The following is a 52,605-nucleotide window of genomic DNA, read 5'->3' as shown; positions in this document are numbered from 1 at the left end:
GGGCAAGGTACTGCCAACCGGCGATCTTGTCGCCATGCTGGAAAAATTAATCGCGCCTGGCGACAAGGTCGTTCTGGAAGGTAACAACCAGAAGCAGGCGGATTTCCTTTCCCGCTCGCTGGCCGAAGTGAACCCGCAAATTGTCCACGACCTGCATATGATCATGCCGAGCGTCGGCCGCAGCGAGCATCTGGATATCTTCGAGAAAGGCATTGCCCGCAAGCTGGACTTCTCCTTCTCCGGGACGCAAAGCCTGCGTATTTCGCAGCTGCTGGAAGACGGTCAGCTCGAAATCGGTGCGATTCACACCTACATCGAACTTTACTCACGCCTCTACGTCGACCTTTCGCCAAACGTGGCGCTGATTGCCGGTTTTAAAGCCGACCGCAAAGGCAACCTCTACACCGGGGCGAGTACCGAAGATACCCCGGCGCTGGTGGAAGCCGCCGCGTTCCACGACGGCATCGTCATCGCGCAGGTGAACGAGCTGGTGGACGACGAGTGCGATCTGCCGCGCGTGGATATTCCGGGCTCCTGGATCGACTACGTGGTTGTTGCGGACAAACCGTTCTTTATCGAACCGCTGTTCACCCGCGACCCGCGCCTGATCAAACAGGAACATATCCTGATGGCGATGATGGCGATCAAAGGCATCTACGCGGAACACCAGGTGCAGTCCCTGAACCACGGGATCGGCTTTAACACCGCTGCGATTGAGCTGCTGCTGCCCACCTACGGCGAACAGCTTGGCCTGAAGGGCAAAATCTGTAAGCACTGGACGCTGAACCCGCATCCGACGCTGATCCCTGCCATTGAAAGCGGCTGGGTGGAAAGCGTGCACTGCTTCGGCGGCGAGCTGGGGATGGAAGAGTACATCCGCGCCCGTCCGGACGTCTTCTTTACCGGTGCCGACGGCTCGATGCGTTCCAACCGCGCCTTCTGCCAGCTGGCAGGCCAGTACGCGGTGGATATGTTCATCGGCTCTACGCTGCAGGTTGACGGTTACGCCAACTCCTCAACCGTGACCCGCGGTCGTCTTTCCGGCTTCGGCGGTGCGCCAAACATGGGCCATGACCCGCACGGTCGTCGCCACGCCACCCCGGCCTGGCTGAACATGATCACCGAGCCGGACCCAATGCAGCGCGGTAAAAAACTCGTCGTGCAGATGGTGGAAACCTTCCAGGCGGGCGTGAAGCCAACCTTCGTGGAAAAACTTGATGCCGTTGACGTGGCGAAAGCCTCCGGCATGCCGCTGGCACCGGTGATGATTTACGGCGATGACGTGACCCACGTGCTGACGGAAGAGGGGATTGCTTACCTCTATCGCGCCAAAGATCTGGAAGAGCGTCGTGCCATGGTCGCCGCCGTCGCCGGTATCACCGACATCGGTCTGGGCGTTGATGCGAAGCGCGTGGCGGAACTGCGTCAGAGCGGCAAAGTGGTCTACCCGGAAGATATGGGGATCCGCCGCACCGACGCCACCCGCTCTCTGTTGGCAGCGGGCAGCGTGTCTGACCTCGTCGAGTGGTCCGGCGGTCTGTATAACCCACCTGCGAAATTCCGGAGCTGGTAATGAAACTTCTGCCCCAGATTCAGGTTGAAGGCGGTGCCGAATGGCTGGCGCGAACCGCCACGCAGTGTCTGATTGACGAAGCACGTTTAAGCCCGAAACCCGGTCTGGTGGACAGTCGGGGGAACGGCGCGCACCACGATTTATCCCTTGCGCTGATGGAGCGCTCCGCGCACAGCCTGACCCCCACGTTTCAGGCGCTGGCGCAGCAGAGCTGGCAGCGGCCGGCAGACATTGCGCTTCGGCAAACCGTTGGCCGTCTTGGCCGCGAAGGCGAGCAGCAGATGATGGCCGCTACCGACGGGGTGAATACCCATCGTGGCGCGATCTGGGCGCTGGGATTGCTGGTCAGCGCGGTAGCGATGCTGGGCGGTGATGCCAGGGCGCAAGACGTCGCCCGCACCGCCGCGCAGCTGGCAAAACTGCCGGACGATGCGGCGCCGAAGGTATTCAGTAAAGGCCTGCGCGCCACGCACCGCTACCGCGTGCCGGGTGCCAGAGAAGAAGCCCAGCAGGCGTTTCCGCACGTTATGCAGCGCGCGCTGCCGCAGCTTCGTCTCAGCCGGCTAAACGGCAGCAGCGAAACGCAGGCCCGGCTCGACGCGCTGATGGCGATCATGACCTCGCTCACCGATACCTGCGTGCTGTCGCGCGCCGGCATGGAGGGGCTGGACGCCATGCAGAGCGGTGCCCGTGCGGTACTGAACGCCGGAGGCTGTGCAACGGCTGCGGGCCAGCAGGCGCTGGCGAACTTAGACCGTCAGATGCTGGCGCTTAACGCGTCACCGGGCGGCGCCGCCGATCTGCTTGCCGCCACGCTGTTTCTTGACCGCGTCGAATCGCCTTATTCAAAGCATTAAGAGGAAGTTATGGAAAAAATCACATTGACCGTGCCAGCCAGCCGCGCGTTAAGCGGCAGGACGCTGGCGGGCGTCGTCGGCTCCGGGGATATGGAGGTGCTCTTCACCGCGGAACCGGGCCAGACGTTAACCATTGATATCACCACCTCAGTCGACAACAGCCGTAGCCGCTGGGAGGCGCTGTTCAACCGCCTGCAGACGGTCAGCAGCCTGCCGGCAGGCAAACTGACCATTCATGATTTCGGCGCGACGCCGGGCGTGGCCCGCATTCGCATCGAACAGGTTTTTGAGGGGGTGAGCCATGCGTGATGACAGCAGCTTTATCGAACTAAAAGCGCGCCAGCGCGCGCAGGCCCTGCTGGATGACGGCAGCTACCGCGAACTGCTGGATCCGTTTGAAGGCATTATCTCTCCGTGGCTTGGGCCGCAGGGCATTGTCCCGCAGGCCGATGACGGCATGGTCGTCGCAAAAGGCACCATCAACGGTCAGCCTGCGGTCGTCGTCGCGATTGAAGGTGCGTTCCAGGGCGGCAGCATGGGTGAGGTGTCCGGAGCCAAAATGGCGGCGGCGCTGGAGCTGGCGGCGGAAGATAACCGCAACGGCATTCCGACTCAGGCGGTGCTGTGCCTCGAAACCGGCGGCGTGCGCCTGCAGGAGGCGAACCTCGGCCTGGCGGCGATTGCCGATATCCACGCTGCGATTGTAGACCTGCGTCGCTACACGCCCGTCATCGGGATTGTGGCCGGGACCGTGGGCTGCTTCGGCGGGATGTCCATCGCTGCGGCGCTCTGCAGCTACCTGATCGTGACCCGCGAAGCGCGTCTTGGCCTTAACGGCCCGCAGGTTATCGAGCAGGAAGCGGGCATCGAAGAGTACGACTCCCGCGATCGTCCATTTATCTGGAGCATGACCGGCGGCGAAGTGCGCTATCAAAGCGGGCTGGTGGATGCGCTCGTCGGCGACGGTATCAACGCGGTGAAACAGGCGATGAACGACGCGATTGCGAAAGGCGTTCCCGCGAAACATCGTACCGACAACTACGACGATTACCTGAACCGTTTAACGAATTTCGACACCCGCAAACAGGCCGATGCCGAACAGATTAACGCGCTTTTTGCCCGGGAGGTGAAATGATGAGTAATTCAAAAAGCCGTGGCGAGCTCTGGCTGGAAACCCTCGCCCCGAATGCCAAACGTATCGAAGGGCTGTGCCCGTCCGTGCAGGCGGCAGACGGCGAGCTGAACGGTGAAGCGGTGCGCTTTGTCGCCGTGGTGCCGGATGCCAACAACCACTTCCCGCGCGCGGCGAAAGGTGAGGTCGGCCTGCTGGAAGGCTGGACGCTGGCGAAAGTGGTCAGCGAAACCATCGCCGCTGACGCAGATAAGCCGGTCAAACGCCCGATTGTGGCGGTGATTGACGTCCCAAGTCAGGCCTATGGCCGTCGCGAAGAGGCGTTCGGTATCCATCAGGCGCTGGCAGGAGCCGCTGCTGCCTATGCGAACGCGCGGCTGGCCGGTCATCCGGTGATTGGCCTGATCGTCGGCAAGGCGATGTCCGGCGCGTTCCTGGCGCACGGCTACCAGGCCAACCGCCTGATCGCCTTTAACGACAAAGGCGTGCTGATCCACGCGATGGGCAAAGAGTCTGCGGCGCGCATTACGCTGCGTACCGTCGAGGCGCTGGAAAAGCTGGCGGCGACCATTCCGCCAATGGCGTATGACATCAGCAACTATGCGACGCTGGGGCTGCTCGCCAGCCTGCTGGACATCAGCAACCCGGATGCCCCATCCGATCACGATCTGGCGCAGGTGAAAACCACTCTGCAACAGGCCATCAGCGATGCTCGTCAGGACACCACGCTGAAAAACCGTCTGGGTGCTGACAACCGCCGCAGCTCGGCGCTCGTACGCGAACGTATGCGAGCCAGCTGGTAAGTAAAAAAAAGACCTGCCAGAGATGCAAACCCCCGTGGGCGCGCCCGCTGCGCCCGCGTGGAAGCCTGCATCCTGAAAAATAATAAACATCGCACCAGTGCTAAAACTTTTTTTACTACAGGTGATTTATGACTTACGTAATTGTTCATGCTCTTGCACCGATTTTCGTCATCATGCTGCTGGGATTCTGGGCCGGTAAGGCAAAGATGGTCGATAACAAAAACGTTTCCCTGCTCAATATCTTCGTGATGGATTTTGCACTCCCTGCCGCGCTGTTTAGCGCCACCGTGCAAACGCCGTGGACCGGCATCGTGGCGCAGTCACCGCTGATTCTGGTGCTGACGCTGGCAATGTGGATCACCTATGCGGTCATCTACTTCCTCGCGACTAAAGTCTTTAAGAAATCCCCGCAGGACGCGGCCGTGCTGACCCTGACGGTAGCCTTACCGAACTACGCGGCGCTGGGCCTGCCGATTCTGGGCAGCGTGCTGGGTGAGGGATCGTCCACGTCGCTTTCCGTTGCGGTCTCTATTGCCTGCGGTTCGGTGCTGATGACCCCGTTCTGCCTGCTGATTCTGGAGCGTGAGAAAGCGCGCGCTGAGGGGAATAATTCCGGCTCAACGCTCTCCATGCTGCCGGTGCTGATGTGGCGTTCCATTAAAAAACCGATCGTGATGGGCCCGCTGCTGGGCGTGATTCTTTCTGCCATCGGGATCAAAATGCCGGAGCTGGTGCTTGCGGCGATTAAACCGCTGGGGCTGTCGGCGACCGCTGCGGCGCTGTTCCTGACCGGGGTGATCCTCTCTGCCCGTAAGCTGCAGATCAACACCATGGTGATCACCTCAACCATCGCCAAGCTGCTGATTCAGCCAGCGATTGCCTGGGGTATCGTGCTGATCTTCGGTCTGCACGGCTCCGTGGCGATCACCGCTATCCTGATGATTGCGCTCTCCGCGGGCTTCTTCGGCGTGGTGTTCGGTAACCGCTTTGGCGTGCAGTCGCCGGATGCTGAAGCCGTGCTGCTCTTAAGCTCCGTACTGTGTATCCTGTCGCTGCCGCTGTTTATCTCGCTGACTTCAGGAATGTAATCATGAGCACAACATTACGCCCGCACGACCTCATCTGGCTTACCGCGCGCGACGTGCTGGAAGGCATCACCGAATCCTGGGTGGAGGCGGCATGGCATATCGGCCTGCCGGTGGTGGTGCGGCGTGATGTTGATAATGAAGGCCGTATTCCCGTTGGCGTGCGCGGATTGCGCCGCGACCAGCGGGCGGCCGGATGGGTGAAGCCGGAAAGCGTGAAGCGCGTGGTGTCGCCTGAAGAGCTGTGCGCCACCGCCGATCTGCTGCGCTCACCGTTTGTGACCCAGCCGCCGGTTCAGGTGGCGCTGCAGCTGGCGCAGCAGGCGTGGCCGTGGACGTGGGGCATTACCGGCAGCACCGGCTATGCCCTGGCGACCGGCATTCCGGTGATCCATGCCGACAGCGATCTCGATCTGCTGATCCGCGCCCCTGAGCCGATTTCCCCCGATGCTTTTACCGCATGGCAGTCGCAGCTGAGCCGCGCACTGTGCCGGGCGGATACGCAGGTGGATACCCCCGAGGGCGGCTTTGCGCTGGCGGAGTGGCTGCGCGACGGCAAAACGTTGCTGAAAACCCGCCGCGGACCGCGCCTGGTGGCGGATCCGTGGCGCAGGGAGGAGTGATGAAAATACTGTTTACCTTTCCGGGACAGGGCACGCAGCATGAAGGCATGCTGCAAAACCTGCCGGGATCGGAACTGGCTCAGGCGCGTGAGGTGCTGGGCACCGAAGTGGATACGCTGGACGGCGCCGACGCGTTAACCCATACCCGCGCGGTTCAGCTTTCGCTGCTGATTGCTGGTGTGGCCTGGGGGCGCGAGCTTGAGCGTCGCGGCGTGACGCCGGATATCGTCAGCGGGCTGTCCATCGGCGCTTATCCGGCGGCGGTTATCGCAGGCGCGCTGGACTTTTCGGACGCGCTGAGGCTGGTGGCACTTCGCGGCGATCTGATGGAGCAAGCGTACCCGCACGGCTACGGCCTGACCGCGATTATGGGCTTAACTCTGCCGCAGGTGGAAACGCTGATTGAAGGCACCGGAACCTATATTGCCAACCTGAACGCTGAAACGCAGATCGTGATTGCCGGAAGCGATGACGGGATGGCGCAGGTGGCGGCACGCGCGCTGGCAAAAGGGGCGAACAAGGCCAGGCGGCTGGCGGTCAGCGTGCCGTCCCACTGCGAACTGCTGGCGGAACCGGCACAAAAGCTGGCGGCGGCATTTGAGTCCGTCACGCTGGCTCGTCCACGCTGCGCGTACCTTAGCGGCAGTACCGGCCGCGTGCTCTGGCAGCCGGAGAAAATCGCTGACGATCTCGCAATGAATATGGCGCGAACCGTGCGCTGGCAGGAAGCGGTGATTTCCGCTAACGAGCGTGAAGCCCGGCTGGCGATTGAAATGCCGCCCGGCGGCGTACTGACCTGTCTGACGCGACAGGCTTTGTGGGAAGGAGAGACCCTTTCGCTGGAGCGCAGCGGGGTGGACGTGGCGGTGCATCTGGCGGGTCGGCTTCGCGCGTGAGTTTTTTGCCCGATGGCGCTGCGCTTACCGGGCCTACGGGTTCTGTTGTCTTGTTTTGTATCACGCACTTTCCTGCAGGCTGCGCGCATACATTCGCCCTTCGGCGGCTAATGCCCGCAGGCTCGGATCCTGCTCGCGGTTGCGGGCAAAGACAATCGCGATCAGCTGCTGCATCTGGTACGGCTCCGCCAGCTTTAACAGCTGCACCGAATTCTCGTAGACCTTCTTCATCCTTCCCGGCATCAGCGTAAAGCCGACGCCCGCCTGCACCAGGCTGAGCATTGAGAAAATGTCGTTCACCCGGGTAACAATCTCTGGTTCAAACCCGGCGATATGGAACGCTTCCTGGAACCCGGCGTAGGTCGCAAAGCCTTCTGCAAGCGCGACAAATTTCTCATCTTTGTAATCGCGGAGATCCGCTGGCCCGTGGGTATTTAGCGTGGCGGAAGCCGGTGCGGCAAGGAAGATATCGTCATGGAACAGCGGCAGAACCTCAAGGCTGTTGCGATCGATATCGCTTTCGGAGATGGAGATAAGAATCGCGTCCAGCGAGCCTTCATCCAGCATGTGCAGCAGGGTGTCGTTGGAGCCCATCGTCAGATCCATCTCCAGATCCGGACGGCGCAGCTTCATGCCCATAATCAGGCGCGGCACGGTTTCCAGTGTCAGGGAGTAGAGCGTGCCCACGCGCAGCCGCCCCTGGCCGATTCCGGCAATTTTGCGGGATTCTTCCAGCCCGCGCTCCATCACCTGCATCACCTCCTGGCAATATTCCAGCAGCGTCCAGGCGGAAGGCAGGGCTATCAGGTTGCGCCCCTTGTGGGTAAAGAGCGGGCAGCGCACGTTCTCTTCCAGCGTGTGTAGCGCACGGTGAACGCTCACGCCGCTCAGGCCCAGAGTTTCGGCGGTACGCGCGATATTCCCTTTCTCCATAAACGTCATGAAGATGCTGAGCTTGCGGAACGTAATCTCGCTCGTGATATCGAAACGCATAACCCTCCCGGCGTGTTAGTCGGCCTGCAGCATCGCTTCCAGCTGTTCCTGCGCGTCGAGCCATGCCATCTCGCACTCTTCGAGGCTGGACTTGGTTTTCGCCTGCGTTTGCAGGCAGTCCGTCAGCTCAGCCTTGCGGCTCTGGTCATACAGGCCGCTGTCGCCGAGCTTCTCTTCAACGATAGCCAGCGTGGCGTTGAGCTTTTCCATCTCTTTTTCGAGACGGGCAATTTCTTTACGCAGCGGCTGCGTCTGGGTGCGTAGTTCCGCTTCACGTCGCTTCTGGTCTTTACGCGCCTGCGCGCTGTTGGCGTTATCTTTCGCGGACTCTTCCGGCTGGTTTTCCTGCTTCTGCACGTCCGTCAGCCACTGCTGGTAGTCCTCCAGATCGCCGTCGAACGGTTCGACTTTGCCGTCGTGAACTAAGTAGAGATCGTCCGTGGTGGAGCGGATCAGGTGACGGTCGTGCGAAACCACAACCAGCGCGCCTTCAAACTCAATCAGCGCTTCGGTCAGCGCCTGACGCATGTCGAGATCCAGGTGGTTGGTCGGTTCATCGAGCAGCAGCAGGTTCGGACGCTGCCAGACGATCAGCGCCAGCACCAGACGGGCTTTTTCACCGCCGGAGAAACGCTCGGTGTTTTCAGTGACCTTATCGCCCTGGAAGCCGAAGCCGCCGAGGTAGTCGCGCAACTTTTGCTCCATCTCCTGCGGCGCCAGACGCGCGAGGTGCTGAATCGGCGATTCATCCGCGCGTAAAAATTCCAGCTGATGCTGGGCGAAGTAGCCCAGCTTGATGCCCTTCGCCAGGCCGATTTCACCGCTGACCGGGTTAAGCTCGCCCGCCAGCAGTTTGATCAGCGTCGATTTACCGGCACCGTTGCGTCCCAGCAGGCCGATACGTGAACCCGGGACCAGGTTGAGCTTGATGGAGTCGAGAATAATGCGGTCGGCATAGCCCGCGCTCACTTTTTCCATCTTCAGGAGCGGGTTTGGCAGGCTCTCCGGCTCGCGGAAGCTGAAGTGGAACGGGTTATCCACGTGCGCCGGGGCGATCATCTCCATGCGTTCCAGCATCTTGATGCGGCTCTGGGCCTGCTTGGCTTTTGACGCTTTAGCCTTAAAGCGATCCACGAAGCTCTGCAGGTGCGCCACGCGCTGCTGCTGGCTTTCGTACATGGACTGCTGCTGGGCAAGACGCGTCGCGCGCTGGCGCTCGAAGGAGCTGTAGTTGCCGGTGTACTCGAACATCGTTTGCTGTTCGATATGAATGATTTTATCCACCACCGGGTCAAGGAAGTCGCGGTCGTGGGAAATCAGAATCAGAGTGCCCTGATAGCTCTTGAGCCACTTCTCCAGCCAAATAACGGCATCAAGATCGAGGTGGTTGGTCGGTTCATCGAGCAGCAGCAGGTCAGAGCGGCAGATCAGCGCCTGCGCCAGGTTGAGGCGCATACGCCAGCCGCCGGAGAAGTCGCTGACCGGGCGTTCCAGCTGTTCATTGCTGAAGCCCAGGCCGTGCAGCAGGCTGGAGGCGCGGGAGCGAATGGTCCAGGCGTCGATGGCGTCCAGCTTGCCGTGAACGGTGGCGATGGCGTGACCGTCGTTGCGCTCGTTCGCGGCGTTGAGTTCTGCCTCGAGCTTGCGGTATTCACGGTCGCCGTCGATAACATAGTCGAGCGCCGGCTCACTCAGCGCAGGCGTCTCCTGGTTTACCCAGGCGAGCTGCCAGTTTCCCGGGAAGGTAAAGTTACCGCCATCCGCGCTAATCTCGTTTTTCAGCAGCGCCAGCAGGGTGGATTTACCGCAGCCGTTTTTGCCGACCAGGCCCACTTTTTGGCCCGGGTTGATGGTAGCAGTGGCGTTATCCAGCAGGACGCGCACGCCGCGACGAATTTGTAACGAGGAGAAAACAATCATAGAAGCGCCGTATGTTCCGACTATGTTAATTTGTCATTATGATAATGTAAGGTGTGGGCCATTTTCCGCACCGGGCCGCCATGGTAGCCCAAAACAACAACGATACACAAAAACAGAAACAAGACCGGGAGGGGAATGATGTCTCAGACAGCAAAAGTGCTGCTGCTGTATGCCCATCCGGAATCTCAGGACTCGGTGGCAAACCGGGTGCTGCTTAAGCCGGCTACACAGCTCAGCAACGTGACGGTGCACGATCTCTATGCGCACTATCCTGATTTCTTTATTGATATCCCTTACGAGCAGGAGCTGCTGCGTCAGCACGACGTGATTGTGTTCCAGCATCCGCTTTATACCTACAGCTGTCCGGCGCTGCTCAAAGAGTGGCTGGACCGCGTGCTGAGCCGGGGCTTCTCCAGCGGGGTGGGGGGAAACCAGCTGGCGGGAAAGTACTGGCGTAGTGTGATCACCACCGGTGAACCCGAAAGCGCTTATCGCCACGACGGGCTGAACCGCTATCCGATGAGCGACATTCTGCGGCCCTTCGAGCTGACGGCGGCGATGTGCCGTATGCACTGGATGAGCCCGATTATTGTCTACTGGGCGCGGCGACAGGATCCGAAAGAGCTGGCAAGCCACGCCAGAGCCTACGGTGAATGGCTGGCGTCACCGATTCCGGCAGGAGGTCGTTAATGGAAGGATCGAATTTGCTCCTCGCCGGGGTGCTGTTTTTATTTGCGGCCGTCGTCGCGGTGCCGCTTGCTGCACGGATTGGTATCGGCGCGGTGCTGGGGTATCTGCTTGCGGGGATCGCGATTGGCCCCTGGGGGCTGGGATTCATCAGCGATGTCGATGAGATTCTCCATTTCTCCGAGCTGGGCGTGGTGTTCCTGATGTTCATCATCGGCCTGGAGCTGAATCCTTCGAAATTGTGGCAGCTCCGACGCTCTATCTTTGGCGTGGGCGCCGCGCAGGTGCTGTTTAGCGCCGCGATTCTGGGCGGGCTGCTCATGTTGACGCAGTTTTCCTGGCAGGCGGCGGTGATTGGCGGGATAGGCCTCGCGATGTCCTCCACGGCGATGGCGCTGCAGCTGATGCGCGACAAAGGGATGAACCGTAACGAAGCCGGTCAGCTGGGCTTTTCGGTACTGCTGTTCCAGGATTTGGCAGTGATCCCGGCGCTGGCGCTGGTGCCGCTGCTGGCGGGCTCCGGGGACGATCATTTCGACTGGGCTAAAATCGCCATGAAGGTGCTGGCCTTCGCGGGCATGCTGATTGGCGGACGTTTCCTGTTACGTCCCGTGTTCCGCTTTATCGCCGCGTCGGGCGTTCGCGAGGTGTTTACCGCCGCGACGCTGCTACTGGTGCTGGGATCGGCGTTATTTATGGACGCCCTGGGGCTGTCAATGGCGCTCGGGACCTTCATCGCCGGGGTGCTGCTGGCGGAGAGTGAGTATCGTCACGAGCTGGAAATTGCCATCGATCCCTTCAAAGGGCTGCTGTTAGGCCTGTTCTTTATTTCGGTGGGGATGGCGCTCAACCTTGGCGTGCTCTATACCCATCTGCTGTGGGTGGTCGTGAGCGTCGCCATCCTGGTGGCGGTGAAGATGCTGGTGCTGTACGTCATGTCACGTATCTACGGGCTGCGCAGTTCGGAACGCATGCAGTTTGCCAGCGTGTTAAGCCAGGGGGGCGAGTTCGCGTTTGTGCTGTTCTCGACCGCCTCCTCCCAGAAGCTGTTTAAAGACGATCAGATGGCGCTTTTGCTGGTGACGGTCACGCTGTCTATGATGACCACGCCGCTGCTGATGAAGCTGGTGGATAAACTGCTGTCGCGTCGCCTGAATCCAGCTGACGATGAAGACGAAGCGCCGTGGGTGGAAGACGACAAGCCGCAGGTGATTGTGGTGGGCTTTGGCCGCTTCGGACAGGTGATTGGACGCCTGTTGATGGCGAACAAAATGCGCATTACGGTGCTGGAGCGTGACATCAGCGCGGTCAACCTGATGCGCAAATATGGCTATAAGGTTTACTTCGGCGACGCGACCCAGCTCGAGCTGTTGCGCTCGGCGGGGGCGGAAGCGGCAGAGTCCATCGTGATTACCTGTAACGATCCGGAAGACACGATGAAGCTGGTGGAACTGTGCCAGCAGCATTTCCCGCATCTGCATATTCTGGCGCGTGCGCGGGGACGTGTTGAAGCTCACGAATTGTTGCAGGCGGGTGTGAAACACTTCTCCCGTGAGACGTTCTCCAGTGCGCTGGAGCTGGGCCGCAAGGCGCTGATCTCGCTCGGCATGCATCCGCATCAGGCGCAGCGCGCCCAAATGCACTTCCGCCGGCTGGATATGCGGATGTTGCGCGAGCTGATGCCGGTTCATACCGATACGGCGCAGATCTCCCGCGTGCGGGAAGCGCGTCGCGAGCTGGAGGAGATCTTCCAGCGAGAGATGCAGCAGGAACGACGCCAGCTTGATGGCTGGGATGAATTTGAATAAAGGGTAACGAAAGATGGCTGTACGTAAACGCTTTATCGCGGGTGCAAAATGCCCGACCTGCCAGGCGCAAGATACCCTGGCGATGTGGCGGGAAAATAATATTGATGTTGTTGAGTGTGTTAAGTGCGGTCACCAGATGCGTGAGGCCGATAAAGAGGCCCGCGATCACGTTCGCAAAGAAGAGCAAGTTATCGGGATTTTTCATCCGGACTAGCGATATGCCCTGAGTTTTTTTAAGCTAAAGGGTACACGGGTGCAGATTTCCGCTACAATCTGCGCCAGCAATTTTCCCACGCTCAGGAGATATCATGAAAGTAGCAAAAGACCTGGTGGTCAGCCTGGCCTATCAGGTACGTACAGAAGACGGTGTGTTGGTTGATGAGTCTCCGGTGAGTGCGCCGCTTGACTACCTGCATGGTCACGGCTCCCTGATTTCTGGCCTGGAAACCGCGCTGGAAGGTCATGAAGTTGGCGACAAATTTGACGTTGCTGTAGGCGCGAACGACGCTTACGGTCAGTATGACGACAACCTGGTTCAGCGCGTGCCTAAAGACGTATTCATGGGCGTTGACGAACTGCAGGTTGGCATGCGCTTCCTGGCTGAAACTGACCAGGGTCCGGTTCCTGTTGAAATCACCGAAGTGGAAGATGACCACGTGGTGGTTGACGGCAACCACATGCTGGCTGGCCAGAACCTGAAGTTCAACGTAGAAGTTGTTGCGATCCGTGAAGCGACCGAAGAAGAGCTGGCTCATGGCCACGTTCACGGTGCGCACGGCCACGACCATGACCACGATCACGGCCACGACGGCTGCTGCGGTGGTCACGGCCACGATCACGACCATGGTCACGACCACGGTAAAGGTGGTTGCGGTAACGGCGGCTGCGGCTGCCACTAATTCCGTCATGCGGAAAATAAAAAAGCGGGATAATCCCGCTTTTTTTACGCCTCAATAATGAGGAGGTGGCGTCTCTTCTGACTGAGAGGCAATGTTCGACGGCTGTGTGGCCTTCAGCTTTTCCGTCAGCAAGCGCATATGATCCCGCAGTTTTGCCATTTCAAGCTCATGTGCGGTCACGGTCTGGTTTAGCTCTTCGATGGTGATGTCCTGAAAAGCCAGGCGGCTTTCCAGTTCAGCCATTCTCGCTTCTATCGCTGTATCCTTCATCATTCACCTCGTTTATTTCAGATTCGCCATAATGGCCCTGCGGCGGCGCAGTTTAACTGAGTTTATCCTTAAGTACAGTTCGCATCCCCTTGGCAAGAAACTTATTTAAACAAAAATAGTCTGAAAAGAGGCGAGAATTGGACGTGTCTGTCTGTAGATTTCTTCTGCAACGTTTTATAGTACGTCACTCATTTACGTTTAACGCTGGGGTGAGAGTCCCCAGGCCCTGGAGATATGGATGAAATCACTGTTTAAAGTAACGCTGCTGGCGACCACGATGGCTGTTGCGCTGAACGCGCCGCTGTCATTCGCTGCTGATACTGCTGCGAAGCCTGCTGCTACTGCAGACAGCAAAGCGGCGTTCAAAAATGACGACCAGAAATCCGCCTACGCACTGGGCGCATCTCTGGGTCGTTACATGGAAAACTCTCTGAAAGAACAAGAGAAACTGGGCATCAAACTGGATAAAGCTCAGCTGATCGCGGGCGTTCAGGACGCATTTGCAGATAAGAGCAAGCTGTCTGACCAGGAAATTGAACAGACTCTGCAGGCGTTTGAAGCGCGCGTGAAGGGTGCCGCGCAGACTAAGATGGACGCGGACGCTAAAGACAACGAAGCGAAAGGCAAAGCCTACCGCGACACCTTTGCTAAAGAGAAGGGCGTGAAAACCTCTTCTACTGGCCTGGTGTACAAAGTTGAGAAAGAAGGCACCGGCGATGCGCCTAAAGACAGCGACACCGTTGTTGTTAACTACAAAGGTACGCTGATCGACGGTAAAGAGTTCGACAACTCTTACACCCGCGGTGAGCCGCTCTCTTTCCGTCTGGATGGTGTGATCCCTGGCTGGACTGAAGGCCTGAAAAACATTAAGAAAGGCGGCAAGATCAAGATGGTTATCCCACCGGATCTGGCCTATGGCAAAACCGGCGTTCCGGGTATCCCTGCTAACTCTACGCTGGTCTTTGACGTAGAACTGCTGGATATCAAACCAGCACCAAAAGCGGATGCCAAGGCAGACGCACCGGCTGACGATAAAGCCGCTGCCGCTAAGAAGTAATGCTGAAAAAAAACCGCCGCCTTTAAGGCGGCGGTTTTTTATTGTGGGGCAGATATAATTAACACTGGAAAGCGTTAGGCACGCTGTATTAATTTAGTTGTCCGTGTAGATAATGAGCCTGCCCTGAAAACCTAACGACAGGCTCCTGAAAAGGAGTGTTTTTTTCATGTCCAGGTCGCTTTTAACCAACGAAACCAGTGAACTTGATTTGCTGGATCAACGTCCTTTCGATCAGACCGACTTCGATATCCTGAAATCCTATGAAGCGGTAGTGGACGGGTTAGCGATGCTCATTGGCTCCCACTGCGAAATCGTATTGCACTCCCTGCAAGATCTGAAGTGTTCCGCTATCCGCATTGCGAATGGTGAGCATACTGGCCGTAAAATTGGTTCGCCAATTACCGACCTTGCATTGCGTATGTTGCATGACATGACCGGCGCGGACAGCAGCGTCTCCAAATGCTATTTCACCCGCGCCAAAAGCGGCGTGCTGATGAAATCAGAAACCATCGCGATTCGAAACCGCGACCATCGTGTTATTGGGCTGCTGTGCATCAACATGAACCTTGATGTGCCATTCTCGCAGATCATGAGCACCTTTATTCCACCAGAAACGCCGGATGTGGGCTCTTCTGTTAACTTTGCCTCCTCCGTTGAAGATCTGGTGACGCAGACGCTTGAGTTTACGATTGAAGAGGTGAATGCCGATCGCAACGTCTCGAACAACGCCAAGAATCGTCAGATCGTGCTCAATCTTTATGAAAAAGGGATTTTTGATATTAAAGACGCCATCAACCAGGTGGCCGATCGTCTGAACATCTCCAAGCACACGGTCTACCTCTACATTCGCCAGTTCAAAAGCGGCGATTTCCTGGGACAAGACAAGTAATGCGTTTTGCGTTAATGGTGACAGGCCCGGCGTACGGTACTCAGCAGGCCAGCAGCGCGCTGCAGTTTGCGCATGCGCTACTGGCGGCCGGACATGAGCTGGCGAGCGTCTTCTTCTATCGGGAAGGGGTGTATAACGCGAATCAGTTTACGTCACCGGCGAGTGACGAGTTCGACCTGGTGGGTGCCTGGCAGGCATTAAACGAAAAGCAGGGCGTAGAACTGCACATCTGCGTGGCGGCGGCACTGCGCCGCGGCGTGACCGATACAACCGAAGCCGCGCGTCTTGGTTTATCGGGTTCTAACCTGCAGCCCGGTTTTTCGTTGAGTGGTCTGGGTGCATTGGCACAGGCGGCATTAACCTGCGACAGAGTGGTGCAATTCTGATGAAGCGCGTGGCATTTGTTTTTACCTCTGCGCCGCACGGCAGCGCTTCTGGCCGCGAAGGATTGGATGCGTTACTTGCGACTTCCGCGCTGACCGAAGATATCGGTGTTTTCTTTTTGGGAGACGGGGTGTTCCAGCTTCTGGCGGGGCAACAGCCTCAGGCCATTCTGGCGCGTGATTACATCGCGACGTTCAAAGTGTTACCGCTTTACGATATCGAAACCTTCTATGTTTGTGCTGACTCTTTGGCCGCGCGCGGTTTAAACGAGATAACGCCATTCGTGCTGGATGTGACAGTCCTGTCTTCTGCTGCATTGCGCGAACACCTTTCCCACTACGACACCGTTCTGACTTTCTGAGGCCACCATGCTCCATACTCTGAGCCATTCACCGTGGCAATGTGATATCGACGCGTTACTGAGTATGCTGCGCGAAGGTGATGACCTGCTGCTGATTCAGGATGGCGTGCTTGCCGCACTGGAAGGCAGTCGTTTCGTTGAAATTCTCACGAATGCCCCCATAACAGTCTCTGCGCTGAAAGACGATCTGGATGCGCGGGGTCTTTCTGGTCAAATTTCAGCCAAAATTGACGTGGTTGGCTATACTGATTTCGTCAATCTTACTGTGGCGCACGCCAGTCAAATGAACTGGTGATCTGAGAACGCTGTATATTTCTTGACACCTTTTCGACGTAGCCCTAAAATTTCGCGTCCTCATATTGTATGAGGTCGATTTATTACGTGTTTACGAAGCAAAAGCTAAAACCAGGAGCTATTTAATGGCAACAGTTAACCAGCTGGTACGCAAACCACGCGCACGCAAAGTTGCAAAGAGCAACGTGCCTGCGCTGGAAGCCTGCCCGCAGAAACGTGGTGTATGTACTCGTGTATATACCACCACTCCTAAAAAACCAAACTCCGCACTGCGTAAAGTATGCCGTGTGCGTTTGACTAACGGTTTCGAAGTGACTTCCTACATCGGTGGTGAAGGTCACAACCTGCAGGAACACTCCGTGATCCTGATCCGTGGCGGTCGTGTTAAAGACCTTCCGGGTGTTCGTTACCACACCGTTCGTGGTGCGCTCGACTGCTCAGGTGTTAAAGACCGTAAGCAGGCTCGCTCCAAGTACGGCGTGAAGCGTCCTAAGGCTTAATGGTTCTCCGTTAAGTAAGGCCAAACTGATTTATCTTAATGTCAAACTAAACTCTTTGAGTTTTGGACAATCCTGAATTAACAACGGAGTATTCCCATGCCACGTCGTCGCGTCATTGGTCAGCGTAAAATTCTTCCAGATCCGAAATTCGGATCAGAACTGCTGGCAAAATTTGTAAATATCCTGATGGTAGATGGTAAAAAATCTACTGCAGAAGCAATCGTATACAGCGCGCTTGAGACCCTGGCTCAGCGTTCTGGTAAAAATGAACTGGAAGCTTTCGAAGTCGCTCTCGACAACGTTCGCCCAACTGTAGAAGTTAAGTCCCGCCGCGTTGGTGGTTCTACTTATCAGGTTCCAGTTGAAGTTCGTCCGGTTCGTCGTAATGCTCTGGCAATGCGTTGGATCGTTGAAGCTGCTCGTAAACGCGGTGATAAATCCATGGCTCTGCGTCTGGCGAACGAACTTTCTGATGCTGCAGACAACAAAGGTACTGCAGTTAAGAAACGTGAAGACGTTCACCGTATGGCAGAAGCCAACAAGGCGTTCGCACACTACCGTTGGTAATCCCTTCGGAGTATTAGTCACCAGGCGGGCGCTTCAGAGAAGCCGCCCGCTCTGGGTAACTTAACTGAACGCCTAAAGATATAAACGAGGAATCAAATGGCTCGTACAACACCCATCGCACGCTACCGTAACATCGGTATCAGTGCGCACATCGACGCCGGTAAAACCACTACTACCGAACGTATTCTGTTCTACACCGGTGTAAACCACAAAATCGGTGAAGTTCATGACGGCGCAGCCACCATGGACTGGATGGAACAGGAGCAGGAGCGTGGTATTACTATCACCTCCGCAGCGACTACTGCATTCTGGTCAGGTATGGCTAAGCAGTACGAACCGCATCGCGTAAACATCATCGACACCCCAGGGCACGTTGACTTCACCATCGAAGTAGAACGTTCCATGCGTGTTCTTGACGGCGCGGTAATGGTTTATTGCGCAGTTGGTGGTGTTCAGCCACAGTCTGAAACCGTATGGCGTCAGGCGAACAAATATAAAGTTCCACGCATCGCGTTCGTTAACAAAATGGACCGTATGGGTGCTAACTTCCTGAAAGTTGTTGGTCAGATCAAATCCCGTCTGGGCGCGAACCCTGTTCCGCTGCAGCTGGCAATTGGTGCTGAAGAAGGCTTCACCGGTGTTATCGACCTGGTGAAAATGAAAGCCATCAACTGGAACGATGCAGACCAGGGCGTTACCTTCGAATACGAAGATATCCCAGCTGCAATGCAGGACCTGGCTGACGAATGGCACCAGAACCTGATCGAATCCGCTGCTGAAGCTTCTGAAGAGCTGATGGAGAAATACCTGGGTGGTGAAGAACTGACTGAAGAAGAGATCAAAAAAGCTCTGCGTCAGCGCGTTCTGAACAACGAAATCATCCTGGTAACCTGTGGTTCTGCGTTCAAGAACAAAGGTGTTCAGGCGATGCTGGATGCGGTAGTTGACTACCTGCCATCCCCGGTTGACGTTCCTGCGATCAACGGCATCCTGGACGACGGTAAAGATACTCCGGCTGAGCGTCACGCAAGCGACGAAGAGCCATTCTCTGCACTGGCGTTCAAAATTGCTACCGACCCATTCGTGGGTAACCTGACCTTCTTCCGCGTTTACTCTGGTGTGGTTAACTCCGGTGACACCATCCTGAACTCCGTGAAAGCGGCGCGTGAACGTTTTGGCCGTATCGTACAGATGCACGCTAACAAACGTGAAGAGATCAAAGAAGTTCGTGCGGGCGACATCGCTGCAGCTATCGGTCTGAAAGACGTGACCACTGGTGACACCCTGTGTGACCCGGATCACCCGATCATTCTGGAGCGTATGGAATTCCCTGAGCCGGTAATCTCCATCGCAGTTGAACCAAAAACCAAAGCTGACCAGGAAAAAATGGGTCTGGCTCTGGGCCGTCTGGCGAAAGAAGACCCATCATTCCGCGTATGGACTGATGAAGAATCTAACCAGACCATCATCGCTGGTATGGGTGAACTGCACCTGGACATCATCGTTGACCGTATGAAGCGTGAATTCAACGTTGAAGCGAACGTGGGTAAACCTCAGGTTGCTTACCGCGAAGCGATTCGCGCGAAAGTTACCGATGTTGAAGGTAAACACGCTAAGCAGTCTGGTGGTCGCGGTCAGTACGGTCACGTTGTGATCGACATGTACCCACTGGAGCCGGGCTCTAACCCGAAAGGTTACGAGTTCATCAACGACATCAAAGGTGGTGTAATTCCTGGCGAATACATCCCAGCCGTTGATAAAGGCATTCAGGAACAGCTGAAAGCGGGCCCTCTGGCTGGCTATCCGGTTGTTGACATGGGTGTTCGTCTGCACTTCGGTTCTTACCACGACGTTGACTCCTCTGAACTGGCGTTTAAACTGGCTGCGTCTATTGCCTTTAAAGAAGGCTTTAAGAAAGCGAAACCAGTTCTGCTTGAGCCAATCATGAAGGTTGAAGTAGAAACTCCTGAAGAGAACACCGGTGACGTTATCGGTGACTTGAGCCGTCGTCGCGGTATGCTGCGTGGTCAGGAATCCGAAGTAACTGGCGTTAAGATCCACGCTGAAGTTCCGCTGTCTGAAATGTTCGGATATGCAACTCAGCTGCGTTCTCTGACCAAAGGTCGTGCATCATACACCATGGAATTCCTGAAGTATGATGATGCGCCTAACAACGTTGCTCAGGCCGTTATTGAAGCCCGTGGTAAGTAATCCACAGGATTAAAACCTAAGTCCCGTGCTCTCTCCATAGGGGAGAGCACTATAGTAAGGAATATAGCCGTGTCTAAAGAAAAATTTGAACGTACAAAACCGCACGTCAACGTTGGTACTATCGGCCACGTTGACCATGGTAAAACTACCCTGACTGCTGCAATCACTACCGTTCTGGCAAAAACCTACGGTGGTTCTGCTCGTGCATTCGACCAGATCGATAACGCACCAGAAGAAAAAGCTCGTGGTATCACCATCAACACCTCTCACGTTGAATATGACACCCCGACTCGCCACTACGCACACGTAGACTGCCCAGGCCACGCCGACTATGTTAAAAACATGATCACCGGTGCTGCGCAGATGGACGGCGCGATCCTGGTTGTTGCTGCGACTGACGGCCCAATGCCTCAGACTCGTGAGCACATCCTGCTGGGTCGTCAGGTAGGCGTTCCTTTCATCATCGTGTTCCTGAACAAATGTGACATGGTTGATGACGAAGAGCTGCTGGAACTGGTAGAGATGGAAGTTCGTGAACTGCTGTCTCAGTACGATTTCCCAGGCGACGATACCCCAATCGTTCGTGGTTCTGCTCTGAAAGCGCTGGAAGGCGAAGCAGAGTGGGAAGCGAAAATCATCGAACTGGCTGGCTTCCTGGATTCTTACATCCCAGAACCAGAGCGTGCGATTGACAAGCCATTCCTGCTGCCAATCGAAGACGTATTCTCCATCTCCGGTCGTGGTACCGTTGTTACCGGTCGTGTAGAGCGCGGTATCATCAAAGTTGGCGAAGAAGTTGAAATCGTTGGTATCAAAGAGACTGCGAAGTCTACCTGTACTGGCGTTGAAATGTTCCGCAAACTGCTGGACGAAGGCCGTGCTGGTGAGAACGTTGGTGTTCTGCTGCGTGGTATCAAACGTGAAGAAATCGAACGTGGTCAGGTTCTGGCGAAGCCAGGCTCAATCAAGCCACACACCAAGTTCGAATCTGAAGTGTACATTCTGTCCAAAGACGAAGGCGGCCGTCATACTCCGTTCTTCAAAGGCTACCGTCCACAGTTCTACTTCCGTACAACTGACGTGACCGGTACCATCGAACTGCCAGAAGGCGTTGAGATGGTAATGCCAGGCGACAACATCAAGATGGTTGTGACGCTGATCCACCCAATCGCGATGGACGACGGTCTGCGTTTCGCAATCCGTGAAGGCGGCCGTACCGTTGGCGCGGGCGTTGTTGCTAAAGTTCTGGGCTAATTAATTAGCCCCGAATAAAAAAAGGACGCTTCGGCGTCCTTTTTTGTTTTCTGCCGTTCAGGCATTGTCACAAAATTTCGCATTTTTTGCCTGCTCCCGCCCCGTATTGTGGCGCTTGTGCTATTGTAATCATAACCATTCTCACTTACACTTTGCGCATAATTTGAACGGGAGTCTCTATGTACGTTTGTTTATGTAATGGTGTAAGCGACAAGAAAATACGTCAGGCCGTTCGCCAGTTTCAGCCACAGTCTTTCCAGCAGCTTCGCAAGTTTGTTCCGGTGGGAAATCAATGCGGTAAATGCGTTCGCGCAGCGCGTGAGATTATGCAGGACGAATTGATGCAGATCCCGGAATTCAAAGAGATCGCGTAAGCGCCTATCTTTTTTTTGACATCCCTGTAGCCCGATCTACGCTTCAATGAGTGGAAGCGGAGGGACTATATAATGAAAGGTGATGTTAAAATCATAAGTTATCTCAATAAATTATTGGGAAATGAGCTTGTCGCAATCAATCAGTACTTTCTCCATGCAAGAATGTTCAAAAACTGGGGGCTTAAACGTCTGAACGACGTTGAGTACCATGAATCGATCGATGAAATGAAGCACGCCGATAAATATATCGAGCGTATTTTATTCCTTGAAGGCATTCCAAACCTGCAGGATCTCGGAAAGCTGGGCATCGGAGAAGATGTCGAAGAGATGCTGCGTTCCGACCTCAGGCTGGAACTTGAAGGCGCCAAAGATCTCCGTGAAGCCATAGCCTACGCAGACAGCGTACATGACTACGTCAGTCGCGATATGATGATCCAGATCCTGGCCGATGAAGAAGGCCACATTGACTGGCTGGAAACGGAGCTGGACCTGATTGCTAAAATCGGCCTGCAGAACTACCTTCAGTCGCAGATTAAAGTGGAAGAGTAACCACCGTCTTCCAACCTACGCATAAACCCGCTGCTGCCAGAAATGGCCCAAAAGGCAGCGGGTTTTTTAATGCCCCTTTATCAGTGCGGATTAACGAAAAAACAAGAATGCAAAGAAGCGCCATCAGCGCCGCGAGTAACGCCAGCGTAGGCAGTACGCACCAGCCATGCCATGCACCAAGCGCCGCCAGGTATTTTATATCGCCATATCCCATCCCTTCACGCCGGCAGATAAACCGATATCCCCAGTAAATAACGGCAAAGCCAATATATCCAATCATCGCACCCGCCACCGCACTCGGCAGAAAATCAGGTTGGATACAGAGCTGAAAGAGCAGTCCCGCCCATAGTAGCGGGCAGAGAAATTTATCGGGAAGCAGACCGTAGCGAATATCGTCATGTACAAGTAAGGCAGTCAGTGAAAGATAGATCAGCAGAAAGGGCAGGGTGGTTAGCATGGAAATGGCCTCAAACGGATTTGAGCGCATACTCGCTATAATCGGCCTGGCCGGCAATGCACAAAAAACGTAGATGCGTAGCGACTCGAAAGAAAGAATCGACGCAGGATACATTGCATAAAATGTTGCGCGCTCTTACGCATCCAGCCCCTTTGGCGCTTAATTTCTAAACGGCACTTGCGTCTTGCCCAGATTTACGTATAATGCGCGGGCTTGTCGTAATTGACGGCGGGTTCAATCAGAACCAGAGTAGCTCATTTTGTTACTCAACAATGCTCCCAATTGGGGAGCTACGTAAGAACGGTTACACTCTCCCATCAATCGTAATGGGTTTGAGGAGTAATCATTTTCGTTTATAAAATAATTGGAGCTCTGGTCTCATGCAGAACCAAAGAATCCGTATCCGCCTTAAAGCGTTTGATCATCGTCTGATCGATCAATCAACCGCGGAAATCGTCGAGACTGCTAAGCGCACTGGTGCGCAAGTCCGTGGTCCGATCCCGCTGCCGACCCGCAAAGAGCGCTTCACCGTTCTGATCTCCCCGCACGTTAACAAAGACGCGCGCGATCAGTACGAAATCCGCACTCACAAGCGTCTGGTTGACATCGTTGAGCCAACTGAGAAAACCGTTGATGCTCTGATGCGTCTGGATCTGGCTGCCGGTGTAGACGTGCAGATCAGCCTGGGTTAATCAGGTCATCGAGCGATTGAGAGGTTGATACAATGATTGGTTTAGTCGGTAAAAAAGTGGGCATGACCCGCATCTTCACTGAAGATGGCGTTTCAATCCCAGTAACCGTAATCGAAGTTGAAGCAAACCGCGTTACCCAGGTTAAAGATCTGGCTAACGATGGCTACCGCGCTGTTCAGGTGACCACTGGTGCTAAAAAAGCTAACCGTGTAACCAAACCAGAAGCGGGTCACTTCGCTAAAGCTGGCGTAGAAGCTGGCCGTGGTCTGTGGGAATTCCGTCTTGCTGAAGGCGAAGAGTTCACCGTAGGTCAGGACATTAGCGTTGAGCTGTTTGCTGACGTTAAAAAAGTTGACGTAACCGGTACCTCTAAAGGTAAAGGTTTTGCTGGTACCGTTAAGCGCTGGAACTTCCGTACCCAGGACGCTACCCACGGTAACTCCTTGTCTCACCGCGTTCCGGGTTCTATCGGTCAGAACCAGACTCCGGGCAAAGTGTTCAAAGGCAAGAAAATGGCAGGTCAGCTGGGTAACGAACGTGTAACCGTTCAGAGCCTGGACGTAGTACGTGTTGACGCTGAGCGCAACCTGCTGCTGGTTAAAGGTGCAGTTCCGGGTGCAACCGGTAGCGACCTGATCGTTAAACCAGCTGTGAAGGCGTAAGGGGATAGCAATGGAATTAGTATTGAAAGACGCGCAGAGCGCGCTGACTGTTTCCGAAACTACCTTCGGTCGTGATTTCAACGAAGCGCTGGTTCACCAGGTTGTTGTTGCTTATGCAGCTGGTGCTCGTCAGGGTACTCGTGCTCAGAAGACTCGTGCTGAAGTAACTGGTTCTGGCAAAAAGCCATGGCGCCAGAAAGGTACCGGCCGTGCGCGTTCAGGTTCTATCAAGAGCCCGATCTGGCGTTCAGGTGGCGTGACCTTCGCTGCGCGTCCACAGGACCACAGTCAAAAAGTTAACAAAAAGATGTACCGCGGCGCGCTGAAAAGCATCCTGTCCGAACTGGTACGTCAGGATCGTCTGATCGTTGTCGAGAAGTTCTCTGTTGAAGCGCCTAAAACTAAGCTGCTGGCACAGAAACTGAAAGACATGGCTCTGGAAGATGTGCTGATCATCACCGGTGAGCTGGACGAGAACCTGTTCCTGGCCGCACGTAACCTGCACAAGGTTGACGTACGCGATGCGACTGGTATCGACCCGGTTAGCCTGATCGCCTTCGACAAAGTCGTAATGACTGCTGATGCTGTTAAGCAAGTTGAGGAGATGCTGGCATGATTCGTGAAGAACGTCTGCTGAAGGTGCTTCGCGCACCGCACGTTTCTGAAAAAGCGTCTACTGCGATGGAAAAAACAAACACCATCGTTCTCAAAGTTGCTAAAGACGCGACCAAAGCAGAGATCAAAGCTGCTGTGCAGAAACTGTTTGAAGTCGAAGTCGAAGTCGTTAACACCCTGGTAGTTAAAGGGAAAGTTAAACGTCACGGACAGCGTATCGGTCGTCGTAGCGACTGGAAAAAAGCTTACGTCACCCTGAAAGAAGGCCAGAATCTGGACTTCGTTGGCGGCGCTGAGTAAGTCGGAGGAGTAATACAATGGCAGTTGTTAAATGTAAACCGACATCTCCGGGTCGTCGCCACGTAGTTAAAGTGGTTAACCCTGAGCTGCACAAGGGCAAACCTTTTGCTCCGTTGCTGGAAAAAAACAGCAAATCCGGTGGTCGTAACAACAATGGCCGTATCACCACTCGTCACATCGGTGGTGGCCACAAGCAGGCTTATCGTATTGTTGACTTCAAACGCAACAAAGACGGTATCCCAGCAGTTGTTGAACGTCTTGAGTACGATCCGAACCGTTCCGCGAACATCGCGCTGGTTCTGTACAAAGACGGCGAACGCCGTTACATCCTGGCCCCTAAAGGCCTGAAAGCTGGCGACCAGATTCAGTCTGGCGTTGATGCTGCAATCAAAGCAGGCAACACCCTGCCGATGCGCAATATCCCGGTTGGTTCTACCGTTCATAACGTAGAAATGAAACCAGGTAAAGGCGGTCAGCTGGCACGTTCCGCTGGTACTTACGTTCAGATCGTTGCGCGTGACGGTGCTTATGTCACCCTGCGTCTGCGTTCTGGTGAAATGCGTAAAGTCGAAGCAGACTGCCGCGCTACTCTGGGCGAAGTTGGCAATGCTGAGCATATGCTGCGCGTTCTGGGTAAAGCAGGTGCTGCACGCTGGCGTGGTGTTCGTCCTACCGTTCGCGGTACTGCGATGAACCCAGTCGATCACCCACATGGTGGTGGTGAAGGTCGTAACTTTGGTAAGCACCCGGTAACTCCGTGGGGCGTTCAGACCAAAGGTAAGAAGACCCGCAGCAACAAGCGTACTGATAAATTTATCGTACGTCGCCGTAGCAAATAATTTTAGAGGATAAGCCATGCCACGTTCTCTCAAGAAAGGTCCTTTTATTGACCTGCACTTGCTGAAGAAGGTAGAGAAAGCGGTGGAAAGCGGAGACAAGAAGCCCCTGCGCACTTGGTCCCGTCGTTCAACGATCTTTCCTAACATGATCGGTTTGACCATCGCTGTCCATAATGGTCGTCAGCACGTTCCAGTCTTTGTTACCGACGAAATGGTTGGTCACAAACTGGGTGAATTCGCACCGACTCGTACTTATCGCGGCCACGCTGCTGATAAAAAAGCGAAGAAGAAATAAGGTAGGAGGAAGAGATGGAAACTTTAGCTCAACATCGCCATGCTCGTTCTTCTGCTCAGAAGGTTCGCCTTGTTGCTGACCTGATTCGCGGTAAGAAAGTGTCGCAGGCCCTGGACATCCTGACCTATACCAACAAGAAAGCTGCGGTATTGGTCAAGAAAGTACTGGAATCTGCCATTGCTAACGCTGAACACAACGATGGCGCTGACATCGACGATCTGAAAGTCGCGAAAATTTTCGTAGATGAAGGCCCAAGCATGAAGCGCATTATGCCGCGTGCGAAAGGTCGTGCAGATCGCATCCTGAAGCGCACCAGCCACATTACTGTGGTTGTGTCCGATCGCTGAGACTCTGGAGACTAGCAATGGGTCAGAAAGTACATCCTAATGGTATTCGCCTGGGTATTGTAAAACCATGGAACTCTACCTGGTTTGCGAACACCAAAGAATTCGCTGACAACCTGGACAGCGATTTTAAAGTACGTCAGTACCTGACTAAGGAACTGGCTAAAGCGTCTGTATCTCGTATCGTTATCGAGCGTCCAGCGAAGAGCATCCGTGTGACTATTCACACTGCTCGTCCTGGCATCGTTATCGGTAAGAAAGGCGAAGACGTAGAAAAACTGCGCAAGGTCGTAGCGGATATCGCTGGCGTTCCTGCACAGATCAATATCGCTGAAGTTCGTAAGCCTGAACTGGACGCTAAATTGGTTGCTGACAGCATCACTTCACAGCTGGAACGTCGTGTTATGTTCCGTCGTGCTATGAAGCGTGCTGTACAGAACGCAATGCGTCTGGGCGCTAAAGGTATTAAAGTTGAAGTTAGCGGCCGTCTGGGCGGCGCGGAAATCGCACGTACCGAATGGTACCGTGAAGGTCGCGTACCGCTGCACACTCTGCGTGCTGACATCGACTACAACACCTCTGAAGCGCACACCACTTACGGTGTAATCGGCGTTAAGGTATGGATCTTCAAAGGTGAGATCCTGGGTGGTATGGCTGCTGTTGAACAACCGGAAAAACCGGCTGCTCAACCTAAAAAGCAGCAGCGTAAAGGCCGTAAATAAGGAGCGTCGCTGATGTTACAACCAAAGCGTACAAAATTCCGTAAAGTGCACAAAGGCCGCAACCGTGGTCTGGCGCAGGGTACGGATGTTAGCTTCGGCACTTTCGGTCTGAAAGCTGTTGGCCGTGGTCGTCTGACTGCACGTCAGATCGAAGCAGCACGTCGTGCAATGACCCGTGCAGTTAAGCGTCAAGGTAAGATCTGGATCCGTGTATTCCCGGACAAACCGATCACCGAGAAGCCGCTGGAAGTTCGTATGGGTAAAGGTAAAGGTAACGTGGAGTACTGGGTTGCCTTGATCCAACCGGGCAAAGTCCTTTATGAAATGGACGGTGTTCCGGAAGAGCTGGCCCGTGAAGCCTTCGGCCTGGCAGCAGCGAAACTGCCTATCAAAACCACCTTTGTAACTAAGACGGTGATGTAATGAAAGCAAAAGAGCTGCGTGAAAAAAGCGTTGAAGAGCTGAACGCTGAGCTGCTGAACCTGCTGCGTGAGCAGTTCAACCTGCGTATGCAGGCTGCAAGTGGCCAGCTGCAACAGACTCACCTGCTGAAGCAAGTGCGTCGCAATGTTGCACGCGTTAAGACTTTACTGACTCAGAAGGCGGGTGCGTAATGACCGATAAAATCCGTACTCTGCAAGGTCGTGTTGTTAGCGACAAAATGGAGAAATCCATTGTTGTAGCTATCGAACGTATTGTGAAACACCCGATCTACGGTAAATTCATCAAGCGTACGACCAAACTGCACGTACATGACGAGAACAACGAATGTGGTATCGGCGACAAGGTTGAAATCCGTGAATGCCGTCCACTGTCCAAGACTAAGTCCTGGACGCTGGTTCGCGTTGTAGAGAAAGCGGTTCTGTAATACAGTACGCCTTCTCAATACGAATAAACGGCTCAGCGATGAGCCGTTTATTTTTTCTACCCATATTGCAGAAGCGGTGTTATAATGCCGCGCCCTCGATATGGGGCTTTTTAACGGCTCTGATTTTAGAGTCTCAGGTAGTAGTTGACATTAGCGGAGCACTAAAATGATCCAAGAACAGACTATGCTGAACGTCGCCGACAACTCCGGTGCACGTCGCGTAATGTGTATCAAGGTTCTGGGTGGCTCGCACCGTCGCTACGCAGGCGTAGGCGACATCATCAAGATCACCATCAAGGAAGCAATTCCACGTGGTAAGGTCAAAAAAGGTGATGTGCTGAAGGCGGTAGTGGTGCGCACCAAGAAGGGTGTTCGTCGCCCTGACGGTTCTGTCATTCGCTTCGATGGTAATGCATGCGTTATTTTAAACAATAACAGCGAGCAGCCTATCGGCACGCGTATCTTTGGGCCGGTAACTCGTGAACTTCGTACTGAGAAGTTCATGAAAATTATCTCTCTGGCACCAGAAGTACTCTAAGGAGCGAATCATGGCAGCGAAAATCCGTCGTGATGACGAAGTTATCGTGTTAACCGGTAAAGATAAAGGTAAACGCGGTAAAGTAAAAAATGTTCTGTCTTCCGGCAAACTTGTCGTTGAAGGTATCAACCTGGTTAAGAAACATCAGAAGCCGGTTCCGGCCCTGAACCAACCAGGTGGCATCGTTGAAAAAGAAGCTGCTATTCAGGTTTCTAACGTTGCAATCTTCAATGCGGCTACCGGCAAGGCTGACCGTGTAGGCTTTAGATTCGAAGACGGCAAAAAAGTCCGTTTCTTCAAGTCTAACAGCGAAACTATCAAGTAATTTGGAGTAGTACGATGGCGAAACTGCATGATTACTACAAAGACGAAGTAGTTAACAAACTCATGACTGAGTTTAACTACAATTCTGTCATGCAAGTCCCTCGGGTCGAGAAGATCACCCTGAACATGGGTGTTGGTGAAGCGATCGCTGACAAGAAACTGCTGGATAACGCAGCAGCTGACCTGACAGCAATCTCCGGTCAAAAACCGCTGATCACCAAAGCACGCAAATCTGTTGCAGGCTTCAAAATCCGTCAGGGCTATCCGATCGGCTGTAAAGTAACTCTGCGTGGCGAACGCATGTGGGAGTTCTTTGAGCGCCTGATCACTATTGCTGTTCCACGTATCCGTGACTTCCGTGGCTTGTCCGCTAAGTCTTTCGACGGTCGTGGTAACTACAGCATGGGTGTCCGTGAGCAGATCATCTTCCCAGAAATCGACTACGATAAAGTCGACCGCGTGCGTGGTTTGGATATTACCATTACCACTACTGCGAAATCTGACGAAGAAGGCCGTGCTCTGCTGGCTGCCTTTGACTTCCCGTTCCGCAAGTAAGGTAGGGTTACTGAATGGCTAAGCAATCAATGAAAGCACGCGAAGTAAAGCGCGTAGCTTTAGCTGATAAATTCTTCGCTAAACGCGCTGAACTGAAAGCGATCATTTCTGATGTGAACGCTTCCGACGAAGATCGTTGGAATGCGGTTCTCAAGCTGCAGTCTCTGCCGCGTGATTCCAGCCCGTCTCGTCAGCGTAACCGCTGTCGTCAAACAGGTCGTCCACATGGTTATGTGGGCAAGTTTGGGTTGAGCCGTATCAAACTGCGTGAAGCCGCTATGCGCGGTGAAGTGCCAGGCTTGAAAAAGGCTAGCTGGTAATTACCAATTGAATCACGGGAGTAAAGACAGATGAGCATGCAAGATCCGATCGCGGATATGCTGACCCGTATCCGTAACGGTCAGGCCGCGAACAAAGTTGCGGTCACCATGCCTTCCGCCAAGCTGAAAGTGGCAATTGCCAACGTGCTGAAGGAAGAAGGTTTTATCGAAGATTTTAAAGTTGAAGGCGACACCAAGCCGGAACTGGAACTTACTCTCAAGTATTTCCAGGGTAAAGCTGTTGTAGAAAGCATTCAGCGTGTCAGCCGCCCAGGCCTGCGCATCTATAAGAAAAAAGATGAGCTGCCAAAAGTTATGGCTGGTCTTGGTATCGCAGTTGTTTCTACCTCTAAAGGTGTTATGACTGATCGTGCAGCGCGCCAGGCTGGTCTTGGTGGCGAAATTATCTGCTACGTAGCCTAATCGGAGGAAAGAATGTCTCGTGTTGCTAAAGCACCGGTCGTTATTCCTGCCGGCGTTGATGTAAAAATCGACGGTCAGGTTATTACGATCAAAGGTAAAAACGGCGAGCTGACTCGTACCCTCAACAAAGCTGTTGAAGTTAAACATGCAGATAACGCTCTGACCTTCGGTCCACGTGATGGTTTCGTGGATGGATGGGCTCAGGCTGGTACCGCGCGTGCCCTGCTGAACTCAATGGTTGTTGGTGTTACCGAAGGCTTCACTAAAAAGCTTCAGCTGGTTGGTGTAGGTTATCGTGCAGCTATCAAAGGGAATGCAGTAGGCCTGTCTCTGGGCTTCTCACACCCTGTTGAGCATCCGCTGCCGGCCGGTATCACTGCAGAATGTCCGACTCAAACTGAAATCGTGCTGAAAGGCGCTGATAAACAGCTGATCGGTCAGGTTGCAGCAGATCTGCGCGCCTACCGTCGTCCTGAGCCTTATAAAGGCAAGGGTGTTCGTTACGCCGACGAAGTCGTGCGTACCAAAGAGGCTAAGAAGAAGTAAGGTAACACTATGGATAAGAAATCTGCTCGTATCCGTCGTGCGACCCGCGCACGCCGCAAGCTCAAAGAGCTGGGTGCAACTCGCCTGGTGGTACATCGTACCCCGCGTCATATTTACGCACAGGTAATTGCACCGAACGGTTCTGAAGTTCTGGTAGCTGCTTCTACTGTAGAAAAAGCTATCTCAGAACAATTGAAGTACACCGGTAACAAAGACGCCGCTGCAGCTGTAGGTAAAGCTGTTGCTGAACGCGCTCTGGAAAAAGGCATCAGCAATGTTTCCTTTGACCGTTCCGGGTTCCAATATCATGGTCGTGTCCAGGCACTGGCAGATGCTGCCCGTGAAGCTGGCCTTCAGTTCTAAGGTAGAGGTGTAAGATGGCTCACATCGAAAAACAGGCTGGCGAACTGCAGGAAAAGCTGATCGCGGTAAACCGCGTATCTAAAACCGTTAAAGGTGGTCGTATTTTCTCCTTCACAGCTCTGACTGTTGTAGGCGATGGTAACGGTCGCGTTGGTTTTGGTTACGGTAAAGCGCGTGAAGTTCCAGCAGCGATCCAGAAAGCGATGGAAAAAGCCCGTCGCAATATGATTAACGTCGCGCTGAACAACGGCACCCTGCAGCACCCAGTTAAAGGTGTTCACACGGGTTCTCGTGTATTCATGCAGCCAGCTTCAGAAGGTACCGGTATCATCGCCGGTGGTGCAATGCGCGCCGTTCTGGAAGTTGCTGGGGTTCATAACGTTCTGGCCAAAGCATATGGTTCCACCAACCCGATCAACGTGGTTCGTGCAACTATTGATGGCCTGGAAAATATGAATTCTCCAGAAATGGTCGCTGCCAAGCGTGGTAAATCCGTTGAAGAAATTCTGGGGTAATTGACCATGGCAAAGACTATTAAAATCACTCAAACCCGCAGTGCAATCGGTCGTCTGCCGAAACACAAGGCAACGCTGCTTGGCCTGGGTCTGCGTCGTATTGGTCATACCGTTGAGCGCGAGGATACTCCTGCTGTTCGTGGTATGGTCAACGCGGTTTACTTCATGGTTAAAGTTGAGGAGTAAGAGATGCGTTTAAATACTCTGTCTCCGGCCGAAGGCTCTAAAAAGGCGGGTAAACGCCTGGGTCGTGGTATCGGTTCTGGCCTCGGCAAAACCGGTGGTCGTGGTCACAAAGGTCAGAACTCTCGTTCTGGCGGTGGCGTACGTCGCGGTTTCGAGGGTGGCCAGATGCCACTGTACCGTCGTCTGCCGAAGTTCGGCTTCACCTCTCGCAAAGCAGCGATCACAGCGGAAATCCGTCTGTCTGACCTGGCGAAAGTTGAAGGCGGCGTTGTAGACCTGAACACGCTGAAAGCAGCAAACATTATCGGTATCCAGATCGAGTTCGCGAAAGTGATCCTGGCTGGTGAAGTTTCTACTCCGGTAACTGTTCGTGGCCTGCGTGTTACTAAAGGTGCTCGTGCTGCTATCGAAGCTGCTGGCGGTAAAATTGAGGAATAAGTAGCAGATGGCTAAGCAACCGGGATTAGATTTTCAAAGTGCCAAAGGTGGATTTGGCGAGCTGAAACGCAGACTGCTGTTTGTTATCGGCGCGCTGATTGTGTTCCGTATTGGCTCTTTTATTCCGATCCCTGGTATCGATGCCGCTGTACTTGCCAAACTGCTTGAGCAACAGCGAGGCACCATCATTGAAATGTTCAACATGTTCTCTGGTGGTGCTCTCAGCCGTGCTTCTATCTTCGCATTGGGTATTATGCCGTACATTTCGGCATCTATTATTATCCAGCTGCTGACGGTCGTTCATCCGGCCCTGGCAGAGTTGAAGAAAGAAGGGGAGTCTGGACGTCGTAAGATTAGTCAGTACACCCGTTACGGTACTCTGGTGCTGGCAATATTCCAGTCGATCGGTATTGCTACCGGTCTGCCGAATATGCCTGGTATGCAGGGCCTGGTGTTAAACCCGGGCTTTGCATTCTACTTCACCGCTGTTGTAAGTCTGGTCACAGGGACGATGTTCCTGATGTGGCTCGGCGAACAGATTACTGAGCGTGGTATCGGTAACGGTATCTCAATCATTATCTTCGCCGGTATTGTTGCGGGCCTCCCGCCAGCCATCGCCCATACTATCGAGCAAGCGCGTCAAGGCGACCTGCACTTCCTCCTGTTGCTGTTGGTTGCAGTATTAGTATTTGCAGTGACGTTCTTTGTTGTCTTCGTTGAACGTGGTCAACGCCGCATTGTGGTGAACTACGCTAAACGTCAGCAGGGTCGTCGTGTCTATGCTGCACAGAGCACACATTTACCGCTGAAAGTGAACATGGCGGGGGTTATCCCGGCTATCTTCGCTTCCAGTATTATTCTGTTCCCGGCAACCATCGCGTCATGGTTCGGGGGCGGTACTGGTTGGAACTGGCTGACAACAATTTCGCTGTATTTGCAGCCTGGGCAACCACTTTATGTGTTACTCTATGCGTCTGCGATCATCTTCTTCTGTTTCTTCTACACGGCGTTGGTCTTCAACCCGCGTGAAACAGCAGATAACCTGAAGAAGTCCGGTGCATTTGTACCAGGAATTCGTCCGGGAGAGCAAACGGCGAAGTATATCGATAAAGTAATGACTCGCCTGACTTTGGTTGGTGCGCTTTATATTACTTTTATCTGCCTGATCCCGGAGTTCATGCGTGATGCAATGAAAGTACCGTTCTACTTCGGTGGGACCTCACTGCTTATCGTTGTTGTCGTGATTATGGACTTTATGGCTCAAGTGCAAACTCTGATGATGTCCAGTCAGTACGAGTCTGCATTGAAGAAGGCGAACCTGAAAGGCTACGGCCGCTAAATGGTCGCCTGAGAAGTTACGGAGAGTAAAAATGAAAGTTCGTGCTTCCGTCAAGAAATTATGCCGTAACTGCAAAATCGTTAAGCGTGATGGTGTCATCCGTGTGATTTGCAGTGCCGAGCCGAAGCATAAACAGCGCCAAGGCTGATTATTTCGCATATTTTTCTTGCAAAGTTGGGTTGAGCTGGCTAGATTAGCCAGCCAATCTTTTGTATGTCTGTACGTTTCCATTTGAGTATCCTGAAAACGGGCTTTTCAGCATGGTGCGTACATATTAAATAGTAGGAGTGCATAGTGGCCCGTATAGCAGGCATTAACATTCCTGATCAGAAACATGCTGTGATCGCATTAACTTCGATCTACGGCGTCGGCAAGACCCGTTCTAAAGCCATTCTGGCTGCAGCGGGTATCGCTGAAGATGTTAAGATCAGTGAGCTGTCTGAAGAACAAATCGACACGCTGCGTGACGAAGTTGCCAAATTTGTCGTTGAAGGTGATCTGCGCCGTGAAATCAGCATGAGCATCAAGCGCCTGATGGATCTTGGTTGCTATCGCGGTTTGCGTCATCGTCGTGGTCTGCCAGTGCGCGGTCAGCGTACTAAGACCAACGCACGTACCCGTAAGGGTCCGCGCAAACCGATCAAGAAATAATCGGGGTGATTGAATAATGGCAAAGGCACCAGTTCGTGCACGTAAACGTGTAAGAAAACAAGTCTCTGACGGCGTGGCTCATATCCATGCTTCTTTCAACAACACCATCGTTACTATTACTGATCGTCAGGGTAACGCATTGGGTTGGGCAACAGCCGGTGGTTCCGGTTTCCGTGGTTCTCGCAAATCCACTCCGTTTGCAGCTCAGGTTGCAGCAGAGCGTTGCGCAGAAGCCGTAAAAGAATACGGCATCAAGAATCTGGAAGTTATGGTTAAAGGTCCGGGTCCGGGTCGTGAATCTACTGTTCGCGCTCTGAACGCCGCTGGTTTCCGCATCACGAATATTACTGATGTGACTCCGATCCCTCATAACGGTTGTCGTCCGCCGAAAAAACGTCGCGTATAACGCTCCGTTTTTTAGGTTAGTTGGAGATAGAAAATGGCAAGATATTTGGGTCCTAAGCTCAAGCTGAGCCGTCGTGAGGGCACCGACTTATTCCTTAAGTCTGGCGTTCGCGCGATCGATACCAAGTGTAAAATTGAACAAGCTCCTGGCCAGCACGGTGCGCGTAAACCGCGTCTGTCTGACTATGGTGTGCAGTTGCGTGAAAAGCAAAAAGTTCGCCGTATGTACGGTGTGCTGGAGCGTCAGTTCCGTAACTACTATAAAGAAGCAGCACGTCTGAAAGGCAACACAGGTGAAAACCTGCTGGCCCTGCTGGAAGGTCGTCTGGACAACGTTGTATACCGTATGGGCTTCGGCGCTACTCGTGCTGAATCACGTCAGCTGGTTAGCCACAAAGCAATCATGGTAAACGGTCGTGTTGTTAACATCGCTTCTTATCAGGTTAAAGCGAATGACGTTGTTAGCATTCGTGAGAAAGCGAAAAAGCAATCTCGCGTGAAGGCCGCTCTGGAGCTGGCTGAGCAGCGTGAAAAGCCAACCTGGCTGGAAGTTGATGCTGGCAAGATGGAAGGTACGTTCAAGCGTCAGCCAGAACGTTCTGATCTGTCTGCGGACATTAACGAACACCTGATCGTCGAGCTTTACTCCAAGTAAAGCTTAGTACCAAAGAGAGGACACAATGCAGGGTTCTGTGACAGAGTTTCTAAAACCGCGCCTGGTAGATATCGAGCAAGTGAGTTCGACGCACGCCAAGGTGACCCTTGAGCCTTTAGAGCGTGGCTTTGGCCATACTCTGGGTAACGCACTGCGCCGTATTCTGCTCTCATCGATGCCGGGTTGCGCGGTGACCGAGGTTGAGATTGATGGTGTACTTCATGAGTACAGCACCAAAGAAGGCGTTCAGGAAGATATCCTTGAAATCCTGCTCAACCTGAAAGGGCTGGCGGTGAGAGTTCAGGGTAAAGATGAAGTTATTCTTACTCTGAATAAATCTGGCATTGGCCCTGTGACTGCAGCCGACATCACCCACGACGGTGATGTTGAAATCGTCAAGCCGCAGCACGTGATCTGCCACCTGACCGATGAGAACGCAGCGATTAGCATGCGTATCAAAGTTCAGCGCGGTCGTGGTTATGTGCCGGCTTCTGCCCGAATTCATTCGGAAGAAGATGAGCGCCCAATCGGCCGTCTGCTGGTCGACGCATGCTACAGCCCTGTAGAGCGTATTGCCTACAATGTTGAAGCAGCGCGTGTAGAACAGCGTACCGACCTGGACAAGCTGGTCATCGAAATGGAAACCAATGGCACAATCGATCCTGAAGAGGCGATTCGTCGTGCGGCAACCATCCTGGCAGAACAACTGGAAGCTTTCGTTGACTTACGTGATGTACGTCAGCCGGAAGTGAAAGAAGAGAAACCAGAATTCGATCCGATCCTGCTGCGCCCTGTTGACGATCTCGAATTGACTGTCCGCTCTGCTAACTGCCTCAAGGCAGAAGCTATCCACTATATCGGTGATCTGGTACAGCGTACCGAGGTTGAGTTGCTGAAAACGCCGAACCTGGGTAAAAAATCTCTTACTGAGATTAAAGACGTGCTGGCTTCACGTGGTCTGTCTCTGGGCATGCGCCTGGAAAACTGGCCACCGGCAAGCATTGCTGACGAGTAACCGGATCACAGGTTAAGGTTTTACTGAGAAGGATAAGGTCATGCGCCATCGTAAGAGTGGTCGTCAACTGAACCGCAACAGCAGCCATCGCCAGGCTATGTTCCGCAACATGGCAGGTTCACTGGTTCGTCATGAGATCATCAAGACGACCCTGCCTAAAGCGAAAGAGCTGCGTCGCGTAGTTGAGCCGCTGATTACTCTTGCCAAGACTGACAGCGTTGCTAATCGTCGTCTGGCATTCGCCCGTACTCGTGATAACGAGATCGTGGCAAAACTGTTTAACGAACTGGGCCCGCGTTTCGCGAGCCGTGCCGGTGGTTACACTCGCATTCTGAAGTGTGGTTTCCGTGCAGGCGACAACGCGCCGATGGCTTACATCGAGCTGGTTGATCGTTCAGAGAAAGCAGAAGCTGCTGCAGAGTAATCTGCAGTAACGTAAAAAAACCCGCTCCGGCGGGTTTTTTTATATCCGCGATATCCCCACTTCTCTACAATGCCTGTATCAATTCTGTTCATTCCCAGGAGCCGGTAATGTGGTTGCTCGACCAGTGGGCAGAACGCCATATTCGTGATGCCCAAAAAAAAGGCGAATTCGACGATCTTCCGGGCAGCGGCGAACCCCTTGTGCTTGACGATGATTCGCACATCGCACCGGAATTACGGGCTGGATACCGTTTACTGAAAAATGCTGGATGTCTCCCTCCGGAACTCGAACAGCGAAGAGAGGCTGTCGAACTGGCCGATCTTCTCAATGGGATCCGCCATGACGATCCACGACATTCTGAACTTAGCCGCCGCCTCGCCCTCCTTGAACTCAAGTTGCGCCAGGCAGGAATGAACACTGAGTTTCTGCACGGTGAGTACGGTGGAAGATTGATGCAGAAAATAAACGAGGAGTAGCTATGTACCGTATCGGTGAACTTGCGAAACTTGCGAACGTCACGCCGGATACCATCCGGTATTACGAAAAGCAGCAGATGATCGATCATGAAGTTCGCACTGAAGGCGGTTTTCGCCTTTATACCGATAACGATCTGCAGCGCCTGCGGTTTATTCGTTATGCGCGTCAGCTTGGTTTCACGCTGGACTCGATCCGCGAGTTACTATCGATCCGCATCGATCCGGAGCATCACACCTGCCAGGAATCTAAAAGCATTGTGCAGGCCCGCCTGGATGAAGTTGAAGCGCGTATACAGGAACTACAAACCATGCAGCGCTCTCTGCAAAGGCTGAATGATGCCTGCTGCGGTACGGCACACAGCAGCATTTATTGTTCAATCCTCGAAGCCCTTGAGCAGGGAGCGAGTGGTGAAAAGCAGGGCTGTTGATTTTTAGTTCATCCGGGTCTAGACTCCCGTCGTCATAAACCCTGCTCTGGAGACATTATGAGCCGCTATCAGCACACGAAAGGACAAATTAAGGACAATGCCATTGAGGCGTTACTTCACGACCCGTTATTCAGGCAGCGCGTTGAGAAGAATAAAAAAGGGAAAGGAAGTTATCTGCGTAAAGACAAACATGAAAAACGGGGTAACTGGGAGGCCAGTGGCAAGCAAGCGAATCGCTTATTTACCACTGGCCTTCCTGCTTTTATCTGTTGATTATACGCGGTTATTCTGCTCTTTTAACAGATCGCGGATCTCACTCAGCAGCACTTCTTCTTTCGTTGGTGCAGGTGCAGCAGCCGGCTCTTCTTTTTTACGGTTGAGCCTGTTGATCAGCTTGATAGCCATAAAAATGGCAAACGCGACAATCACAAAATCAAATACGTTCTGAATAAATACGCCGTAGTGCATTACTACTGCCGGAACGTCACCCTGCGCTTCACGCAGCGTGAAAGCGAATTGTTTGAAATCAATGCCCCCGATTAACAGCCCTAAAGGTGGCATGATAATGTCGGCCACTAATGATGAAACAATCTTGCCGAATGCTGCACCAATAATGACACCCACCGCCAAATCCACCACGTTCCCGCGCATCGCAAATTCGCGAAATTCTTTAATAAAACTCATTGTTCTCTCCTTGTGCCAGCTGACGAGTATAAGTTTAACAAATGATTAGCCAATTGCCATTCGGGATAATTAAACGTTATGAAAAATAAAAGGCACAGAAATGAAAAGGATAAAGTACGGGTGCTCTTGTCGAGCACCCAACTCTTTAAAGGAAGAATGGACTTGGCTGGAATAAACGTTCGACGTCGGTAATAAACTTTTTATCGGTAAGGAACATAATAACGTGATCGCCTTGCTCAATACGTAAATTGTCATTTGCAATCATGACGTCATTCCCGCGCACAACGGCGCCGATAATCGTGCCTGGTGGCAGCTTAATTTCGTCGATTGACCGGCCCACGACGCGTGACGTGGTTTCATCTCCGTGAGCAACAGCCTCAATAGCTTCCGCCACGCCGCGGCGGAGCGATGACACACCAACAATATCCGCTTTACGGACATGGCTCAGGAGCGCGGATATTGTAGCCTGCTGCGGCGAAATGGCGATATCAATGACGCTGCCCTGAACCAGATCGACATACGCCTTGCGCTGGATAAGCACCATAACTTTTTTAGCCCCCATGCGCTTCGCGAGCATGGCGGACATTATATTCGCCTCGTCGTCGTTGGTGACGGCAATAAACAGATCAACTTGATCAATATGCTCTTCAGCCAGCAACTCCTGATCTGACGCATCGCCATAAAATACGATCGTATTTTGCAGTTTTTCCGCCAGCTCAGCAGCACGCTGTTGATCGCGCTCGATCAACTTAACGCTGTAATCTTTTTCTAACCGATGTGCCAGACCTGCACCGATATTGCCGCCGCCAACCAGCATAATGCGTTTATAAGGTTTTTCGAGACGCTGAAGTTCACTCATCACCGCACGAATATGCTGTGAGGCTGCAATAAAGAAGACCTCATCACCTGCTTCGACGATCGTGGAGCCTTGCGGGCGGATTGGCCTGTCGTGACGGAAAATGGCTGCGACGCGCGTATCGATATGCGGCATGTGCTCGCGCATGGTGGAAAGCGCATTGCCGATCAATGGTCCACCGTAGTAGGCCTTAACCACTGCCAGGCTCACTTTACCCTCGGCAAAGTTCACCACCTGCAGGGCGCCCGGATATTCGATCAGGCGATAGATATTATCGATAACCAACTGTTCCGGCGCGATGAGATGGTCAATAGGAACCGCTTCGGAATTAAACAGTTTTTCAGCATCGCGAACATAGTCCGGAGAGCGAATGCGCGCAATTCGGTTTGGCGTGTTGAAAAGCGAGTAGGCCACCTGGCAGGCCACCATGTTGGTTTCGTCAGAACTGGTTACCGCAACCAGCATGTCGGCATCGTCGGCACCCGCCTCACGAAGAACGCGTGGGTGCGAACCATGGCCCTGCACCACGCGCAGGTCAAACTTGTCCTGTAAGACACGCAGACGATCGCCGTTGGTATCAACAATTGTGATGTCGTTATTTTCGCCAACCAGGTTTTCCGCTAGCGTTCCGCCCACCTGTCCTGCACCCAGAATGATAATCTTCATATCTCGTGACCTGTTCTCAACATCACTCTTTGATTAGCTTAGCGTAAAAGAAGCCATCACCCTCTTCAGCACCCGGCAGGTTCTGCAGACCCGGGGATTCAGGTGTTCCCGTATCGCGCAGCGCGGCGTCCGGGGTACGTTTAAGGAAGGCCGCGATTTGCTGGCTGTTTTCTTCCGGCAGTACGGAGCAGGTTGCATAGACCAGCGTTCCGCCAGGTTTAAGATGTGGCCAAATGGCGTCGAGAATGTCGGATTGCAGTTGGGCAAGTTCCTGAATATCTCGATCGCGGCGTAGCCACTTGATGTCCGGATGACGACGAATAACACCGGTTGCAGAGCAGGGGGCGTCCAGCAAAATGCGATCGAACTGGGTTTCACCACACCATTCTGCGGGTTTGCGTCCATCGCCTTGCTTAACCTGAGCCTTCATGCCCAGACGCTTGAGGTTGTCGTAGACGCGTGAAAGACGCTGTTCATCGACATCCACTGCCATCACGCTGGCCTGCGGAGCCACTTCAAGAATATGCGTCGTTTTGCCCCCAGGCGCGGCGCACAGATCGAGGATCTGCTCACCATTTTGGGGTTCAAGCCAGGTCATGCAACCCTGAGCCGAGGCATCCTGCACGGTTACCCAGCCTTCATCAAAACCGGGTAATGCATGTACCGGTGCCGGTGAGGCTAAGCGTACAGCATCCGGATAGGATTCATGCGGGAATCCACTCATTCCGGCTTCTTCAAGTAATGCCAGCCATGCGTCACGGGTGTGGTGATTTCGATTCACGCGTAACCACATTGGCGGACGCTGGGTGTTGGCATCGGCAATGTCCTGCCACTTCTGCGGATAGGCTTTTTTCAGGCGCTTCAACAGCCAGTCAGGGTGCAGGAAGCGTGCTTCGCTTTGGGCAAATTCAGCCAGAAGATCTTCCTGCTGTCTCTGGAACTGACGCAGTACGCCGTTGATCAGCCCTTTCAGCTGGGGGCGTTTAATCGCAACGGCACCTTCTACCGTCTCAGCCAGCGCGGCATGAGGTGGGATGCGGGTATGAAGAAGCTGATAAAAGCCTACCATAATCAAATAGTGTACGGTGCGCTGCTTGCCTGTCATTGGGCGTGACATCAGCTTGTTAATCAACCACTCAAGCTGTGAAAGCGTGCGCAGAACGCCAAAACAGAGCTCCTGAAGCAGGGCTTTGTCTTTATCAGAGACTTTTTGTTGCAGAGGAGGCAGGACGTTACTTAATGACTGGCCCTGCTCGATAACCTGCTCAACGGCCTGAGCCGCCATACTGCGTAGATTTTGTTTTTTCATAACCGTAAAAATAAAAATGCCCGGAAACACCGGGCCTTAAGGATAAATTTGCTTAGGCAAGACGATTGCCCGGAATAAACCATTCGCGGCGGGAATTTAACAGATCCTGAGCGCTCATGGCCTTCTTGCCGGCCGGTTGTAGCGATTCAAGATTCAGGATCCCTTGCGCAGTCGCCACCTGGATCCCGTTCTTGTTGGCGTCAACAATCGTGCCGGGTTCAGCCGTGGTAGTACCGCTAATGACGGAGGCTTTCCAGACTTTCACCGGCTGCTCATCAATCTCCATCCAGCTCATCGGCCACGGATTAAAAGCGCGGATGCAGCGTTCAAGTTGCGCGGCTGACAGGGACCAGTCGATACGCGCTTCTTCTTTGCTCAGTTTTTCGGCATACGTCACCAGCGCGTCATCCTGAACTTCCGGTTTCGCCGTATTGTCAGCAAGCTGCTGGAGCGTCTCGATAAGCCCTTGTGGACCAAGGTCTGCCAGTTTGTCATACAGCGTAGCGCTGGTATCGTCTGACGTTATGGGGCACGCCAGTTTATACAGCATATCGCCGGTGTCTAAACCTACGTCCATCTTCATGATGGTAACGCCCGTTTCGGCATCACCCGCCCACAGCGAGCGCTGGATAGGTGCAGCTCCACGCCAGCGCGGGAGCAGAGACCCATGCACGTTGATACACCCCAGGCGAGGCATATCGAGCACAGCTTTTGGCAGAATTAAACCGTAAGCCACCACCACCATTACGTCGGCATTCAGGTCAGCAACCAGCTGCTGATTTTCCTGTGGTCGTAACGATGCGGGCTGGAAAACGGGTAGCCCATGCTCTTCTGCCAGCACCTTAACCGGGCTCGGCATCAGTTTTTTACCGCGACCTGCCGGACGGTCAGGCTGGGTAAAGACGCCAACAACCTGGTGACCAGAAGATAACAGCGCGTCAAGATGACGCGCTGCAAAATCAGGGGTTCCCGCGAAGATAATTCGTAGTGTTTTAGACACGATGATCCTTGTATCCGGGGGGACGTTATGCGCGAGAACGCAAACGATCCAGTTTTTCTACTTTCTGACGAATACGCTGCTGTTTCAGCGGCGAGAGATAATCGATAAACAGTTTACCGACCAGGTGATCCATCTCATGCTGAATACAAATCGCCAGCAGGTCGTCGGCTTCCAGTTCGAACGGATTACCGTCACGATCCAGGGCGCGAATTTTCACTTTTTCGGCACGCGGCACTAAAGCACGCTGTTCAGGAATGGACAGACAGCCTTCCTCAATACCGGTTTCGCCACTCTTTTCGAGCAGCTCAGGGTTGATCAGCACCAGACGGCCATCGCGATTTTCAGAAACATCAATCACGATAATACGCTTGTGAATGTCCACCTGCGTCGCCGCCAGGCCAATGCCCTCTTCGGCGTACATGGTATCGAACATATCATCAACGATACGCTGGATTTCTGCATTCACTTCTTTGACCGGTTCAGCGACGATGCGAAGGCGCTCGTCCGGAATATGTAACACTTGCAAAACTGCCATAAATTTCCAGAGTCGTGTTCAGGAGTTGATAAGAATACTCTCTCTATTCTAGACAAATCCCCCATCGATTGACAGCATCAGTGACCAATCGCAATGATTGCGGAGGCCGCTTATGGCAGGGGAAAGGATGACGTCTACCGAGATATGGCTACGGCTAATACACACAGGGTCTCTGTGTGGTGATGTAATGCTGGAAGCGGCTGCGCGACTGCAGACGCAGGAACACATTGATGCACTCGTTGCCAGAAACGCCGGGCTGACAGCAAAGCAGGTTGAACGGTTCTTTGCGCCAGACGAGAGCGAGCTGGAACGTAACCTGATGTGGCTTGAGCAGCCGGGAAATCACTTATTGACGGCCAACCATCCGCTTTATCCCCCTTTACTCCGAACGATTCCTGATTATCCCGGGGCATTATTCGTAAAAGGTAATCCTGAGGCGCTTAATACGGTTCAACTGGCGGTGGTAGGTAGTCGTGCGCCGTCATGGTACGGCGAGCGATGGGGGAAGATCCTTTGCGAACAACTTTCACAAAGCGGTTTCACTATCACCAGCGGGCTGGCCTGCGGTATTGACGGCGTTGCCCACGGCGCGGCGCTGTCAGTTAAAGGACGAAGTGTAGCGGTGCTGGGGAACGGTCTTTTTAGCATCTATCCACGCCGACATCAGGCACTGGCGATGCGGCTTATTGAATCTGACGGTGCGATAGTGTCTGAGTTTCCGCTTTCCGCGCAGCCCCGGCCAGCAAACTTTCCGCGTCGTAATCGCATTATCAGCGGGCTTAGCAAAGGCGTGCTGGTCGTTGAAGCGGCGCGGAGAAGCGGTTCGCTGGTCACGGCGCGATGCGCGCTCGAACAGGGGCGAGAAGTCTTCGCCTTGCCTGGTCCGATAGGCAACCCCGGATGTGAGGGGCCCCACTGGCTGATTAAGCAAGGGGCAACACCGGTAACGGAAGTAGGGGATATTCTTGAAAATTTGCAATATGGGTTGCAATGGCTGCAGGAAGATCCCGAAAAGCGACAATATTCATCAGATCAGGGAAAGGTGGCATTGCCATTTCCCAAGCTCCTGGCTAACGTAGGAGATGAGGTAACACCTGTTGACGTTGTCGCTGAACGTGCCGGCCAACCTGTGCCAGTAACGGTAGCACAGCTACTCGAACTGGAGTTAGCAGGGTGGATCGCAGCTGTACCCGGCGGCTATGTCCGATTAAGGAGGGCATGCCATGTTCGACGTACTGATGTATTTGTTTGAGACTTACATCCATAACGAAGCAGAAATGCGAGTGGATCAGGACAAATTGACACAGGATCTTACCGATGCGGGGTTTGAGCGGGAAGATATCTATAATGCGTTGATGTGGCTGGAAAAACTGGCTGATTATCAGGAAGGCCTTGCCGAACCGATGCAGCTTGCTTCTGACCCATTGTCAGTACGCATTTATACCGCAGAAGAGTGTGAAAGGCTGGACGCCAGCTGCCGGGGGTTCATCTTATTCCTTGAGCAGATTCAGGTGTTGAACCTCGAAACGAGAGAAATGGTGATAGAGCGCGTCATGGCGCTGGATACAGCAGAATTTGAACTGGAAGATCTCAAGTGGGTGATCCTGATGGTTCTGTTTAATATCCCGGGCTGTGAAAACGCCTATCAGCAAATGGAAGAATTACTCTTTGAAGTGAATGAAGGTATGCTGCACTAATTCAATGTGCAGCACCAAGAGTTGTTATGGCCAAATCAGCACTATTCACGGTGCATAAAAACGAGCCCTGCCCGCAGTGCGGGGCTGAACTTGTTATTCGGTCCGGGAAACACGGCCCGTTTCTCGGTTGTTCACACTATCCGGAATGTGATTATGTCCGTCCCCTGAAAAGCCAGGCGGATGGACATATCGTTAAAATTCTGGAGGGGCAGTTTTGTCCACTTTGCGGTGGTGAATTAGCCCTGCGGCAGGGGCGTTTCGGCATGTTCATTGGATGTAGCCGCTACCCGGAATGTGAGCATACGGAACAAATTGATAAGCCTGATGAAACGGCAATTGCGTGCCCTCAGTGTCAGCGCGGTCAATTGGTACAGCGCCGCTCCCGTTATGGTAAGACCTTCCATTCGTGCGATCGCTATCCTGAATGCCAGTTCGTTATCAATTTTAAACCGGTAGCGGGAACCTGCCCTTATTGCAATTATCCGCTACTCATAGAGAAGAAAACCGCGCAAGGAATGAAACGCTTCTGCGCCAGTAAACAATGTGGAAAGCCGGTTACGGCGGATCAAAATAGTGAATAATAACCTGCCATCAGGCGCCATTGCGCATGCAGTGGGCGTACTGAAAAATGAAGAAGTCATCGCCTATCCAACTGAAGCTGTTTTTGGGGTCGGTTGCGATCCTGACAGCGAGACGGCTGTCAGCCGTCTGCTTGCCTTAAAACAAAGACCCGTCGAGAAAGGGCTGATTTTGATCGCTGCGAATTACGAGCAGCTTAAACCCTATATCGATGACTCCATGCTGACACCGGCGCAGCGCGAGACTATCTTCTCCGCGTGGCCTGGACCGGTGACCTTCGTCTTCCCGGCTCAGCCGACAACGCCGCGCTGGTTAACCGGACGTTTTGATTCCCTCGCCGTTCGCGTAACTGACCATCCGCTGGTGGTTGAGCTTTGTCTGGCATTTGGTAAACCGCTGGTCTCAACCAGCGCCAACCTGACCGGATTGCCTCCTTGTCGGACAACCGAAGAAGTGCTGGCCCAGTTCGGGAACGACTTCCCTGTCGTTGTCGGTGAAACGGGAGGGCGCCTGAATCCGTCTGAAATTCGCGACGCTTTGACCGGCGAACGTTTTCGCCAGGGGTAATCTCATGGAAACCTATGCTGTTTTTGGTAATCCGATTGCACACAGCAAGTCACCGTTGATCCATCAGCAATTTGCGAAGCAGCTGCAGATAAATCATCCCTATGGTCGCGTACTGGCACCGGTGGATGCATTTATTCCAACGCTGGAGGCTTTTTTCGCCGCGGGCGGTAAAGGCGCGAATGTGACGGTCCCTTTTAAAGAAGAAGCCTTCGAACGTGCGGATGAGCTGACCGAGCGCGCTTCACTGGCAGGTGCAGTCAATACACTAAAACGGCTTGAGGATGGACGCCTTTTGGGTGACAACACCGACGGAATTGGTTTACTTAGCGATTTGGAACGGTTGTCGTTTATTAAGCCCGGCTTCCGGGTCCTGCTGATTGGTGCGGGTGGCGCATCGCGGGGAGTACTGTTGCCTCTGCTTTCACTGGACTGTGCGGTGACCATTACCAACAGAACCTTTTCCCGCGCAGAAGCGCTGGCGGCGTTGTTTGCGCATACCGGCAGCGTGAGCGCGGTAGCGCTTGACGATCTTGCCGATCGTGAGTTCGATCTTGTCATCAATGCCACGTCCAGCGGCATCAATGGCGAGATCCCGGCAATTCCCGCTTCTCTGGTTAGCGCGCATATGTACTTCTATGACATGTTTTATCAGAAAGGGAAAACGCCTTTTCTTAACTGGTGCGAACAACACGGCGCGAAACAGTTAGCCGATGGACTAGGAATGCTGGTGGGTCAGGCCGCGCATGCGGTGCTGCTCTGGCATGGCGTGCTGCCTGCGGTCGAACCTGTCATTGAAAAGTTAAAGCAGGAGCTTTCTGCGTGAACCAGGCTATTCATTTCCCGGACAGAGAGAACTGGGATGAGAGTAAACAGGCGGTCTGTTTTCCGGTGCTGGTGCAGGGGATGCAGCTTAACTGTGCCATTCATGGGGAAACGCTGTTGCGTCGTTTTGGCGGTTCAGACCCGATAGCGGTATTTTGCGAAAATCGCTGGGATCTGGAAGAGGAAGCCAGCGATTTAATCCGCGAACAGCAGGAAGACGATCAGGGCTGGGTTTGGTTGTCCTGATCCAAATAATCATTCTTCCAGTTAACGTAGTTGTTCGCCGAGTATTTTAATCCTTCGATCTCTGCCTCCTTCAGGGGGCGGATTTGTTTTACCGGGCTTCCCAGATAGAGATAGCCACTCTCCAGCCGTTTGTTCTGCGGGACCAGGCTACCGGCACCAATCATTACGTCATCTTCTACTATGACGCCATCCAGCAAAATCGACCCCATGCCAACAAGTACGCGATTTCCGATAGTGCAGCCGTGTAGCATCACTTTATGGCCGACGGTAACCTCTTCTCCAATGATGAGAGGATTGCCCTCCGGGTTATAGGAGGATTTGTGCGTGACATGCAGAACGCTACCGTCCTGAATATTGGTACGTACACCAATCGACACGTAGTTAACATCACCCCTGATGGCGACGAGGGGCCAGATGCTGACGTCGTCGGCCATTCGGACATCACCAATCACCACACTGCTGGCATCGATCATCACGCGATCGCCTTTTTGGGGGAACAGATCTTTATAAGGACGTAATACTGCGGGCATATCTACCTCTAACAATGAGCGCTATACAGAAGACTTTGATCATAGTAATGGATCGAGGCAAGGCAAAATACGTCAATATTTAAGCAGATCGGGCGGGATTTCAGCGAAAAGCGCGGAAAATCAGCAGTCGGAAAAAAAGATCTAAAAAATACTTGTGCTAAAAAATGGGATCCCTATAATGCGCCTCCATCGACACGGCGGATGTGAATCACTTCACAAACAACCCGGTCGGTTGAAGAGAAAAAATCCTGAAATAACGGGTTGACTCTGAAAGAGGAAAGCGTAATATACGCCACCTCGCAACGGTGAGCGAAAGCCGCGTTGCACTGTTCTTTAACAATTTATCAGACAATCTGTGTGGGCACTCAAAGTGACATGGATTCTTAACGTCGCAAGACGAAAAATGAATACCAAGTCTCTGAGTGAACATACGTAATTCATTACGAAGTTTAATTCACGAGCATCAAACTTAAATTGAAGAGTTTGATCATGGCTCAGATTGAACGCTGGCGGCAGGCCTAACACATGCAAGTCGAGCGGTAGCACAGGGAGCTTGCTCCTGGGTGACGAGCGGCGGACGGGTGAGTAATGTCTGGGAAACTGCCTGATGGAGGGGGATAACTACTGGAAACGGTAGCTAATACCGCATAACGTCGCAAGACCAAAGAGGGGGACCTTCGGGCCTCTTGCCATCAGATGTGCCCAGATGGGATTAGCTAGTAGGTGGGGTAACGGCTCACCTAGGCGACGATCCCTAGCTGGTCTGAGAGGATGACCAGCCACACTGGAACTGAGACACGGTCCAGACTCCTACGGGAGGCAGCAGTGGGGAATATTGCACAATGGGCGCAAGCCTGATGCAGCCATGCCGCGTGTATGAAGAAGGCCTTCGGGTTGTAAAGTACTTTCAGCGGGGAGGAAGGTGCTGAGGTTAATAACCTCAGCAATTGACGTTACCCGCAGAAGAAGCACCGGCTAACTCCGTGCCAGCAGCCGCGGTAATACGGAGGGTGCAAGCGTTAATCGGAATTACTGGGCGTAAAGCGCACGCAGGCGGTCTGTCAAGTCGGATGTGAAATCCCCGGGCTCAACCTGGGAACTGCATTCGAAACTGGCAGGCTAGAGTCTTGTAGAGGGGGGTAGAATTCCAGGTGTAGCGGTGAAATGCGTAGAGATCTGGAGGAATACCGGTGGCGAAGGCGGCCCCCTGGACAAAGACTGACGCTCAGGTGCGAAAGCGTGGGGAGCAAACAGGATTAGATACCCTGGTAGTCCACGCCGTAAACGATGTCGACTTGGAGGTTGTGCCCTTGAGGCGTGGCTTCCGGAGCTAACGCGTTAAGTCGACCGCCTGGGGAGTACGGCCGCAAGGTTAAAACTCAAATGAATTGACGGGGGCCCGCACAAGCGGTGGAGCATGTGGTTTAATTCGATGCAACGCGAAGAACCTTACCTACTCTTGACATCCAGAGAACTTTCCAGAGATGGATTGGTGCCTTCGGGAACTCTGAGACAGGTGCTGCATGGCTGTCGTCAGCTCGTGTTGTGAAATGTTGGGTTAAGTCCCGCAACGAGCGCAACCCTTATCCTTTGTTGCCAGCGGTTAGGCCGGGAACTCAAAGGAGACTGCCAGTGATAAACTGGAGGAAGGTGGGGATGACGTCAAGTCATCATGGCCCTTACGAGTAGGGCTACACACGTGCTACAATGGCGCATACAAAGAGAAGCGACCTCGCGAGAGCAAGCGGACCTCATAAAGTGCGTCGTAGTCCGGATTGGAGTCTGCAACTCGACTCCATGAAGTCGGAATCGCTAGTAATCGTAGATCAGAATGCTACGGTGAATACGTTCCCGGGCCTTGTACACACCGCCCGTCACACCATGGGAGTGGGTTGCAAAAGAAGTAGGTAGCTTAACCTTCGGGAGGGCGCTTACCACTTTGTGATTCATGACTGGGGTGAAGTCGTAACAAGGTAACCGTAGGGGAACCTGCGGTTGGATCACCTCCTTACCTTAAAGAACCTGCCTTTGTAGTGCTCACACAGATTGTCTGATGAAAAGTAAATAGCAAGGCGTCTTGCGATTGAGACTTACACGTCCCCTTCGTCTAGAGGCCCAGGACACCGCCCTTTCACGGCGGTAACAGGGGTTCGAATCCCCTAGGGGACGCCACTTGCTGGTTCGTGAGTGAAAGTCACCTGCCGTCATATCTCAAAACTCATCTTCGGGTGACGTTTGAGATATTTGCTCTTTAAAAATCTGGATCAAGCTGAAAATTGAAACGACACACAGTTAATGTGTGTTCGAGTCTCTCAAATTTTCGCAAGTCGATGGTGAATCGAAAGAAACATCTTCGGGTTGTGAGGTTAAGCGACTAAGCGTACACGGTGGATGCCCTGGCAGTCAGAGGCGATGAAGGACGTGCTAATCTGCGAAAAGCGCCGGCGAGGTGATATGAACCTTTGACCCGGCGATGTCCGAATGGGGAAACCCAGTGTGATTCGTCACACTATCGTTAACTGAATACATAGGTTAACGAGGCGAACCGGGGGAACTGAAACATCTAAGTACCCCGAGGAAAAGAAATCAACCGAGATTCCCCCAGTAGCGGCGAGCGAACGGGGAGCAGCCCAGAGTCTGAATCAGCTTGTGTGTTAGTGGAAGCGTCTGGAAAGTCGCACGGTACAGGGTGACAGTCCCGTACACGAAAGCACACAGGTTGTGAACTCGAAGAGTAGGGCGGGACACGTGGTATCCTGTCTGAATATGGGGGGACCATCCTCCAAGGCTAAATACTCCTGACTGACCGATAGTGAACCAGTACCGTGAGGGAAAGGCGAAAAGAACCCCGGCGAGGGGAGTGAAAAAGAACCTGAAACCGTGTACGTACAAGCAGTGGGAGCACCTTCGTGGTGTGACTGCGTACCTTTTGTATAATGGGTCAGCGACTTATATTCTGTAGCAAGGTTAACCGTATAGGGGAGCCGAAGGGAAACCGAGTCTTAACTGGGCGTTAAGTTGCAGGGTATAGACCCGAAACCCGGTGATCTAGCCATGGGCAGGTTGAAGGTTGGGTAACACTAACTGGAGGACCGAACCGACTAATGTTGAAAAATTAGCGGATGACTTGTGGCTGGGGGTGAAAGGCCAATCAAACCGGGAGATAGCTGGTTCTCCCCGAAAGCTATTTAGGTAGCGCCTCGTGAACTCATCTTCGGGGGTAGAGCACTGTTTCGGCTAGGGGGCCATCCCGGCTTACCAACCCGATGCAAACTACGAATACCGAAGAATGTTATCACGGGAGACACACGGCGGGTGCTAACGTCCGTCGTGAAGAGGGAAACAACCCAGACCGCCAGCTAAGGTCCCAAAGTCATGGTTAAGTGGGAAACGATGTGGGAAGGCACAGACAGCCAGGATGTTGGCTTAGAAGCAGCCATCATTTAAAGAAAGCGTAATAGCTCACTGGTCGAGTCGGCCTGCGCGGAAGATGTAACGGGGCTAAACCATGCACCGAAGCTGCGGCAGCGACACTTAGGTGTTGTTGGGTAGGGGAGCGTTCTGTAAGCCGTTGAAGGTGTCCTGTGAGGGGTGCTGGAGGTATCAGAAGTGCGAATGCTGACATAAGTAACGATAAAGCGGGTGAAAAGCCCGCTCGCCGGAAGACCAAGGGTTCCTGTCCAACGTTAATCGGGGCAGGGTGAGTCGACCCCTAAGGCGAGGCCGAAAGGCGTAGTCGATGGGAAACAGGTTAATATTCCTGTACTTGGTGTTACTGCGAAGGGGGGACGGAGAAGGCTATGTTAGCCGGGCGACGGTTGTCCCGGTTTAAGCATGTAGGCGGAGGTTCCAGGTAAATCCGGTCGTTTATTAACGCTGAGGTGTGATGACGAGGCACTACGGTGCTGAAGTAACAAATGCCCTGCTTCCAGGAAAAGCCTCTAAGCATCAGGTAACACGAAATCGTACCCCAAACCGACACAGGTGGTCAGGTAGAGAATACCAAGGCGCTTGAGAGAACTCGGGTGAAGGAACTAGGCAAAATGGTGCCGTAACTTCGGGAGAAGGCACGCTGATATGTAGGTGAAGCCCCTGCGGGTGGAGCTGAAATCAGTCGAAGATACCAGCTGGCTGCAACTGTTTATTAAAAACACAGCACTGTGCAAACACGAAAGTGGACGTATACGGTGTGACGCCTGCCCGGTGCCGGAAGGTTAATTGATGGGGTTAGCGGCAACGCGAAGCTCTTGATCGAAGCCCCGGTAAACGGCGGCCGTAACTATAACGGTCCTAAGGTAGCGAAATTCCTTGTCGGGTAAGTTCCGACCTGCACGAATGGCGTAATGATGGCCAGGCTGTCTCCACCCGAGACTCAGTGAAATTGAACTCGCTGTGAAGATGCAGTGTACCCGCGGCAAGACGGAAAGACCCCGTGAACCTTTACTATAGCTTGACACTGAACACTGGTCCTTGATGTGTAGGATAGGTGGGAGGCTTTGAAGCGTGGACGCCAGTCTGCGTGGAGCCGCCCTTGAAATACCACCCTTTAATGGCTGGTGTTCTAACGTAGACCCGTTACCCGGGTTGCGGACAGTGTCTGGTGGGTAGTTTGACTGGGGCGGTCTCCTCCCAAAGAGTAACGGAGGAGCACGAAGGTTAGCTAATCCTGGTCGGACATCAGGAGGTTAGTGCAATGGCATAAGCTAGCTTGACTGCGAGAGTGACGGCTCGAGCAGGTGCGAAAGCAGGTCATAGTGATCCGGTGGTTCTGAATGGAAGGGCCATCGCTCAACGGATAAAAGGTACTCCGGGGATAACAGGCTGATACCGCCCAAGAGTTCATATCGACGGCGGTGTTTGGCACCTCGATGTCGGCTCATCACATCCTGGGGCTGAAGTAGGTCCCAAGGGTATGGCTGTTCGCCATTTAAAGTGGTACGCGAGCTGGGTTTAGAACGTCGTGAGACAGTTCGGTCCCTATCTGCCGTGGGCGCTGGAGAATTGAGGGGGGCTGCTCCTAGTACGAGAGGACCGGAGTGGACGCATCACTGGTGTTCGGGTTGTCATGCCAATGGCATTGCCCGGTAGCTAAATGCGGAAAAGATAAGTGCTGAAAGCATCTAAGCACGAAACTTGCCCCGAGATGAGTTCTCCCTGAGACTTTAAGTCTCCTGAAGGAACGTTGAAGACTACGACGTTGATAGGTCGGGTGTGTAAGCGCAGCGATGCGTTGAGCTAACCGATACTAATGAACCGTGAGGCTTAACCTTACAACGCCGAAGCTGTTTCGGCGGATGAGACAGACACGATATTTTCAGCTTTGATACAGATTTAACAGAATTTGCCTGGCGGCTTTAGCGCGGTGGTCCCACCTGACCCCATGCCGAACTCAGAAGTGAAACGCCGTAGCGCCGATGGTAGTGTGGGGTCTCCCCATGTGAGAGTAGGGAACTGCCAGACATCAAATAAGTGAGAAGGCCATCCGAAAGGATGGCCTTTTTGCGTTTATGCGCCGAAAAAACGGTAGGCCGGGTGAGGCGAAGCCGCCACCCGGCAGAGCAAACGACTAATGAATTACCTGCGACAGGAATGCTCGCGTACGTTCTGACTTCGGATGCGCAAAAAACTCATCCGGCGGTGCCTGCTCAACAATCTCCCCGCGATCCATAAAGATCACCCGGTCGGCCACGGTTCGCGCAAACCCCATCTCATGCGTCACGCACAGCATGGTCA

General features: G+C 53.6%; 70 protein-coding genes, 1 tRNA gene, 3 rRNA genes and 1 pseudogene (1 of these 75 running past the window's edge). 64 read left to right on the top strand and 11 right to left on the bottom strand.

The features are described 5' to 3' along the window. The 8 genes from mdcA to mdcH all read left to right on the top strand — a co-directional run. Positions 1–1,573 carry the 3' portion of a malonate decarboxylase subunit alpha gene (gene mdcA / locus L370_RS16825; RefSeq protein ID WP_010436323.1) on the top strand. It extends 83 nt beyond the left edge of the window, so the window shows 1,573 of its 1,656 coding nt (coding positions 84–1,656); its start codon lies beyond the left edge, outside the window; the stop codon is at positions 1,571–1,573. Next, positions 1,573–2,430: a triphosphoribosyl-dephospho-CoA synthase gene (locus tag L370_RS16830; protein WP_023333684.1), complete on the top strand. Its 858-nt coding sequence runs from the start codon at positions 1,573–1,575 to the stop codon at positions 2,428–2,430. The genes mdcA and L370_RS16830 overlap by 1 nt, the downstream gene beginning before the upstream one ends. Before the next feature lie 9 nt (positions 2,431–2,439). Continuing rightward, complete coding sequence (gene mdcC / locus L370_RS16835) at positions 2,440–2,739, top strand: malonate decarboxylase acyl carrier protein (protein WP_023333683.1); 300 nt, start codon at positions 2,440–2,442, stop codon at positions 2,737–2,739. Beyond that, the gene (locus L370_RS16840) at positions 2,732–3,565 is read left to right on the top strand and encodes a biotin-independent malonate decarboxylase subunit beta (RefSeq protein ID WP_023333682.1); all 834 of its coding nucleotides are present in this window, start codon (positions 2,732–2,734) and stop codon (positions 3,563–3,565) included. The genes mdcC and L370_RS16840 overlap by 8 nt, the downstream gene beginning before the upstream one ends. Beyond that, positions 3,565–4,365 (top strand): biotin-independent malonate decarboxylase subunit gamma, encoded by an 801-nt coding sequence (mdcE, locus tag L370_RS16845; RefSeq protein WP_032641130.1) that lies wholly within the window; start codon positions 3,565–3,567, stop codon positions 4,363–4,365. The genes L370_RS16840 and mdcE overlap by 1 nt, the downstream gene beginning before the upstream one ends. A 128-nt stretch (positions 4,366–4,493) precedes the next feature. After that, positions 4,494–5,453 carry an AEC family transporter gene (locus tag L370_RS16850; RefSeq protein ID WP_023333680.1) on the top strand — a complete coding sequence of 320 codons (960 nt, stop codon included), beginning with the start codon at positions 4,494–4,496 and terminating at the stop codon, positions 5,451–5,453. A gap of 2 nt (positions 5,454–5,455) precedes the next feature. Next, positions 5,456–6,073, top strand: coding sequence for a malonate decarboxylase holo-ACP synthase (locus L370_RS16855; protein ID WP_023333679.1), 618 nt, complete (start codon positions 5,456–5,458; stop codon positions 6,071–6,073). Next, complete coding sequence (gene mdcH, locus L370_RS16860; protein ID WP_023333678.1) at positions 6,073–6,969, top strand: malonate decarboxylase subunit epsilon; 897 nt, start codon at positions 6,073–6,075, stop codon at positions 6,967–6,969. Before L370_RS16855 ends, mdcH begins: the two co-directional genes overlap by 1 nt. Before the next feature lie 60 nt (positions 6,970–7,029). Here mdcH and L370_RS16865 read toward each other — a convergent pair whose 3' ends face one another. Further along, positions 7,030–7,962: a LysR family transcriptional regulator gene (locus tag L370_RS16865; protein ID WP_023333677.1), complete on the bottom strand. Its 933-nt coding sequence runs from the start codon at positions 7,960–7,962 to the stop codon at positions 7,030–7,032. A 15-nt stretch (positions 7,963–7,977) separates the two neighbouring features. Beyond that, complete coding sequence (locus L370_RS16870; protein WP_023333676.1) at positions 7,978–9,882, bottom strand: ABC transporter ATP-binding protein; 1,905 nt, start codon at positions 9,880–9,882, stop codon at positions 7,978–7,980. 135 nt (positions 9,883–10,017) lie between these two features. On the opposite strand from L370_RS16870, the gene kefG reads away from it, so the two are divergent. From kefG to slyD, 4 genes are all read left to right on the top strand, one after another. Next, a complete protein-coding gene (gene kefG / locus L370_RS16875; protein ID WP_021242220.1) occupies positions 10,018–10,572 on the top strand; it encodes a glutathione-regulated potassium-efflux system ancillary protein KefG in 555 nt (184 codons plus the stop codon). After that, positions 10,572–12,377, top strand: coding sequence for a glutathione-regulated potassium-efflux system protein KefB (gene kefB / locus L370_RS16880; protein WP_023333675.1), 1,806 nt, complete (start codon positions 10,572–10,574; stop codon positions 12,375–12,377). The genes kefG and kefB overlap by 1 nt, the downstream gene beginning before the upstream one ends. Positions 12,378–12,390: 13 nt before the next feature. Then, positions 12,391–12,591 carry a YheV family putative zinc ribbon protein gene (locus L370_RS16885; protein WP_010436300.1) on the top strand — a complete coding sequence of 67 codons (201 nt, stop codon included), beginning with the start codon at positions 12,391–12,393 and terminating at the stop codon, positions 12,589–12,591. A 94-nt stretch (positions 12,592–12,685) separates the two neighbouring features. Next, positions 12,686–13,276, top strand: coding sequence for a peptidylprolyl isomerase (gene slyD / locus L370_RS16890; RefSeq protein WP_014885491.1), 591 nt, complete (start codon positions 12,686–12,688; stop codon positions 13,274–13,276). Between the two features lie 51 nt (positions 13,277–13,327). Here slyD and L370_RS16895 read toward each other — a convergent pair whose 3' ends face one another. Then, a complete protein-coding gene (locus tag L370_RS16895) occupies positions 13,328–13,546 on the bottom strand; it encodes a protein SlyX (RefSeq protein ID WP_023309461.1) in 219 nt (72 codons plus the stop codon). Between the two features lie 238 nt (positions 13,547–13,784). On the opposite strand from L370_RS16895, the gene fkpA reads away from it, so the two are divergent. The 11 genes from fkpA to bfr all read left to right on the top strand — a co-directional run bounded on the left by fkpA (position 13,785) and on the right by bfr (position 21,986). After that, positions 13,785–14,603 carry an FKBP-type peptidyl-prolyl cis-trans isomerase gene (gene fkpA / locus L370_RS16900; protein WP_023309460.1) on the top strand — a complete coding sequence of 273 codons (819 nt, stop codon included), beginning with the start codon at positions 13,785–13,787 and terminating at the stop codon, positions 14,601–14,603. 166 nt (positions 14,604–14,769) lie between these two features. Beyond that, entirely contained in the window at positions 14,770–15,492 is a 723-nt protein-coding gene (locus tag L370_RS16905) for a helix-turn-helix transcriptional regulator (protein ID WP_023333674.1), read from the top strand. Then, positions 15,492–15,878 (top strand): sulfurtransferase complex subunit TusD, encoded by a 387-nt coding sequence (gene tusD / locus L370_RS16910; protein ID WP_023333673.1) that lies wholly within the window; start codon positions 15,492–15,494, stop codon positions 15,876–15,878. The genes L370_RS16905 and tusD overlap by 1 nt, the downstream gene beginning before the upstream one ends. After that, on the top strand, positions 15,878–16,237 hold the full coding sequence (gene tusC, locus L370_RS16915; RefSeq protein WP_023333672.1) for a sulfurtransferase complex subunit TusC: 360 nt from the start codon (positions 15,878–15,880) through the stop codon (positions 16,235–16,237). The genes tusD and tusC overlap by 1 nt, the downstream gene beginning before the upstream one ends. A 7-nt stretch (positions 16,238–16,244) precedes the next feature. Further along, positions 16,245–16,532, top strand: a complete 288-nt coding sequence (tusB, locus tag L370_RS16920) for a sulfurtransferase complex subunit TusB (RefSeq protein WP_023333671.1) — start codon at positions 16,245–16,247, stop codon at positions 16,530–16,532. 124 nt (positions 16,533–16,656) lie between these two features. Beyond that, on the top strand, positions 16,657–17,031 hold the full coding sequence (gene rpsL, locus L370_RS16925; RefSeq protein ID WP_000246815.1) for a 30S ribosomal protein S12: 375 nt from the start codon (positions 16,657–16,659) through the stop codon (positions 17,029–17,031). A gap of 96 nt (positions 17,032–17,127) precedes the next feature. After that, the gene (gene rpsG / locus L370_RS16930; protein WP_004106370.1) at positions 17,128–17,598 is read left to right on the top strand and encodes a 30S ribosomal protein S7; all 471 of its coding nucleotides are present in this window, start codon (positions 17,128–17,130) and stop codon (positions 17,596–17,598) included. A 96-nt stretch (positions 17,599–17,694) separates the two neighbouring features. Next, entirely contained in the window at positions 17,695–19,809 is a 2,115-nt protein-coding gene (gene fusA, locus L370_RS16935) for an elongation factor G (protein WP_023333670.1), read from the top strand. A 69-nt stretch (positions 19,810–19,878) separates the two neighbouring features. Continuing rightward, entirely contained in the window at positions 19,879–21,063 is a 1,185-nt protein-coding gene (tuf, locus tag L370_RS16940) for an elongation factor Tu (protein ID WP_014068448.1), read from the top strand. Positions 21,064–21,242: 179 nt separating this feature from the next. Next, complete coding sequence (gene bfd, locus L370_RS16945) at positions 21,243–21,437, top strand: bacterioferritin-associated ferredoxin (protein WP_003863268.1); 195 nt, start codon at positions 21,243–21,245, stop codon at positions 21,435–21,437. Between the two features lie 72 nt (positions 21,438–21,509). Continuing rightward, positions 21,510–21,986, top strand: a complete 477-nt coding sequence (gene bfr / locus L370_RS16950; protein ID WP_008503492.1) for a bacterioferritin — start codon at positions 21,510–21,512, stop codon at positions 21,984–21,986. Here the strand turns inward: bfr and L370_RS16955 are convergent. After that, the gene (locus L370_RS16955) at positions 21,970–22,443 is read right to left on the bottom strand and encodes a prepilin peptidase (protein WP_023333669.1); all 474 of its coding nucleotides are present in this window, start codon (positions 22,441–22,443) and stop codon (positions 21,970–21,972) included. The two genes, bfr and L370_RS16955, sit on opposite strands and share 17 nt — an antisense overlap. 380 nt (positions 22,444–22,823) lie before the next feature. Between L370_RS16955 and rpsJ the strand changes: the two genes are divergently transcribed. From rpsJ to L370_RS17100, 31 genes are all read left to right on the top strand, one after another. After that, a complete protein-coding gene (gene rpsJ / locus L370_RS16960; RefSeq protein ID WP_001181005.1) occupies positions 22,824–23,135 on the top strand; it encodes a 30S ribosomal protein S10 in 312 nt (103 codons plus the stop codon). 32 nt (positions 23,136–23,167) lie between these two features. Further along, entirely contained in the window at positions 23,168–23,797 is a 630-nt protein-coding gene (gene rplC / locus L370_RS16965; protein WP_006178923.1) for a 50S ribosomal protein L3, read from the top strand. Between the two features lie 10 nt (positions 23,798–23,807). Continuing rightward, on the top strand, positions 23,808–24,413 hold the full coding sequence (rplD, locus tag L370_RS16970) for a 50S ribosomal protein L4 (RefSeq protein WP_000424395.1): 606 nt from the start codon (positions 23,808–23,810) through the stop codon (positions 24,411–24,413). Then, the gene (gene rplW / locus L370_RS16975; protein ID WP_000617546.1) at positions 24,410–24,712 is read left to right on the top strand and encodes a 50S ribosomal protein L23; all 303 of its coding nucleotides are present in this window, start codon (positions 24,410–24,412) and stop codon (positions 24,710–24,712) included. Before rplD ends, rplW begins: the two co-directional genes overlap by 4 nt. A gap of 17 nt (positions 24,713–24,729) precedes the next feature. Beyond that, positions 24,730–25,551, top strand: coding sequence for a 50S ribosomal protein L2 (gene rplB / locus L370_RS16980; protein WP_000301859.1), 822 nt, complete (start codon positions 24,730–24,732; stop codon positions 25,549–25,551). Positions 25,552–25,567: 16 nt separating this feature from the next. Continuing rightward, positions 25,568–25,846 carry a 30S ribosomal protein S19 gene (gene rpsS, locus L370_RS16985; RefSeq protein WP_001138117.1) on the top strand — a complete coding sequence of 93 codons (279 nt, stop codon included), beginning with the start codon at positions 25,568–25,570 and terminating at the stop codon, positions 25,844–25,846. A gap of 14 nt (positions 25,847–25,860) precedes the next feature. Then, the gene (rplV, locus tag L370_RS16990) at positions 25,861–26,193 is read left to right on the top strand and encodes a 50S ribosomal protein L22 (protein WP_002919773.1); all 333 of its coding nucleotides are present in this window, start codon (positions 25,861–25,863) and stop codon (positions 26,191–26,193) included. A 17-nt stretch (positions 26,194–26,210) separates the two neighbouring features. Then, complete coding sequence (gene rpsC / locus L370_RS16995) at positions 26,211–26,912, top strand: 30S ribosomal protein S3 (protein ID WP_000529945.1); 702 nt, start codon at positions 26,211–26,213, stop codon at positions 26,910–26,912. Positions 26,913–26,924: 12 nt separating this feature from the next. Then, positions 26,925–27,335: a 50S ribosomal protein L16 gene (rplP, locus tag L370_RS17000; RefSeq protein WP_002919759.1), complete on the top strand. Its 411-nt coding sequence runs from the start codon at positions 26,925–26,927 to the stop codon at positions 27,333–27,335. Beyond that, positions 27,335–27,526: a 50S ribosomal protein L29 gene (rpmC, locus tag L370_RS17005; protein WP_003863282.1), complete on the top strand. Its 192-nt coding sequence runs from the start codon at positions 27,335–27,337 to the stop codon at positions 27,524–27,526. Before rplP ends, rpmC begins: the two co-directional genes overlap by 1 nt. Continuing rightward, complete coding sequence (gene rpsQ, locus L370_RS17010; protein WP_008503489.1) at positions 27,526–27,780, top strand: 30S ribosomal protein S17; 255 nt, start codon at positions 27,526–27,528, stop codon at positions 27,778–27,780. Before rpmC ends, rpsQ begins: the two co-directional genes overlap by 1 nt. A 166-nt stretch (positions 27,781–27,946) precedes the next feature. After that, the gene (rplN, locus tag L370_RS17015) at positions 27,947–28,318 is read left to right on the top strand and encodes a 50S ribosomal protein L14 (protein WP_002919748.1); all 372 of its coding nucleotides are present in this window, start codon (positions 27,947–27,949) and stop codon (positions 28,316–28,318) included. 10 nt (positions 28,319–28,328) lie between these two features. After that, positions 28,329–28,643 carry a 50S ribosomal protein L24 gene (gene rplX, locus L370_RS17020; protein ID WP_003863287.1) on the top strand — a complete coding sequence of 105 codons (315 nt, stop codon included), beginning with the start codon at positions 28,329–28,331 and terminating at the stop codon, positions 28,641–28,643. Between the two features lie 14 nt (positions 28,644–28,657). Continuing rightward, complete coding sequence (rplE, locus tag L370_RS17025) at positions 28,658–29,197, top strand: 50S ribosomal protein L5 (RefSeq protein ID WP_001096206.1); 540 nt, start codon at positions 28,658–28,660, stop codon at positions 29,195–29,197. A 14-nt stretch (positions 29,198–29,211) separates the two neighbouring features. Continuing rightward, a complete protein-coding gene (gene rpsN, locus L370_RS17030; RefSeq protein ID WP_003863291.1) occupies positions 29,212–29,517 on the top strand; it encodes a 30S ribosomal protein S14 in 306 nt (101 codons plus the stop codon). Positions 29,518–29,547: 30 nt separating this feature from the next. Next, positions 29,548–29,940: a 30S ribosomal protein S8 gene (gene rpsH / locus L370_RS17035; RefSeq protein WP_006178918.1), complete on the top strand. Its 393-nt coding sequence runs from the start codon at positions 29,548–29,550 to the stop codon at positions 29,938–29,940. Positions 29,941–29,952: 12 nt separating this feature from the next. Next, on the top strand, positions 29,953–30,486 hold the full coding sequence (rplF, locus tag L370_RS17040; RefSeq protein WP_003863296.1) for a 50S ribosomal protein L6: 534 nt from the start codon (positions 29,953–29,955) through the stop codon (positions 30,484–30,486). Positions 30,487–30,495: 9 nt separating this feature from the next. Further along, positions 30,496–30,849 (top strand): 50S ribosomal protein L18, encoded by a 354-nt coding sequence (gene rplR, locus L370_RS17045; RefSeq protein ID WP_003863297.1) that lies wholly within the window; start codon positions 30,496–30,498, stop codon positions 30,847–30,849. Positions 30,850–30,863: 14 nt separating this feature from the next. Then, positions 30,864–31,364: a 30S ribosomal protein S5 gene (gene rpsE, locus L370_RS17050; protein ID WP_003863299.1), complete on the top strand. Its 501-nt coding sequence runs from the start codon at positions 30,864–30,866 to the stop codon at positions 31,362–31,364. Positions 31,365–31,370: 6 nt separating this feature from the next. Then, positions 31,371–31,550 carry a 50S ribosomal protein L30 gene (rpmD, locus tag L370_RS17055; RefSeq protein ID WP_003863301.1) on the top strand — a complete coding sequence of 60 codons (180 nt, stop codon included), beginning with the start codon at positions 31,371–31,373 and terminating at the stop codon, positions 31,548–31,550. Between the two features lie 3 nt (positions 31,551–31,553). Continuing rightward, on the top strand, positions 31,554–31,988 hold the full coding sequence (rplO, locus tag L370_RS17060) for a 50S ribosomal protein L15 (protein WP_003863304.1): 435 nt from the start codon (positions 31,554–31,556) through the stop codon (positions 31,986–31,988). A gap of 7 nt (positions 31,989–31,995) precedes the next feature. Beyond that, the gene (gene secY / locus L370_RS17065) at positions 31,996–33,327 is read left to right on the top strand and encodes a preprotein translocase subunit SecY (RefSeq protein ID WP_003863305.1); all 1,332 of its coding nucleotides are present in this window, start codon (positions 31,996–31,998) and stop codon (positions 33,325–33,327) included. Positions 33,328–33,358: 31 nt separating this feature from the next. Then, positions 33,359–33,475 (top strand): 50S ribosomal protein L36, encoded by a 117-nt coding sequence (gene rpmJ, locus L370_RS0121800; protein ID WP_000868187.1) that lies wholly within the window; start codon positions 33,359–33,361, stop codon positions 33,473–33,475. 146 nt (positions 33,476–33,621) lie between these two features. Continuing rightward, the gene (gene rpsM / locus L370_RS17070) at positions 33,622–33,978 is read left to right on the top strand and encodes a 30S ribosomal protein S13 (protein WP_003863308.1); all 357 of its coding nucleotides are present in this window, start codon (positions 33,622–33,624) and stop codon (positions 33,976–33,978) included. Between the two features lie 16 nt (positions 33,979–33,994). After that, a complete protein-coding gene (gene rpsK / locus L370_RS0121795; RefSeq protein WP_003863312.1) occupies positions 33,995–34,384 on the top strand; it encodes a 30S ribosomal protein S11 in 390 nt (129 codons plus the stop codon). Between the two features lie 33 nt (positions 34,385–34,417). Next, complete coding sequence (gene rpsD, locus L370_RS17075; RefSeq protein ID WP_004868345.1) at positions 34,418–35,038, top strand: 30S ribosomal protein S4; 621 nt, start codon at positions 34,418–34,420, stop codon at positions 35,036–35,038. Positions 35,039–35,063: 25 nt separating this feature from the next. Further along, positions 35,064–36,053 carry a DNA-directed RNA polymerase subunit alpha gene (rpoA, locus tag L370_RS17080; RefSeq protein WP_002919219.1) on the top strand — a complete coding sequence of 330 codons (990 nt, stop codon included), beginning with the start codon at positions 35,064–35,066 and terminating at the stop codon, positions 36,051–36,053. Between the two features lie 40 nt (positions 36,054–36,093). Next, a complete protein-coding gene (gene rplQ, locus L370_RS17085; protein ID WP_001216368.1) occupies positions 36,094–36,477 on the top strand; it encodes a 50S ribosomal protein L17 in 384 nt (127 codons plus the stop codon). 107 nt (positions 36,478–36,584) lie between these two features. After that, entirely contained in the window at positions 36,585–36,953 is a 369-nt protein-coding gene (locus L370_RS17090; protein ID WP_023333667.1) for a DnaJ family domain-containing protein, read from the top strand. A 2-nt stretch (positions 36,954–36,955) separates the two neighbouring features. Continuing rightward, positions 36,956–37,381, top strand: a complete 426-nt coding sequence (zntR, locus tag L370_RS17095; protein ID WP_023333666.1) for a Zn(2+)-responsive transcriptional regulator — start codon at positions 36,956–36,958, stop codon at positions 37,379–37,381. A 57-nt stretch (positions 37,382–37,438) separates the two neighbouring features. Beyond that, the gene (locus tag L370_RS17100; protein WP_023333665.1) at positions 37,439–37,654 is read left to right on the top strand and encodes an alternative ribosome-rescue factor A; all 216 of its coding nucleotides are present in this window, start codon (positions 37,439–37,441) and stop codon (positions 37,652–37,654) included. Here the strand turns inward: L370_RS17100 and mscL are convergent, their stop codons facing one another. The 5 genes from mscL to def form a co-directional block, all read right to left on the bottom strand. Further along, entirely contained in the window at positions 37,655–38,065 is a 411-nt protein-coding gene (gene mscL, locus L370_RS17105) for a large-conductance mechanosensitive channel protein MscL (protein WP_023309449.1), read from the bottom strand. It abuts the gene before it with no gap. Positions 38,066–38,210: 145 nt separating this feature from the next. Beyond that, positions 38,211–39,587: a Trk system potassium transporter TrkA gene (gene trkA / locus L370_RS17110; protein ID WP_008503482.1), complete on the bottom strand. Its 1,377-nt coding sequence runs from the start codon at positions 39,585–39,587 to the stop codon at positions 38,211–38,213. A gap of 22 nt (positions 39,588–39,609) precedes the next feature. After that, a complete protein-coding gene (gene rsmB, locus L370_RS17115; protein WP_032666678.1) occupies positions 39,610–40,896 on the bottom strand; it encodes a 16S rRNA (cytosine(967)-C(5))-methyltransferase RsmB in 1,287 nt (428 codons plus the stop codon). Positions 40,897–40,948: 52 nt separating this feature from the next. Further along, positions 40,949–41,896, bottom strand: coding sequence for a methionyl-tRNA formyltransferase (gene fmt / locus L370_RS17120; protein WP_023333663.1), 948 nt, complete (start codon positions 41,894–41,896; stop codon positions 40,949–40,951). 25 nt (positions 41,897–41,921) lie between these two features. Continuing rightward, a complete protein-coding gene (gene def / locus L370_RS17125) occupies positions 41,922–42,431 on the bottom strand; it encodes a peptide deformylase (RefSeq protein ID WP_008503479.1) in 510 nt (169 codons plus the stop codon). 127 nt (positions 42,432–42,558) lie between these two features. Here def and dprA point away from each other — a divergent pair, with 127 nt between their 5' ends. From dprA to L370_RS17155, 6 genes are read left to right on the top strand one after another with little or no spacing between them, the layout of a single operon-like run. Further along, positions 42,559–43,683, top strand: coding sequence for a DNA-protecting protein DprA (dprA, locus tag L370_RS17130; protein ID WP_032641529.1), 1,125 nt, complete (start codon positions 42,559–42,561; stop codon positions 43,681–43,683). Further along, complete coding sequence (gene smg, locus L370_RS17135; RefSeq protein ID WP_008503477.1) at positions 43,655–44,128, top strand: DUF494 family protein Smg; 474 nt, start codon at positions 43,655–43,657, stop codon at positions 44,126–44,128. The genes dprA and smg overlap by 29 nt, the downstream gene beginning before the upstream one ends. A gap of 26 nt (positions 44,129–44,154) precedes the next feature. Then, complete coding sequence (locus L370_RS17140) at positions 44,155–44,709, top strand: DNA topoisomerase family protein (RefSeq protein WP_023333661.1); 555 nt, start codon at positions 44,155–44,157, stop codon at positions 44,707–44,709. Further along, positions 44,702–45,274 (top strand): L-threonylcarbamoyladenylate synthase type 1 TsaC, encoded by a 573-nt coding sequence (tsaC, locus tag L370_RS17145; protein ID WP_023333660.1) that lies wholly within the window; start codon positions 44,702–44,704, stop codon positions 45,272–45,274. Before L370_RS17140 ends, tsaC begins: the two co-directional genes overlap by 8 nt. A gap of 4 nt (positions 45,275–45,278) precedes the next feature. Continuing rightward, entirely contained in the window at positions 45,279–46,097 is an 819-nt protein-coding gene (aroE, locus tag L370_RS17150; RefSeq protein WP_023309443.1) for a shikimate dehydrogenase, read from the top strand. Continuing rightward, a complete protein-coding gene (locus L370_RS17155) occupies positions 46,094–46,342 on the top strand; it encodes a DUF1488 family protein (protein WP_023333659.1) in 249 nt (82 codons plus the stop codon). Before aroE ends, L370_RS17155 begins: the two co-directional genes overlap by 4 nt. Here the strand turns inward: L370_RS17155 and L370_RS17160 are convergent. Then, positions 46,318–46,872, bottom strand: coding sequence for a gamma carbonic anhydrase family protein (locus L370_RS17160; RefSeq protein WP_023333658.1), 555 nt, complete (start codon positions 46,870–46,872; stop codon positions 46,318–46,320). The two genes, L370_RS17155 and L370_RS17160, sit on opposite strands and share 25 nt — an antisense overlap. A 471-nt stretch (positions 46,873–47,343) precedes the next feature. Between L370_RS17160 and L370_RS17165 the strand changes: the two genes are divergently transcribed. The 4 genes from L370_RS17165 to rrf all read left to right on the top strand — a co-directional run bounded on the left by L370_RS17165 (position 47,344) and on the right by rrf (position 52,332). Further along, positions 47,344–48,883 (top strand): 16S ribosomal RNA (locus tag L370_RS17165). 85 nt (positions 48,884–48,968) lie between these two features. Continuing rightward, positions 48,969–49,044: transfer RNA gene (locus L370_RS17170), tRNA-Glu, on the top strand. A gap of 192 nt (positions 49,045–49,236) precedes the next feature. Beyond that, positions 49,237–52,142 (top strand): 23S ribosomal RNA (locus L370_RS17175). A 74-nt stretch (positions 52,143–52,216) separates the two neighbouring features. Then, positions 52,217–52,332 (top strand): 5S ribosomal RNA (gene rrf / locus L370_RS17180). Together the 16S, 23S and 5S rRNA genes with 1 tRNA gene alongside form the textbook arrangement of a ribosomal RNA operon. A 106-nt stretch (positions 52,333–52,438) precedes the next feature. Here the strand turns inward: rrf and L370_RS22560 are convergent. Continuing rightward, positions 52,439–52,605: pseudogene (locus tag L370_RS22560) on the bottom strand (amino acid ABC transporter ATP-binding protein); the annotation flags it as partial.

It is taken from the genome of Enterobacter sp. MGH 24, from assembly GCF_000493015.1.
Classification (GTDB): domain Bacteria; phylum Pseudomonadota; class Gammaproteobacteria; order Enterobacterales; family Enterobacteriaceae; genus Enterobacter.
Note: the sequence above shows the minus strand (reverse complement) of the source record. Positions and strands in the feature narration are given on the sequence as shown.

What these genes read in the sequence shown, in the direction of transcription:
- L370_RS16830 (WP_023333684.1), top strand. Translation starts at nt 1,573, where the DNA reads ATGAAACTTCTGCCCCAGATTCAGGTTGAAGGCGGTGCCGAATGGCTG.
- mdcC (WP_023333683.1), top strand. Translation starts at nt 2,440, where the DNA reads ATGGAAAAAATCACATTGACCGTGCCAGCCAGCCGCGCGTTAAGCGGC.
- L370_RS16840 (WP_023333682.1), top strand. Translation starts at nt 2,732, where the DNA reads ATGCGTGATGACAGCAGCTTTATCGAACTAAAAGCGCGCCAGCGCGCG.
- mdcE (WP_032641130.1), top strand. Translation starts at nt 3,565, where the DNA reads ATGAGTAATTCAAAAAGCCGTGGCGAGCTCTGGCTGGAAACCCTCGCC.
- L370_RS16850 (WP_023333680.1), top strand. Translation starts at nt 4,494, where the DNA reads ATGACTTACGTAATTGTTCATGCTCTTGCACCGATTTTCGTCATCATG.
- L370_RS16855 (WP_023333679.1), top strand. Translation starts at nt 5,456, where the DNA reads ATGAGCACAACATTACGCCCGCACGACCTCATCTGGCTTACCGCGCGC.
- mdcH (WP_023333678.1), top strand. Translation starts at nt 6,073, where the DNA reads ATGAAAATACTGTTTACCTTTCCGGGACAGGGCACGCAGCATGAAGGC.
- L370_RS16865 (WP_023333677.1), bottom strand. Translation starts at nt 7,962, where the DNA reads ATGCGTTTCGATATCACGAGCGAGATTACGTTCCGCAAGCTCAGCATC.
- L370_RS16870 (WP_023333676.1), bottom strand. Translation starts at nt 9,882, where the DNA reads ATGATTGTTTTCTCCTCGTTACAAATTCGTCGCGGCGTGCGCGTCCTG.
- kefG (WP_021242220.1), top strand. Translation starts at nt 10,018, where the DNA reads ATGATGTCTCAGACAGCAAAAGTGCTGCTGCTGTATGCCCATCCGGAA.
- kefB (WP_023333675.1), top strand. Translation starts at nt 10,572, where the DNA reads ATGGAAGGATCGAATTTGCTCCTCGCCGGGGTGCTGTTTTTATTTGCG.
- L370_RS16885 (WP_010436300.1), top strand. Translation starts at nt 12,391, where the DNA reads ATGGCTGTACGTAAACGCTTTATCGCGGGTGCAAAATGCCCGACCTGC.
- slyD (WP_014885491.1), top strand. Translation starts at nt 12,686, where the DNA reads ATGAAAGTAGCAAAAGACCTGGTGGTCAGCCTGGCCTATCAGGTACGT.
- L370_RS16895 (WP_023309461.1), bottom strand. Translation starts at nt 13,546, where the DNA reads ATGAAGGATACAGCGATAGAAGCGAGAATGGCTGAACTGGAAAGCCGC.
- fkpA (WP_023309460.1), top strand. Translation starts at nt 13,785, where the DNA reads ATGAAATCACTGTTTAAAGTAACGCTGCTGGCGACCACGATGGCTGTT.
- L370_RS16905 (WP_023333674.1), top strand. Translation starts at nt 14,770, where the DNA reads ATGTCCAGGTCGCTTTTAACCAACGAAACCAGTGAACTTGATTTGCTG.
- tusD (WP_023333673.1), top strand. Translation starts at nt 15,492, where the DNA reads ATGCGTTTTGCGTTAATGGTGACAGGCCCGGCGTACGGTACTCAGCAG.
- tusC (WP_023333672.1), top strand. Translation starts at nt 15,878, where the DNA reads ATGAAGCGCGTGGCATTTGTTTTTACCTCTGCGCCGCACGGCAGCGCT.
- tusB (WP_023333671.1), top strand. Translation starts at nt 16,245, where the DNA reads ATGCTCCATACTCTGAGCCATTCACCGTGGCAATGTGATATCGACGCG.
- rpsL (WP_000246815.1), top strand. Translation starts at nt 16,657, where the DNA reads ATGGCAACAGTTAACCAGCTGGTACGCAAACCACGCGCACGCAAAGTT.
- rpsG (WP_004106370.1), top strand. Translation starts at nt 17,128, where the DNA reads ATGCCACGTCGTCGCGTCATTGGTCAGCGTAAAATTCTTCCAGATCCG.
- fusA (WP_023333670.1), top strand. Translation starts at nt 17,695, where the DNA reads ATGGCTCGTACAACACCCATCGCACGCTACCGTAACATCGGTATCAGT.
- bfd (WP_003863268.1), top strand. Translation starts at nt 21,243, where the DNA reads ATGTACGTTTGTTTATGTAATGGTGTAAGCGACAAGAAAATACGTCAG.
- bfr (WP_008503492.1), top strand. Translation starts at nt 21,510, where the DNA reads ATGAAAGGTGATGTTAAAATCATAAGTTATCTCAATAAATTATTGGGA.
- L370_RS16955 (WP_023333669.1), bottom strand. Translation starts at nt 22,443, where the DNA reads ATGCTAACCACCCTGCCCTTTCTGCTGATCTATCTTTCACTGACTGCC.
- rpsJ (WP_001181005.1), top strand. Translation starts at nt 22,824, where the DNA reads ATGCAGAACCAAAGAATCCGTATCCGCCTTAAAGCGTTTGATCATCGT.
- rplC (WP_006178923.1), top strand. Translation starts at nt 23,168, where the DNA reads ATGATTGGTTTAGTCGGTAAAAAAGTGGGCATGACCCGCATCTTCACT.
- rplD (WP_000424395.1), top strand. Translation starts at nt 23,808, where the DNA reads ATGGAATTAGTATTGAAAGACGCGCAGAGCGCGCTGACTGTTTCCGAA.
- rplW (WP_000617546.1), top strand. Translation starts at nt 24,410, where the DNA reads ATGATTCGTGAAGAACGTCTGCTGAAGGTGCTTCGCGCACCGCACGTT.
- rplB (WP_000301859.1), top strand. Translation starts at nt 24,730, where the DNA reads ATGGCAGTTGTTAAATGTAAACCGACATCTCCGGGTCGTCGCCACGTA.
- rpsS (WP_001138117.1), top strand. Translation starts at nt 25,568, where the DNA reads ATGCCACGTTCTCTCAAGAAAGGTCCTTTTATTGACCTGCACTTGCTG.
- rplV (WP_002919773.1), top strand. Translation starts at nt 25,861, where the DNA reads ATGGAAACTTTAGCTCAACATCGCCATGCTCGTTCTTCTGCTCAGAAG.
- rpsC (WP_000529945.1), top strand. Translation starts at nt 26,211, where the DNA reads ATGGGTCAGAAAGTACATCCTAATGGTATTCGCCTGGGTATTGTAAAA.
- rplP (WP_002919759.1), top strand. Translation starts at nt 26,925, where the DNA reads ATGTTACAACCAAAGCGTACAAAATTCCGTAAAGTGCACAAAGGCCGC.
- rpmC (WP_003863282.1), top strand. Translation starts at nt 27,335, where the DNA reads ATGAAAGCAAAAGAGCTGCGTGAAAAAAGCGTTGAAGAGCTGAACGCT.
- rpsQ (WP_008503489.1), top strand. Translation starts at nt 27,526, where the DNA reads ATGACCGATAAAATCCGTACTCTGCAAGGTCGTGTTGTTAGCGACAAA.
- rplN (WP_002919748.1), top strand. Translation starts at nt 27,947, where the DNA reads ATGATCCAAGAACAGACTATGCTGAACGTCGCCGACAACTCCGGTGCA.
- rplX (WP_003863287.1), top strand. Translation starts at nt 28,329, where the DNA reads ATGGCAGCGAAAATCCGTCGTGATGACGAAGTTATCGTGTTAACCGGT.
- rplE (WP_001096206.1), top strand. Translation starts at nt 28,658, where the DNA reads ATGGCGAAACTGCATGATTACTACAAAGACGAAGTAGTTAACAAACTC.
- rpsN (WP_003863291.1), top strand. Translation starts at nt 29,212, where the DNA reads ATGGCTAAGCAATCAATGAAAGCACGCGAAGTAAAGCGCGTAGCTTTA.
- rpsH (WP_006178918.1), top strand. Translation starts at nt 29,548, where the DNA reads ATGAGCATGCAAGATCCGATCGCGGATATGCTGACCCGTATCCGTAAC.
- rplF (WP_003863296.1), top strand. Translation starts at nt 29,953, where the DNA reads ATGTCTCGTGTTGCTAAAGCACCGGTCGTTATTCCTGCCGGCGTTGAT.
- rplR (WP_003863297.1), top strand. Translation starts at nt 30,496, where the DNA reads ATGGATAAGAAATCTGCTCGTATCCGTCGTGCGACCCGCGCACGCCGC.
- rpsE (WP_003863299.1), top strand. Translation starts at nt 30,864, where the DNA reads ATGGCTCACATCGAAAAACAGGCTGGCGAACTGCAGGAAAAGCTGATC.
- rpmD (WP_003863301.1), top strand. Translation starts at nt 31,371, where the DNA reads ATGGCAAAGACTATTAAAATCACTCAAACCCGCAGTGCAATCGGTCGT.
- rplO (WP_003863304.1), top strand. Translation starts at nt 31,554, where the DNA reads ATGCGTTTAAATACTCTGTCTCCGGCCGAAGGCTCTAAAAAGGCGGGT.
- secY (WP_003863305.1), top strand. Translation starts at nt 31,996, where the DNA reads ATGGCTAAGCAACCGGGATTAGATTTTCAAAGTGCCAAAGGTGGATTT.
- rpmJ (WP_000868187.1), top strand. Translation starts at nt 33,359, where the DNA reads ATGAAAGTTCGTGCTTCCGTCAAGAAATTATGCCGTAACTGCAAAATC.
- rpsK (WP_003863312.1), top strand. Translation starts at nt 33,995, where the DNA reads ATGGCAAAGGCACCAGTTCGTGCACGTAAACGTGTAAGAAAACAAGTC.
- rpsD (WP_004868345.1), top strand. Translation starts at nt 34,418, where the DNA reads ATGGCAAGATATTTGGGTCCTAAGCTCAAGCTGAGCCGTCGTGAGGGC.
- rpoA (WP_002919219.1), top strand. Translation starts at nt 35,064, where the DNA reads ATGCAGGGTTCTGTGACAGAGTTTCTAAAACCGCGCCTGGTAGATATC.
- rplQ (WP_001216368.1), top strand. Translation starts at nt 36,094, where the DNA reads ATGCGCCATCGTAAGAGTGGTCGTCAACTGAACCGCAACAGCAGCCAT.
- L370_RS17090 (WP_023333667.1), top strand. Translation starts at nt 36,585, where the DNA reads ATGTGGTTGCTCGACCAGTGGGCAGAACGCCATATTCGTGATGCCCAA.
- zntR (WP_023333666.1), top strand. Translation starts at nt 36,956, where the DNA reads ATGTACCGTATCGGTGAACTTGCGAAACTTGCGAACGTCACGCCGGAT.
- L370_RS17100 (WP_023333665.1), top strand. Translation starts at nt 37,439, where the DNA reads ATGAGCCGCTATCAGCACACGAAAGGACAAATTAAGGACAATGCCATT.
- mscL (WP_023309449.1), bottom strand. Translation starts at nt 38,065, where the DNA reads ATGAGTTTTATTAAAGAATTTCGCGAATTTGCGATGCGCGGGAACGTG.
- trkA (WP_008503482.1), bottom strand. Translation starts at nt 39,587, where the DNA reads ATGAAGATTATCATTCTGGGTGCAGGACAGGTGGGCGGAACGCTAGCG.
- rsmB (WP_032666678.1), bottom strand. Translation starts at nt 40,896, where the DNA reads ATGAAAAAACAAAATCTACGCAGTATGGCGGCTCAGGCCGTTGAGCAG.
- def (WP_008503479.1), bottom strand. Translation starts at nt 42,431, where the DNA reads ATGGCAGTTTTGCAAGTGTTACATATTCCGGACGAGCGCCTTCGCATC.
- dprA (WP_032641529.1), top strand. Translation starts at nt 42,559, where the DNA reads ATGACGTCTACCGAGATATGGCTACGGCTAATACACACAGGGTCTCTG.
- smg (WP_008503477.1), top strand. Translation starts at nt 43,655, where the DNA reads ATGTTCGACGTACTGATGTATTTGTTTGAGACTTACATCCATAACGAA.
- L370_RS17140 (WP_023333661.1), top strand. Translation starts at nt 44,155, where the DNA reads ATGGCCAAATCAGCACTATTCACGGTGCATAAAAACGAGCCCTGCCCG.
- aroE (WP_023309443.1), top strand. Translation starts at nt 45,279, where the DNA reads ATGGAAACCTATGCTGTTTTTGGTAATCCGATTGCACACAGCAAGTCA.
- L370_RS17160 (WP_023333658.1), bottom strand. Translation starts at nt 46,872, where the DNA reads ATGCCCGCAGTATTACGTCCTTATAAAGATCTGTTCCCCCAAAAAGGC.